Here is a 56102-nt window from a genome sequence, read left to right on the forward strand (position 1 = left end):
CCGACAGATCATTCGCAGCGATGATTTATCTCACCGCCGCAATCATCAATTCGCGTTAATTCCCAACAGACCCCAAAAAGCTTCGAAAGATGCCGCCTTTCTGAAAAAAGGGGGCGCCTGAAAACGTCCATTATCCTACCGCGTCCATCAGAACACGCTGTTGAACGCGAATTGCGGGCACAGGACGCGCGCCGTGTTGTGCCCGGCGAACAATGCGGACACACCGGCAATGATGCCGAAACGCGGTGACCAGTTATATTCGATGGCCGGGGCGATCATCCAGTCGCCCGAAGCCTCGCCCGTGCTGCGTACCAGATGGCCCTGCGCATCGTGGCCATGGACGTACGCCCCGTCAGCCCAGTCGCGGGCGAGGTCCATCGCCAGCACCCATCTCTGGCTGATGCCGTATTCCAGCGAAAACCCACCCTCCCCATACATGCCGGGATGCGCCGCGCCACGAAATCCCGGCGTCGTGCCATAACTGCTGGTGTTGGTGATGCGTGCGGCACCCAGCGCGCGCCGCCATGTCCCCCATACCCGCAGGCGCAGCGCATGGTGCCCGGGCAGGACGTAGGTGGACTGCTCCGTCATGGCGAGGCGGAAGGTATAGGCCCCGCTGCCCACGCCGTCCTCGCTCCGGCCGAGGTTGCGGTAATCCCCGGTGGGAAAGGCGATGCCGGCAAAGATGCTGAGTGCGGGGATGAAACGCCGGGGATCCGCATTCAGGTAACGCCACATCAGGTCCACGGGCAGGTCGCCCATTTTCGCCCCGCTGGTGGTGTCGCCATGCCTGCGCCACCCGTAGCTGATGGTGGGTGTGGTCTGCACGCTGATGGAATCGGTAATTGCGTATTTGTACAGCGTGAAATTCGAAATCTCGCGCATGCCGTCATGGATGGGGCGACCATGTCCCCCGCTATCGAGGAAACCTGTCGGCGTGCTGTAGGTGAAATAGGGTTCCCACGCAAAAACGCCCTTCTGCGTCAGCGCGCCGGAGGGCGAGACGAGGGAGCCGGTATACCACTGTTCATACGTCCGTTCCTGCGCCTGTGACCCACCGGCCGTACCATTGCCGGTATTCGCTGCCCGGGCGTCACACAGCGGCAGCATGATGATGGCGGCAAAGGCAATCCATGCATGCCGCATGGCGCTGCATGGATGGCGCTGCGTAGTGGTCAGGCATCTGTCGGGTATGTGTCCATGGGGGGCGCCATGGTCTGTGTGGGCGGGCAATAGGCTGGACTCGATATCGCAGGACAGGCAGGGAACCCGTGTGGAAACAGGGCGGGCCTGTCCGTGCGGTTCATGATGGGAGGGGCTGCGGCGGGGCGCTGCATTTCAGGGCATCATGACGGTTCTTGCTTTCCACCACATATCCATGATCGCCCGCCTGTCGCGCTCCTGCGCCACGGGTCGGGCCGGGCAGGACCGGGTCAGGTCCTGCCATGGTGGGAAAGAAAAGATAAAAGCCCGGGTGAAACAACAGCTTAAAAAGAATGGCTGCCATTTCCCCCTGAAAGGTGGGTTTTATTTGCGCCGCAGCATGTACCATCCCAGCGCAAGGATGGCGCCGATGATGGGGGTCGCCGCGATCGTGGAGGTGCCGGCGGGATAGTCACACAGCATCAGGAACAGCACGCACACCAGAAAGCCGAGCGACAGCCATGCCGTGACGGGGGCGCCGGGCATGGGAAAGCCTGTGGGCGCGATCTCGCCGCGTGTAATGGCCTGGCGCAGCCTGATCTGGCTGAGCAGGATGAAGATCCACGTGCTGATGATGCCGACGGACGCGAAATTGAGGACGATTTCAAAGACCTGACTGGGCACGATGTAATTGAGCACCACGCCGATCAGGTAGATCGCAACCGTCAGCCCGATCCCCGCCGCAGGCACGGAATTGCTGTTCATGTAGGACAGGAAACGCGGTGCCGTGCCACCCAGCGACATGGCGCGCAGCACGCGGCCGGTCGAATACAGGCCGGAATTCAGGCTCGACAGGGCGGCGGTCAGCACGACGATGTTCATGACCGTGTCGATGCCCGGGATGCCCAGCGCCTGAAAGAACGTGACGAACGGGCTGACACCCGCATGATACGCCGTCCACGGCAGCAGGCAGACCAGCAGGATGACCGACCCGACATAGAACAGGCCGATGCGCCAGATGACGCTGTTGATGCTGCGCGGCAGGACGGTGCGCACGTCCTCGCACTCGCCCGCGGCGGTGCCGATCAGTTCGATCCCCGAATAGGCGAAGACCACGCCCTGCGTCAGGATCAGCGCGGGGATCAGCCCATGGGGAAACAGCCCGCCATTTTCGGAAATGAGGTGAAAGCCCGTGGTATGCCCGCCCACCGGCACGCGCAGGCCCAGCACCGCCGCACCGACGACAAGGAACAGCGACAGCGCCACGACCTTGATGAGGGAGAACCAGAATTCCATCTCCCCGAACCATTTGACGCCGATCATGTTCATGCTGGTGACGATGCCCATCGCACCCAGCGCGAACACCCATTGCGGCACATGTTCGAACGTGCCCCAGAAATGCATGTACAGCGCCACGGCGGTGATATCGACAATGCCCGTCATGGCCCAGTTCAGGAACGACAGCCATCCCGCGACGAAAGAGGCCTTCTCGCCAAGGAATTCGCGCGCATAGGACACGAAGCTGCCGCAGGTGGGGCGATACATCACCAGTTCGCCCAGCGCACGCAGGATCAGGAACGAAAAGAACCCGCACACCAGATAGACGATCGCAAGCGACGGTCCCGCGATCTGCAGTCGCGATCCCGCGCCAAGGAACAGGCCGGTGCCGATCGCCCCACCAATGGCGATCATCTGGATCTGACGTTTGCCAAGGCCCTTATGATATCCTTCGTCTTCCCCATCCGGCAGGATATGCACGTCGTCTTCGGGAGAGGGGGCGGGAGGGTTCATGCTTGTGTTTCCGATTGCCGATGGGAAATGGGGGCAGGGGACGAAAGGGCCTTTTCCCTCTCGATACGATAAAGGACCGGGGCAAGTGCCGCCCTCAGGTCCGGGGGATGGGGACTGTCATGTGGTGGTGGGACTGCGCTTGCCTCGATCCGTTCCAGCAGCAGCGCACGCGCACGTGGCATGTCGCCATCGCCCATGGCCTCCATGATGGCGGTGTGCGCTGCGTGCACTGCCCGGGCGGTATGGAACGTCGGTGTCGCGCGTGCAAGGCAGGATCGCGCCATGAGGGAGCGCATGCTTTCCGTCATCGCCGGATTGTGGATCAGGCGCGTCAGGCAGACATGGAAATCCGCCAGCAGGAAGCATGTGTGGCTGATGTCGCCATCTTCCAGCGCCGCGTGCTGCCGCGCAAGGTGATGGCGCACGGAGGCCGCATCCTGCGCCGACAGCGGGACCGTCAGAGTCAGGATGCCCGTCTGTATGATCCGCCGTGCCTCGCAGGTTGCGCGGATTTCGTCGCATCCCTGTTCGGGGATGAACCATCCGCGCTTCGCCACCACATGCACAAGCCCGCGTCCCTGCAGCCGGACCAGGGCCTCACGCACGGTTGCGCGCGACGCGCCAAAGGCGAAGGCAAGCCGCCCCTCGCTCAGGCAGGTGCCCGGCACAAGGCGGCGCGCCATGATGGCACGCAGCATAACACGCTCGATATACACGGGAAAAGCTTCGTTCATTGCCCTGTCGTGTTGTTCCGGGTTGCGCTCGAACTTGTCAGACATCTTCATGTCTGACAAGGGCACGGCCGTACTGCGGGGGCAGGCGGGGCCTGACAACAAATTGTGCCGCCCGGTGGGGTACGGTATCGAGGCGGGGCCATGCGCGAAAGCGCGGATCATGGGGTGTGATGGTGGTGCTGCGCGGACTGCTTTGTATGTTTCTGTTCCTTGTCGGGACGCTGTGCGCGGCCCATGCGGAGGACGAGCGTTTCGACGCCGACGAACTTGCGTCCGGCGCGCCCCGGTATTTCGTGCTGCGTGCGACCGACGCGCGCACCACGCACATGACGGGTGATGTGCGGCTGTCGGAAACGGCGCTGGATTTCACCAACGGCAGCAGGATGGACGTGCAGCCCGTCGATGCCGACATGCGCGACGGCCTTGTCTATCGTGTGCTGGACAATGAAAATCCGCTGATGCCGTCGGGCCGTCCCCTTTGTCCTGCGCCGCTGCACCCGCTCTACCTTGTCTTTGACAATACGGGCGGGCATGCGGCTTCCGGTCCGTCAGGCGACGATACGTATCACATGACGCTGTATTGCGGGTCGCGGCCGCTGGATTTCGCGCTGGTGGATCCCGCGCGGCGGGCGGCGGTGCTGACCTATCGCAGGACCACGGACACCAACTGGGCCCAGTCGGCGGACGAAGGGGGATATGTGCGCGGACAGGTGGAGGCGCATTGCCGTGCGACCCATCCCCCCGGCGTTCCGGGCGAACAGGTCTGCATCCAGCGCGAGGAGGAGGCCTATCGGCAGATCCTGCTGCTCAGGGCGCCATCGGACGCCCTGAAACGCTGCGGTTCGTACGTGACGGCGCGGGCGTCGCATGCGCAGGGCGAGGATGTCAGTTTTTCCAACATCCTGCACTGCCTCGGGCTACGTGACAGCCGTGCGGTGTTCGATTACTGCGCCATGCGGATCACGGGGCAGAAACGTCCCAATGACACGACCTTCTGGGACGGGCAGCCCGAACAGGCGCACGGGATATCGCTGTGTTTCAATGCGCTGGCGGCCCGCCAGGGACATAACTGACGTCGCGGCGGGGCGAGCGGATCAAGGGGCCGCGGTGCCGCACGATCAGCCGATCGGGTCGAGGATCATGATTTCAAGCGGCTTTGCCAGCAGCGGGGCAAAGCTTCGGGCCATCGCCTGGAAATGCGGGGTCTTTTCATGCTCCGCCAGTGCTTCGCGGCTGGCCCAGCGTTCGACGAACACGAAACGCGACGGGTTGGCGCTGTCACGATGGGGGACGTAGGCGTCATTGGCGGCCTCCGCACGTGATGGCGGGACGCAGGCAGCGATGGCGGCTTCCACCTGTGCTTCGCATCCGGGCCTGGCCTCCGCGATGGCGACGACGGTGATCTGCTTGCTCATGCACGACTCTCCATAAAATACCGGGACATGGTGCCCCGGATACAGGCCCGGCAAAGGTCGGACCATTGTCCCTATGTCCTGATGGGCCGGAAAGTTCAATGACGTGCGTCCCGCCGCCATCGCGGCGGTGGCCTCAGGCGACCTGCGGGGCTTCGACCTGGCTTGCGAATTTCTGCAGTTCCTCGTGATGGAGCACGAAGACACGGCTGCTTTTGCCAAGCTGTATCGCCTGCTGCGTGTATGGCGCGTTGGAGACGACAACCGCGATCCGTGCCGACAGGCCCGCGCGCGCCGCGATGCACTGGCGCACGATGTCTTCCTCCACCGGGCGGCGTTCGGTCCAGCACTGCACCACCATCGACAGGCCATCCTTCGTCGCCACGATCACCGTGGCGGCCTGTCCCGCGTTTGCGGACATGCGCGTATCCCAGCCCGCCTTTTCAAGCAGCCCCATGCAGTAGCTGACATACTGCGCGCACGTCATGTCCGCGTGGTAGGGGACAGGGGCCGTGACCAGGCGCAGGTCGGGGCGGGGACGTGCGCGTGTGGAAACGGCCTCGATGCAGACCAGCACCTTTCTTTCGATCGCGGCCCAGTACTGCTCCCGCCCCTCGTGGGCGAGGGCGGGCATAAGGGTCGTGCGGCAGAAACGGTCCACCTCGCGCTGCCATTGCTGCGCGGGGGCATGGCCATGGGCGGCTTGCCCCTCATGCGCGTGCAGGCGCCGCTGGATCAGCAGCCCGGCATTGCGTTCCACCAGCGCCGTGGCCTGGCGCAGGGCCGCACGCCGCCCCACGAATGCCATGATCATGCGATAGACAACCCACAATACCCATCCCGCCCCGAGGGCAAGCAGCGCGGAGAGCAGCATTGAGCCCAGTTTCTGGAACCCCCCGGTCATGAAGAACAGGTCCGTTGGTGCCGGCGGGTCGGTATGGGTGATGATGACCGGCGCGGCCTGCGGTGATACGGCGCTGTCGGTGGCCTGCGGGTCCGTGACGTCGGCGGGCTTTGCCGGTGCGGGCGCGGGTGTGGCGGTGTCGGCGGGCCTGCCGGATGCCGGGGGGGGAGCCGTGATGTCGGCAATGTCGGACGCCATGAAGTATAGCGGCGGCATCCCCGCGATCGGCGGGTTGCGCCGCAGCAGCGGAAGCCCGTTACGGTTGGCGATCTTTTCCCAGCGCATGTCGGGTGTTACGGTGTAGCACTGGCCCTGCACCATCGTGGCCTGCCGCCATTGGGGATCGGTCAGGTGCTGATTGGTCCGGTCGTTCAGGGCCTTCAGGGCGAAGTCATCGCCACAGGCGATACTCGGGTGCTTCACCCGGTAGGTGCTGCCGGCCTGGGCATGGACAGGCAGGCACAGAAGCAGACAGGCAAATGCCCATATCCGCATGTTTTTCTCCGTCTTGCCCCGTCCACCGCAGGGTTGGTGGCCAGCATATAGATGATTTCTGACGATTTGTGCGAAAACAACGCAGATATGCAGAAGATATCCATATCTGTAAAGTTGAGGGGCGGCCCCTTTCCGGCATGTGACCGCGTGCCGCGCACATAACATTTAAGCGAGGTCCGCGCCGCGCCACCCCGTTCCCCGGCGTTTGCGCGGCGGGCATGTGTCCACCGGATATCTGCCCCATCCCTTCGGGTATGGCGTACGGGGTGTTCCTGTCGGAACCTGCGGGCGGTTTTTGGCGGACGTGGGCGGGACAGGGCGCATGGATAATCAATTTCTGGTGGCACTCGCGCGGCATCCTGCGGTCCGGGACGCGCTGGGACGCTGTTACGGCCGTGCCGACATGATGCTTGATGCCGGGTGGGAACAGGTGGCCGACGGGATGAAGGCGGTCATGCGCGGAATCGGGTGCGAGGTCATCTTTACCTCCCCCGCCACGCGCTGCCGCCTTGTCGCGCAACGGATCGCAACTGCGCTGGGACTGGAAATCCGCATTGACGAACGCCTGCACGAACTGGATTTCGGCCGGTGGGAAGGCATGCTGTGGCGTGACGTGCCCCGCCCCGCCCTTGATGCATGGGCCAGCGATGTGGAGGGGTTCACCTTCCCGGAAGGCGAGAATGGCCGCGCCCTGCGCGCGCGCGTGGGCGCGTTCTGGGACGATATCGTGCGGCAGGGGCGTGCGTGCGCGGTGGTCACGCATGGGGGGCCGCTGCGCCTGATGCGTGCGCTGGCGCGCGGGGATGTGGCCTCGCTCCTTGCGGATGCCCCCCCGATGGGCAGCGTCCATGTCATGCAGGCGCGCGCCCATCCCGTCCCCATGGCCGGAGGTGGCGCTCCCGGCATGGCCATGCCCTCCCTGACCTGACCCCGCGGCAGTCACAAAGGAATGTCCCTTATGCAAGGGCCGCAGGTATGGCCGCCAGCAGGACACATTCCCCAAGGCACGCCACGGCGCCGAGCACATCGCCCGTCTGCCCGCCCACCTGCCGGTAGGCAAGGGCCGCCATCGCGCTCCCCATGGCCAGTGTGACGAGGATCGCCCATCCCCCCGCCCATGCGCCAAGCAGCCACGGCGCAAGCCCGAGCGGCGGCAGCATGCATGCCGCCAGCGCGGGCAGGGGGATGCGCGTCATCGTGCTGGCCAGCCCATCGGTGCGGGCGGGGGGCAGCGCGGCCAGCACGCCCGCCATCGCCACGCGCGCCAGTGCGCCTGCGACCGGCAGCACCAGCAGCGCCAGCCCCGCCGGAAGGGTGCTGATCGCCCCCACGCGCGCCAGCAGCGCAAGGCAGAGCGCCATCATCCCGTAACTGCCGATGCGGCTGTCGCGCATGATCTCCAGCTTGCGCGCGCGTGTTTTCCCGCCGCCAAACCCGTCCGCCATGTCCGCCAGTCCGTCCTCATGCAGGCCACCGGTCAGCAGCAGTTGCGCCGCCACCGCAAGGGCCGCGGCAGGCAGCGGCGCGATGCGCAGGTGCGACAGTGCGATGAACATTCCCGCGCCAAGCAGGCCGCACACAGCACCGATGGTCGGCCATGTCCACACGCTGCGCGTCATGGAATACGGCAGTCCGTCGCGCGCCAGCACACCCACCGGCAGGCGTGTCAGCAGCCCCACGCCGCAGACGATATCCGCGCGCAGGCGTGCCAGCGCGCCGGTCATGCGCGGCCGCTGACCCGTGCCTGTGCGAAGGTGGCCATGCCGGTATGGCACGCAAGCGCGCTGCGCAGCAGCGGGATGACCAGCGCAGCGCCCGAGGCCTCGCCCAGGCGCAGGCCGAAATCCAGCAGCGGCGACAGCCCCAGCGCGCGCGCCAGCACCACATGCCCGCTTTCGGCGGAACAGTGCGACAGCACGGTGTGATCCAGCCCACGGGCATGCAGGCGCGCCAGCGGGGCGGCGGCGGCGGTGCAGACAAACCCGTCCAGCACGACCGGAATCCCGCGCCACCGCGCGGCAAGGACCGCGCCCATGATCGCCGCGAGTTCGTATCCCCCCAGCATCCGCGCCACCAGCAGCGGATCGTCCAGCACGCCTTCATGCAGGGCCAGCGCACGGTCGATCACGCTGCCCTTGTGCACGACGCCCGCCCGGTCCAGCCCGGTGCCGCGCCCGGCCCACTGCGCCCCGTGACCACCGAACAGGCCCGCAGCAACGGCGGACGCCGCCGTGGTGTTGCCGATTCCCATCTCGCCAAGGCACAGGAGGTCGGTTTCCTCCCCCACGGCGTTCATGCCGGTGGTGACGGCGTTAAGGAACGCGGCCTCGGTCATGGCGGGGGCGCGGGTGAAATCCGCCGTGGGATGCAGGTCCATCAGGGGCACGACCCGCAGTTCGGCCTGCCCGATCCGGGCGATCTGGTTGATGGCCGCGCCCCCGGCCTCGAAATTCGCCACCATCTGCGCGGTGACGCTGGCGGGCCAGGGGGAGACGCCCTGCGCCACGACGCCATGGTTCCCGGCAAAGACGATGATGCGCACATGATCCAGCGTCGGGCGCGCACGCCCCTGCCAGCGGCCCATCCATGCCGTCAGCCGTTCCAGCCGCCCGAGGCTGCCCGGTGGTTTCGTCAGCGTCAGGTCGCGTTCGGCGATCAGGGCGTCAATGCTGGCGTCGGGGGGCGGCATGTCGCGGCATGCGGCGCGGAGTTGCGTCATCGACGTCAGGCGCTGCGGAAGGGAAGCTGCCGTGGCAGCGCTGGAGGCATGGGGTGGCATAGACGCAGTTGTGTGGTCTTATGCCGCGCGATGCAAGATGGCGGAGGGGTTTAATGCAGGCTTCGGATGGGACGGCGGGTGCCGCGTGCGGCATGGCGGGCGCCGTGCTGGTGCTGGGTGGGGCGCGTTCGGGAAAAAGCAGTTTCGCCGAAGGGGTTGTCACACGCTGGCCACGCCCATGGACCTATGTTGCGACGTCACGTGTGTATGACGCGGAAATGCGCGAACGCGTCGCCCATCACCGTGCCAGTCGGGCCGAAGGCTGGGACACGGTGGAGGAGGCGCGCGACATCGCCCCGGTGCTGGACGCGGCGGGCGCCCGGCCCGTGCTGGTGGACTGCCTGACGCTGTGGCTGACGAACCTGCTGCTTGACGGGTGCGATATCGTGGCCGCGCGCGAGGGGCTGCTGTCCGCCCTGCGGCGCAGGGCCGGCCCCACGGTGCTGGTGGGGAACGAGGTCGGATTGGGCATCGTGCCCGACAATGCGCTGGCGCGCCGTTTCCGTGACGAGGCAGGCCTGCTGCATCAGGCCATTGCGCGGGAGGCCGGGCACGTGGTGTTTGTGGCGGCAGGTTTGCCGATGGAGATGAAATGACCGATATGCCCGACGCGGAACGCCACCGCGAGAAGATGCGCAAGCGCAAGGAAGTGCAGGACCGCGAGGTCGCGGCCAAGGCGGTGGAGAAGGGGCTGCTTGCGGTCCATACCGGCCCCGGCAAGGGCAAGTCCACGGCGGCGTTCGGCATGGCGCTGCGCACGGTGGCGCATGGCGGGCGTGTGGTGGTGATCCAGTTCATCAAGGGCGCATGGAACACGGGGGAGCGCATCGCGCTGGAAAAATTCGGCGACCTTGTGGAATGGCATGCGCTGGGCGAGGGATTTACATGGAACACGCAGGACCGCGCCCGCGACATCGCCGCGTGCGAACGCGCATGGGAACAGGCGCGCGCGGCCCTGCGGCGGGAGGATGTGGCGCTGGTGATCCTCGATGAACTCAATATCGCGCTGCGCTACGACTACCTGCCGCTGGAGGAGGTCATCGCCGACATCGCCGCACGTCCGCCGATGCAGCATGTCGTCGTCACGGGCCGCAACGCGCGCCCGGCCATGATCGCGGCCGCCGACCTCGTGACGGAGATGGGGCTGGTGAAGCATCATTTCAAAGATGGCGTGAAGGCGCAGGCCGGGATCGAATTCTGATGGCGCGCGCGCTGATGTTCCAGGGCACGGGATCAAGCGTCGGGAAATCGGTGCTGGTCGCGGGCCTTGCCCGCGCGTGCGTGCGGCGTGGGGTGCGAGTGCGGCCGTTCAAGCCGCAGAACATGTCCAACAATGCCGCCGTCACCGCCGATGGCGGCGAAATCGGCCGCGCGCAGGCATTGCAGGCGCGTGCCTGCGGTGTGGCGCCGGGCGTGGACATGAACCCCGTCCTGCTCAAGCCGCAGGGGATGACGGGATCGCAGCTCGTGGTGCGCGGGCAGGTGCGCGGGCAGGTCCATGCGCGCGATTTCCAGTCCTTCAAGCGTGGCCTGATGCCCGAGGTCCTGCAGTCCTTTGCCCGCCTTGCCGATGAATGTGACCTCGTGCTGGTCGAAGGCGCGGGTTCCGCGTCGGAGGTCAACCTGCGCGCCGACGATATCGCGAACATGGGCTTTGCGCAGGCGGCGGACATTGACGTCGTGCTGATCGGCGATATCGACCGGGGCGGCGTGATCGCAAGCCTCGTCGGCACGCAGGCCGTGCTGGATGCACGCGATGCCGCGCGGATCCGTGGGTTCATCGTCAACCGCATGCGTGGCGACCCGTCCCTGTTCGCCGATGGCATGGATGCGATCGCACGTCATACGGGGTGGGCCGCGCTGGGGCTTGTGCCATTCCTTGACCGCGTCCGCGACCTGCCGGCGGAGGACGCGGCCGACCTGCGCGCGGGACGCACTGGGCATGGGCGCATGGGGCAGGGGACGTTGCACGTGGTCGTGCCATGGCTGCCGATGATCGCCAATTTCGATGACCTCGACCCCCTGCGCGCCGAACCCGGTATCGTCCTGACGGTTGTCGCGCGCGGGCAGCCATTGCCGCCATGCGACCTTGTGGTGCTGCCGGGGTCGAAGGCGACAATCGCCGACCTTGCCGCCCTGCGCGGGGAAGGGTGGGATATCGACATCCTTGCCCATGTGCGTCGTGGCGGGCATGTGCTGGGGATCTGTGGCGGATACCAGATGCTGGGCCATCATGTGGCCGACCCGCAGGGGATCGAGGGACCGCCCGGTCGCGTTGCGGGACTTGGGCTGCTGGATGTGCAGACCGTGCTGTCGGGGGACAAGCGGCTGGAAAACGTGTCGGGCAGGCTGCTGCCCGAAGGCGTTGCGGTGCGCGGGTATGAAATGCACATGGGCGTCACCGACGGGCCGGACCATGTGGATCGTCCCCTGATCGACCTTGGCACGCATGCCGATGGCGCAGTTGCGCGTTCGGGGCGCGTGTGGGGCAGTTACGTGCACGGGCTTCTGGCCGATGGCGCGGCGCGCCGGGCGCTGCTTGCACGGCTTGGCGCGCAATCAGGCGGGCGCGACCATGATGGGACGGTGGAAGATGCGCTCGACGCGCTGGCCGATCATCTGGAACGCCATGTCGATATCAGCGCCCTGCTGGAACTGGCGCGCCCGGTTGCCTCATGACGGGCGACGTGCGCGCCACGCACGGCGCAGCATGACCGATAGCGCCACAAGCACGCCGCCCTGCAGCATGCAGGCGCGGCGGTACAGCGCGAGCGCACGGTCAAGGTCGTGCGGCGTCAGGTCCGCGCGCCCGTCACCGACCCATGGTTCGTGGGAGACCACCCCGTTATAGGAACGCGGTCCCGACAGGCGCACGCCCAGCGCACCCGCCATCGCCGCCTCCGGCCATCCGGCATTGGGGGAGCGGTGGTGGCCCGCATCGCGCCGCAGGATGCGCCATGCCCCGCGCGCATCCATGTCCGCCATGGTCATGGCGGCAAGGAGGATCCACACCGCCGACAGCCGTGATGCGGGCAGGTTCACAAGGTCATCCAGCTTTGCCGCGGCAAAGCCGAAACGGTCATGGCGTGGCGTGCGGTGGCCGATCATGCTGTCGGCGGTATTGACCGATTTGTAGAACACCGCCCCCGCCGGGCCGCCCAGCGACATCCACAGCAGGGGGGCGACGATACCGTCCGAGAAATTTTCGGCCAGTGTTTCCACCGCCGCGCGCATGACCGCCGCCTCGTCAAGCTGCGCGGGATCGCGTCCGACAATATGGGAAACTGCCGCGCGCGCCTGTGGCAATCCCTGCCGCGCGGCGATGGAGACGGCGCGCACATGCTCCCACAATGAACGCTGCGCGCTTAGCGAACTGCCGAGGATTCCGCCCGCGATGATGGCAAGTGGTGGCGGCAGGCGGCGAAAGGCGAGCACCTGCACCAGCGCCACGGTCGCGCACGGGACGGTCGCGATGATCGACATTGCCACAAAACCGTTCCGGTACCTGACAGGATCGGAATCCGTGTCGCGGTTCAGTCGCCGGTCCAGCATGTCCGTCAGCCGTCCGATCCACATGACGGGATGGCCGATCCGTTGCACCAGGCGCTGCGGATATCCGGCAACGGCGTCGCATGCCGCGGCGATGGCAGTCGTCGAAAGGTTGCGGCCAGGGAAAAGGACGATCTTCATGGGCGCGCAATATTGTGCCGCACGGGTATGGTCAAGGCAGGCGAACGAATATGTCCAACCTGTACACATGGCTTGTCTGTTCCCAGCGTGGGGCAGAAATGTCCGCAGGGGGAATGGAAATTCATTTCATATCAAAAAACTGATGATTTTATCATCGGATATAGAAAATTCGTGATGGCGGCCATCCTGGCGCGATACTGCCGCGTCATGTTTTTACGTTCCGGATTGTTACGCTTGATATTAAGAAAAACAGCCGGATTATTCCACATTCGCTTGACATTGTCAGGTTTCGCGTCGCAATGAAGGAACATTCTGGTATATCCATAATGTCCCAGTTGCGTGTTTTGTAATGTCAGCCCAACAGCAGGTCACTGCGATGAAAAGCATCGTCGGGGCGTGATCTGTCATCCGGTCGGGAACGGTGCGGGCGGTGCCGATTGCGATGTCATGCACCGGGTTGATGATGGGATACATACATTTATATTCTCAAAGGTGGAGTGTATGGCAGACAACAAAAAGGCAACCGTTCGCAAGGGACGGCGTACGGTAGCCGCAGGCGCATCCCGTCGCGCCAGGGCCGTCGAGGAAGCTGAAATCGTGGAACAGAAAGTGTCCGCTCCGAAAAAGCGCCCTGCACGGAAGAAGAAAACCGAAACCGTGCCCCAGGCCGAACCCGTCCAGATCGAACTGATCGAGGAAGTGGTCGAAGCCGTGCCGGCGCGCAAGGGCAAGGGCCGTCGCAAGGCCGCCGCAACGACAGCGCCCGCCGCCCCGGTCGGGGACAGCGTGGCGGAAAAGAAAACCACCACCCGTCGCAGGCGCGCCACCCCTGCCGCCGTGGCGGAAGCACCCGCTGCGGCAGAGGTGAAGCCGCGTCGCCGTCGTGCCGCAGCCCCCGTACCGGTTGAGGAACCTGCCGCACCGGTCAGGAAAGTCCGCAAGCGTCGCGTGGCAGCACCCGCCCCGGTGAAAGTCGAGGTCGAGGCGGTGGAAGTCGCGGCGCCTGCACGCCGCACCCGCAAGGCGAAGGCAAAGACGGCCCCTGTGGAGGCGGTTGCCGCCCCCGCGCCGAAGCGTGCGGCTCGCCGGAAGGCGGCCGTGGCCGATGTGGCGGAGGAACCCGCCCCCGCGCCAAAGGCGACCCGTAAGACACGCCGCACCACAAAGGCGGCAGACGCGGAAGAAGTCGCGGTGCCAGCACCCGCGCGCAAGGCCACCAGAACCCGCACGGCAAAGGCGCCCGCGAAAAAGGCCGCCCCCGCGAAGGCCGAGACGGCCGCCGCACCCGCGCGTCGCACGAAGGCGGCCGAGCGTGCGCCGAAGGTGAAGCGTTCCGCCGTGGAGGCATGGCGCGAGGCCCGTGCGCTGCGCAAGCAGGTGCGCCTTGAACGTCTGGCCGCGGAACGCAAGGGACGCTGATTCCGCCACCACTATTCTGATGGACCCTTCCCGCGCGTCGCCTGCTGCTGGCACGCGGGTGGGAGATACTGTCCCCGATGATGCGACCCGCCCCGTGTGGCGGGTCGTTTCATTTTCGGGACGAATGGTTCAGGATATGACAATGATTTGCTGGCATGGATCGGCCAGTATGGGGCAGGCATGGCGATGTCCCCCTTGCATCCAGACCGTAATGATGGAGACATGACATCTCGATGAACAGGTCGCATGCCCTCCCTTCCCGTCGCACGTTCATGCAGGTCATGGCTGGCACCACCGCACTGGTGGCGATGCCGTATGGCGTGGCGCGTGCCGGTGCCCCCACGGCCGGTATGTCCCATACGCCGGTATTCTTTGACGCTGCCGAATGGAAATTTCTCAACGCCGCGTGTGCGCGCCTGATCCCGCATGATGCGCTCGGGCCGGACGGGGTGGCGCTTGGCGTGCCGCGCTTCATCGACCTGCAGATGGATACGCCCTATGGCCGGGGGGAGATGTGGTACATGCACGAACCCTTTGTCGAAGGGCCGGCCAACCTTGGCTACCAGTTGCCCTATCCCCCGCGGGAGGTCTATCGCCGGGGGATCGCGGGCGCCAATGCATGGTGCCAGCACAATGATGGTGCGGATTTCGCCGCCCTGTCCCCCGAACGTCAGGATGAAGTCCTGGCCATGATGGAAAAGGGGGAAATGATGTTTCCCGACCTGCCCGCCGCACAGTTTTTTGAACAGTTGCTGTCCAATACGATGGAAGGCGCGTTTGCCGATCCCATCCATGGCGGGAATGCCGGACTGCGGTCATGGACCATGATCGGCTTCCCCGGTGCGCGTGCCGACTTCATGGACTGGGTGGACCAGTATGGCGTGAAATATCCGCTGGGGACCGTCTCGATTTCCGGGGAGACCGCCTGACATGGATGATGCAACGCGACTGAAACCCGTCGATGTCGTCATTGTCGGGGGTGGCTGGGCCGGTTCGATCATGGCCAAGGAAATGACCGAGGCCGGGCGCAATGTCGTCATGCTCGAACGCGGTCCCGACCGCAGCACCGCCGTCGAGGGGGCCTATCCCGGTTCGATTGATGAACTGGAGGGCAATTTCCGCTATCGCCTGTTCCAGGACCTTTCGAAAAACACCGTTACAATCAGGAACAATATCCACCAGCGCGCCCTGCCATACCGGCGCATGGCCGCGTTCCTGCCGGGCGAGGGCGTCGGCGGCGCGGGCCTGCACTGGTCTGGCGTGCATTTCCGCATGCCACCCGATGACCTTATCCTGCGTTCGAAGGTGATCGAGCGGTATGGAAAATCCTTTATTCCCGAAGGCATGAACCTTCAGGATTACGGCGTCACCTATGACGAACTGGAACCATTTTTCGACCGCGCGGAAAAGGTGTTCGGCACGTCGGGGGAACCTTACAAGATCAATGGCAAGGTGGTGGGGCAGGGCAATGTCTTCTCCCCGTCGCGTTCCGGGCCGTTCCCGCTGCCCGCGCTCAAGGACGTCTATAGCGCGCACCTGTTCCGCAAGGCCGCGACGGAGGCGGGCTTCCATCCCTATTCCATGCCTGCGGCCAATGCATCGGCGCAGTATACCAATCCCTATGGCGCGCAGATGGGGCCATGCAATTTCTGTGGATATTGCAGCGGTTATGCCTGCTACATGTATTCCAAGGCATCGCCCAACGTAAACATCCTGCCGGTCCTGCGGCGTGACCCGCTGTTTGAACTGCGCACGCATGCCAATGTCCTGCGCGTGGAGATGGACAGCACGAAAACCCGTGCCACGGGCGTGACTTATGCCGATCGCGAAGGGCGGACATGGACGCAGCCTGCCGAACTGGTGATCCTCAGCGCGTTCCAGTTCCATAACGTCCGGCTCATGCTGCTGTCGGGAATTGGGAAACCTTATGATCCTGTCGCCAACGAAGGCGTCGTGGGGCGTAACTTCGTCTACCAGAACGTGACGACCAGCATGGTCTGGCTGGATCAGGGGATCGAGACCGAACAGTTCGTCGGTACCGGCGGTGGCGGTGTCGCATTCGATGATTTCAACAGCGAAAATTTCGACCATGGCCCGCTGGGATTTGTCGGGGGATCGCCCGTATGGGTGAACCAGGCGGGGGTGAAGGCCATCGCCGCGGCACAGGCGGGCGGCCCGCCGGGCACGCCGCGCTGGGGCAGTGCGTGGAAAAAGGGACTGGTCGATACCTACCGCCATTCCCTGCGCATCGATGCGCACGGGGCGAACATGGCCTATCGCGATGTGTTCCTCGACCTCGACCCGACATGGAAGGACGCCTATGGCCTGCCTCTGCTGCGCATGACGTTCGACTGGAAAGACAACGATATCCGCATGAACCGTTACGTGGTGGACCGCATTGGCGATGTGGCGCGTGCGATGGGCGCGCGGCAGGTGCAGTTGACGAAGCGGGAATTCGGCGTGCCGTTCGACACGCGCAAATACCAGACCACGCATCTGGGCGGTGGCGCGGTGATGGGGACGGACCCGAACACCAGTGCGCTCAACCGTTACCTGCAGGTGTGGGACGTGCCGAATGTGTTTGTCATCGGCGCCAATGCGTTTCCGCAGGGGACGGGATACAACCCGACCGGCATGGTCGCGGCCCTTGCCTACTGGGCGGCGCATCATATCCGGCAGACCTACCTGAAAAATCCCGGCCCCCTGGTGTCACTGTGAAGGGGGGGCGTGTCCTTGCCCTGCTGCTGGGGCTTGCCGGATGGGGCGCTGCTCCCGCGCGGGCGGCGGATGACGCCGGGGAGCAGGCGCAGGTCACAGCGGGGGAGTATGTGGCGCGCGCCGCGGACTGTTCCGCGTGCCACAGCCTGCCGGGCGGGAAGCCCTTTGCCGGGGGGCTGGCGTTCCACCTGCCGATGGGCACGATCCGCGCGTCCAACATCACGCCCGATCCCAAGGCGGGTATCGGCAGCTATAGCGAGGTGGAATTCGCCCGCGCGGTGCGTCAGGGGATCCGCCGTGACGGGGCGACGCTGTATCCGGCCATGCCCTATCCGTCCTATGCGCACATGACGGATGCGGATGTGCATGCGCTGTATGTCTATTTCATGAAGGGCGTTGCCCCTGTCGCCACCCCGGTTGCGCCCAATGACATTGTCTGGCCGCTGTCGATGCGCTGGCCGCTGGTGGCGTGGCGGATGATGTTCGCCCCGTCGGGTGCGCAGGGCGTGCGGACTTTCGCCGATCCGCAACTGGCGCGCGGGGCCTACCTGGTGGAGGGGCCGGGCCATTGCGGGGCCTGCCATACGCCACGCGGCATCGCGATGCAGGAAAAGGCCCTGACGGCGGTGGACGGGCCACTGTACCTGTCGGGCGGCAGCGCGGTGGACGGGTGGAATCCCGTCAGCCTGCGCGGGGAAATGCGCGAGGGCCTTGGCCGGTGGAGCGAGGAGGACATCGTGACCTTCCTGCAGACCGGCCGCGTCATGCATGCCGCCGCCTTTGGCGGGATGACGGATGCGATCCGCCACGGCACGCAGCATCTGAGCGATGATGACCTGCGGGCGATCGCCCATTACCTGAAATCCCTGCCGCCCGCGCACCCGCAGGCGCGCGCGTGGCAGTATGATGAAACGACGGGCCGCTCCCTGCATGCCGGCGACCTGTCGGCGCGTGGCGCGCGGGCCTATGTCGATAACTGCGCCGCCTGCCACCGCACCGACGGGCGTGGCTATCCCACGACGTTCCCGCCGCTTGCGGGAAATCCGGTGGTGATGGATGCCTCCGCCACGTCGCTGATCCGCATCGTGCTGACGGGCAGTGTGCTGCGCGCCACCCATCAGGCGCCGTCCGCCTTTGTCATGCCCGGTTTCGCGGCACGCATGGACGACCGGGCCGTGGCCGACGTGGTCAGTTTCATCCGCCAGTCATGGGGCAATGACGTGCCGCAGGTCAGCGCGGCGGAGGTCGCGGAGGTGCGGCGTTCCCTGAAAGGCAGCGGGGACGCCCCCCCGGCGCGCCAGCCCCTGAACTGATCGTGATGGGGCGGGGCGGTTGTCCCTGCCGTGAGGCTCCGTCACTGTGGCGGGGAAGGGCAGGCGGCTTCCTGATGAAGTTATAAAAGTTTTTTTGGGTGTCGCCTTTTGATTGAAAAAGGCGACGTTCTTTCGAAGCTTTTTGAAAAAAGCTTCACCAAAAACTTCTTTGGATTTTCAGGCAGGATGGCAAGCGGGAAAGGAACACTCATGAAGCGTCGTTCATTACTGGGGACAGCCGTTTCCATGGGTGTTGCCGCAGCACTGGCGCGTGCGGCGGGACGCGCCCATGCCGCCCCCGTCGCAACAGAGGGCACGAACCGCGATCACGGCCTCAATTCGGCAGGCCCGTTCGAGGTCGTGGCACGTTTTGACGGTCCCGGCCCATCAGGGGTTGCGGTGACACCGGGACGGCGCATCTTTGTCGGCTTCCCCCGCCATGCCGTCAACCATACGGGGGCCACGCTTGCGGAACTGCGCGATGACGGGCTTCATGCCTATCCCGATGCGCAATGGAGCCTGCCGTCGGACCGCCCGCCCGCGCAGCGCCTGATGTCGGTCCATGGCATGACCACCGATACGCGCGGGCGGCTGTGGTGCATTGACGATGGCAAGCTCGCGGGGCTGCCGCTGGCGCCGGGGGCGGCGAAGGTGATCGGGATTGATCCCGCCACCAACACGATTTTTTCCAATATCGTGCTGCGTCCCGGTATCGTCCTGCCCGACAGCCACATGAACGACCTGCGCGTGGACCTGACGCATGGGGCGGCGGGGACGGTGTATGTCACGGACTCCTCGTTCGGCATGTCGCCCGCGCTGGTTGTGGTTGACATCGCCACCGGGCGGCAGCGCCGGGTACTGGCGCAGCATCACGCCACACAGGCGGAGCGCGGTTTCATGGCCGTGGTCGAAGGCCGCCCGCTGGTGTTCGATCCCCCCCGGCACAAACCCGCCTTCGTCTGGGGCGGGGCGGACGGAATTACGCTCTCCCCCGACAGTGGCACGCTGTATTTCTGTCCGCTGACCAGCAGGCGGCTCTACAGTATTCCCACGGCGCTCCTGTCCGACTTTTCCACGACCGAGGCGCAACTGGCGCAGGCCGTGCGTGACGAAGGGGAAAAGGGCGTGGCCGACGGGCTTGCCACCGATGGGCAGGGGCGCATCTACACCACCAATTTCGAACATGACGCCATCTTCCGCCGCAATGTCGATGGGTCGTTCGACACCATGGTGCGCGATCCGCGCGTGCTGTCGCCGGACGGGATCTTTGTCGATGGTGGCGACGTTTATTGCACGCTGGGGCAGTGGAACCGGCTTGGCGGGCTGAACGGGGGGCATGACCTGCGGGTGCCTCCCTATTACCTGATCCGCTTTCCCACGGACCCGGCGGCAGCGGTCGATGCGCTGCATGTGAAATAGGCACGCCCCTTTCCCTTTGGGACGAATTGCGGCAAAAATCCCGGTCATGAATATTATGTCGCGCATGATGATGCCCCTGATCCGGCGCCTTGATCCCGAGGACGCCCATCAGCTTGCCCTCAATGCCCTGCAACTCGGGCTTGGCGGCGTATCGGACCCGGCCCGGGACGATCCCGCCCTGTCGATTCGCGCCATGGGCCTGCGGTTTCCGAACCCGATCGGCATTGGTGCGGGGTTCGACAAGAACGCGCTGGTGGTGCGTCCGTTGTCGCGTTCGGGCTTCGGTTTCGTGGAGGCCGGGACCGTCACCCCGCGCCCGCAGCAGGGCAATCCGCGTCCGCGCCTGTTCCGCCTGACGGAAGACCGCGCGATCATCAACCGCATGGGCTTCAACAACCAGGGCATCGACCGCTTTGCCGTGCGCATGGCGCGCCTGCACCGCGTCAGCGCGTCGGGCCGGCATGTGGGGGCAAAGGTGCCGGTGGGCGCGAACCTTGGCATCAACAAGACCGGCGCGGACCCGGAGCGCGACTATCCCCTGCTGGTCAGCCGCATCAAGAATTATGTCGATTACATCGTCATCAACCTGTCATCGCCCAATACGCCGGGCCTGCGTGACCTGCTGGAGGCATCGCGCCTGAAATCCATCCTTGATGCGATTGCCGCCGCCCATCCCGAACGTCCGCCGCTGCTGGTCAAGCTGTCGCCCGACATGGCGCGCGACGATATCCCCGATGTGGTGGAGGCCGCGATCGCGGGCGGTGCGCAGGGCCTGATCGTCACCAACACCACGATCTCGCGCCCGCGCAGCCTGCGCAGCGCCTATGCCACGGAAACCGGCGGCCTGTCGGGGCGTCCGCTGACGCCGCTGTCGTGCGATACGCTGGCGCACGTGTCCCGGGCGGCGAAGGGACGCCTGACGCTGGTGGCGTGCGGTGGTATCGAAAGCGGTGCGGACATTGTGGAGCGCGTACGCATGGGGGCCGACCTTGTGCAGCTTTATACCGCCTATGCCTATGAAGGGCCGGCGATCCTGTCGCGCCTGAAGCGCGAGACGCTGACGGCGTTGCGCCTGCAGGGGTTCGAAACCCTGTCCGATGCGAAAGGAACCGCCCTGTCGTGAAGGAAGCCAGCGGAATCGCCCCTGTGGCGGATCGGTATGACGGGTATATCGTTGACCTGTGGGGCGTCATCCATAACGGCGTCGCCCCGTATCCCGGTGCGCCGGAATGCCTGCGGCAGCTACGCAAGGCGGGCAGGCGGGTGATCCTGCTGTCCAATGCCCCGCGCCGGTCCGACACGGTGCAGCGGGGCCTGCGGGCGATGGGCATTGGCGACGACCTGTATGAAGGGCTGATGACCAGCGGCGAATGCACGCGCCGGATGCTGCAGTCGCGCACCGACCCATGGTTCGCGCAACTGGGTCGGCGGATGCTCCACCTTGGGCCGCAGAAGGATGTAGACCTGTTCGCGGGACTGGACCTCGATGTGGTGGAAGACCCGGCGCAGGCGGATTTCATCCTCAATACCGGGCCAGATGCCGACCGGGGGGAGGAGGACATTACGCCCTATCTGCCGATTCTGGACCAGTGCGCCAGACATGGGCTGAAGATGATCTGCGCCAACCCTGACCAGCAGGTGATCCGTGGCAACCGTCGCCTGCTGTGCGCCGGTGCGCTGGCCAGTCGGTATGAGGAAAGCCAGGGCGGGGAGGTGCGCTGGATCGGCAAGCCCCATCCGGAGGTCTATGCCCTTGTGGCGGGCATGATGGACCTGCCGGTGTCACGCATCCTTGCGGTGGGCGACTCCCTTGCCACCGACATGCGCGGCGCAAAGGGCGCGGGCGTCGATGGCTGCTGGGTGCTGGGCGGTATCCATCAGGAAATGCTGGGCGGAAGCTGGGCCGAGGGGCGCGATGCCGATTACGCCCTCGCGGTGGAGGAAGCCCATGGCGCGGGGCTTGATCCGGCGGTGTGCGTGCCGTCCTTCCGGTGGTAGGCGAGGGGTCGCGATAGACAGATAAAAGTTTCTGGGCGCCGCCTTTTTTAAAAAGGCGGCGTTCTTTGAAGCTTTTTGGAAAAAGCTTCACCAAAAACTTTTATTGTTAAGGGGCCTTTTTATTCGTACCGGTGACCGTTGACCGTCACATAGCCCGCGATGGGCCAGTTCCGGCTGGTGCCATGATGGGTCCAGTCGATACCCTGGCTGCGCAGGTTGTCGAAGTAATAGCGTCCGACCACATCCACATCATCGCCCTTCGCCACCCACGGCCATTGCGGGGCCTCCATGCGGTCAAGGTCGGAGACGATGCGGATGGAAATTCCCGACCCGACATCGACATAGAAATAGCCATGCCAGCCACTGCGGGTCCGGCGCGCGCGGGAGACGGCGATGACCCGGCCGCAGACATGTTCGGGCAGGTCGGCATTGCGGCTGTGGCGTTCCTCGTTCTCGAACCTGCGCTGGTCCTCAAGGAACCTGCGATTGTCACAACTGGGGGAAACGGACTCCCCCCACGCATGCGCGGTCGTGCTGGTCATCACCTGCGCGGCGGTGACCATCATGGCGCCCGCGCAAAAGGAGCGCAGCAGGGTTAAGCGTGCCGACATCACAGTCCTCATTCTGTCACTACATGTCTTCCATGCGTGGGATGCGTGTGCGCGTCAATGACCCGCACACGCATGCGTTATATGCGGCTGTGACGTTCTATGTCTTTTCGGCCATCAGTTGCTGGCGGGCCTTTTTCATTTCCGCGCGCGCGGTGGCGTCAAGCTTGGGCATCTGCAGGTCAAGCTGCTCAAGCGCTGCGATCAGCGTCTCGATCACCACCAGGCGGGCGAACCATTTCTGGTCCGCCGGAACCACGAACCATGGGGCATGCGGGCCGGCCGTATTGCGGATCGCCTGTTCATAGGCGTCTTGGTAACTGTCCCAGTATCCGCGTTCATGGATGTCGGCGGCTGAAAATTTCCAGTTCTTTTCAGGATGGTTGATGCGTGACAGGAAACGCTTGCGCTGTTCGTCCTTTGACAGGTGCAGGAAGAACTTGACGATCACCGTGCCCTGCCGCGCCAGATACTCCTCGAAATGGCGGATGTCGCGATACCGGTCGTCCCACAGCGTGGGTGATTTGCGAAGCTGTGGCGGGATCTTCTGGTTTTCAAGGATCTCGGGATGCACCCGCGTGACCAGCACTTCTTCATAATGGCTGCGGTTGAAGATGCCGATATGCCCGCCCTGCGGCAGGGCCAGATGTTCGCGCCACAGATAGTCATGGGCAAGTTCGACCGGGCCGGGCTGCTTGAAGGAGGTGACATTGACGCCTTCGGGATTGATGCCGGACATCACATGCTTGATGACGCCATCCTTGCCCGCCGCGTCCAGCGCCTGCAGCACGATCAGCATCGACCATTCACCATTGGCATACAGCCGCGCCTGCAGTTCCGACAGGCGGCCGATCTGTTCATACAGCCGCCGCTTGCCGCCTTTCTTTTCCAGCCCGCAGTCCTGCGCCGCACGTGTCGGGCAGGCCGAAAGCCTGAAATCCGTGCCATCGGTAATGCGAAAACGTGTCGCCAGTTCAGCCTGCGCCGCGATTGTGGCCGCGTCGGGCTGGGTCTTGGTACTCTTGGTCCTGTCCTGCATTGATACGGCTCAGTCCTTCATGCCCTTGACGACGGACAGGCCACCGGCCGCCTGACAGACCGGCATCATCTCGATCTGGTTGATGTTGACATGCGCCGGCAGGTTCACGACCCACGATACCGTTTCCGCGATGTCATCGGGCAGCAGGGGATGCGTGCCTTCGTAAACGGCCGCAGCCTTTGCATCGTCACGCAGGCGCACCTTGCTGAACTCGCTGCCGCCGCACAGGCCGGGCGCGATGTTGGTGGCGCGGACATTCCTGCCCAGCAGGTCGCAGCGCAGGTTGCGCATGAACTGTTCCACGAACGCCTTGGTGGCGCCATAGACGTTGCCGCCGACATAGGGATAGATCCCGGCCGTGCTGCCCAGCGAGACGATATGCCCGCGATCGCGCGCAACCATGCCCGGCAGCAGCGCGCGCGTCAGTTCCACCATGCCGGTGACATTGGTTGCGATCATGCGCTCCCAGTCGCTGATATCGCTTTCCTGCGCCTTGGAAATGCCAAGGGCGAGGCCGGCATTGTTCACAAGGATATCGACCTCCCGCCACTCGGCGGGCAGCGCGTCGGGCAGGGAGGCGATCGCGGCCTTGTCCATCATGTCAAGGCGCAGGGGCAGCAGCGCCTTGCCCAACTGTGCCGCCAGTGCATCCAGCCGTTCCTGGCGCCGGCCCGTGGCGATGACGCGATATCCATCGCGCACTAGGCGTTCGGCAATGGCCTTTCCAAAACCGGCGGTTGCACCGGTGACAAGGGCGATCTTCGACATGGGATGATCCTTTCGTTGTGTGATGGGGGTCATGGCGGACAGTGTGACGGTCCTGCGTGACAGATTCAAATTCGTAACGCGGATGGGCCGGGTTTTGTCCCGGGCGGGAGCGATTGCATGAAACGGTTGCAAAAAGGGGGGGATGTGGTTCTATCCTTTGCTCATGCCTAAGATATCCCTGACATCGGGCCACAACCTGACCGGACATTTGCTGGTGGCGACACCGGCGCTGATGGATACGCCCTTTGAGCGTAGCGTCATCTATCTGTGCGCCCATTCGGCCGAAGACGGGGCGATGGGACTGGTGGTGAACCGTCGCCTGTCGCAACCCATGCTTGACGATGTGCTGGAGCAGCTTGGCGTGGCCCCGGTGCCCCCGCGGCGTCGGATCGGCCTGTGCGCGGGTGGCCCGGTGGACAGTTCACGCGGCTTTGTCCTGCATTCCGCCGATTGGGAAGGCAATGGCAGCATGGCCGTCAATGACAGCACCATCCTGACCGCCAGCCTGGACATATTGCGGGTGATCGCCGATGGGGCAGGACCGCAGCATGCGCTGCTGGCGATGGGGCATGCAAGCTGGGAGGCCGGTCAACTGGAAGACGAAATACTGCGCCATAACGCATGGGTCTCCGCCCCCGCGACGGAACAGATCGTCTTCAGCCCCGATCATTCCGGCAAATGGCGGCAGGCACTGGCCAGCGTGAACCTTGATCCCGCATGGTTCAGTTCCGATAGCGGAAACGCATAGGAAAAAAAGCAGCGGCGAGACCATTACTTTAAAATAACTCAGGGTGCAGGGATCCCGATCCCTGCCGGGTCCGGGCAGGGATCGGATGTTTCATGCGCCGACTGCGGTGCACATTCAGGGGCTTTGCCCCCGAACCCCCACCAAAGGGCGCGGTCCTTTGGAAACCACTACTTTTGAGTGGATCAGGGCGCGGGGATTACGCTCCCTGTTGAGGCCGGGCGTGTTTCAGGGGCTTTGCCCCGAACCCTCACCAATACGAAAACAGGGGCCGTTTCCGACCCCTGTTCCCGGTTTCTCCGTCCTGAACGGCCGGATATCAGTCCGCCGCTTCGGACTCTTTCTCGTTATCGCCTTCATCCCCTTCCGTCGCCGAGGACGACGGATCGTGGGAGATGTAGTCGAAGTCCAGCTTGCCATCCTTGAGCGAGATCTTGACGACCCCACCCTTGACCAGCTTGCCGAACAGCAGTTCCTCGGCCAGCGGCTTCTTGATGTTTTCCTGAATGACACGACCCAGCGGGCGCGCGCCATACAGGCGGTCATAACCACGTTCCGCCAGCCATTCCTTCGCCGCCGACGAAATCTCGATCATCACGTTGCGATCCGCCAGTTGGGCTTCAAGCTGGAAGATGAACTTCTCCACCACGCGGTCCACCACTTCGGGCGACAGGTGGGCAAAGGGAATGATCGCATCGAGGCGGTTGCGGAATTCAGGGGTGAAGATGCGCTTGATGGCTTCCTCATCCTCGCCCTCACGCCCGTTGCGGGCAAAGCCGATGGCCTCCTTGCTCAGGTCCGCGGCCCCCGCATTCGTCGTCATGATCAGCATGACATTGCGGAAATCGACCGTCTTGCCGTTATGGTCCGTCAGGCGACCATGGTCCATGACCTGCAACAGCACGTTATACAGGTCGGGATGCGCCTTCTCGATCTCGTCAAGCAGCAGGACCGCATGCGGGTGCTGGTCGATGGCATCGGTCAGCAGGCCGCCCTGATCAAAGCCGACATAGCCCGGCGGCGCACCGATCAGGCGCGAGATCGAATGACGCTCCATGTATTCCGACATGTCGAAGCGGATCAGTTCGATGCCCAGCGTGCTGGCCAGCTGCTTCGCCACTTCGGTCTTGCCCACGCCCGTCGGGCCGGAGAACAGGTAGTTGCCAATCGGCTTCTCCGCATCGCGCAGGCCCGCACGCGACAGCTTGATCGCCGCCGTCAGCGCCTCGATCGCCTTGTCCTGCCCATAGACCATGCCCTTGAGGTCACGTTCGAGGGAACGCAGCGTCTCCTTGTCGTCCGACGACACGCTCTTGGGCGGGATGCGGGCGATCTTGGCGACGATGTCCTCGACATCCTTCAGGGTGACGGTCTTGCGACGGCGGTTTTCAGGCACCAGCATGCGCGACGCGCCGACCTCGTCAATGACGTCGATGGCCTTGTCCGGCAGCTTGCGGTCATGGATGTATTTCGCCGCCAGTTCCACCGCGCCACGGATCGCGTCGTCGGTATAGCGGACCTTGTGGTGCTTTTCGTAATTGACCTTCAGGCCACGCAGGATCTTCACCGCGTCGTCGATGGAAGGCTCCGCCACGTCGATCTTCTGGAACCGGCGCACCAGCGCGCGGTCCTTTTCGAAATGCTGGCGGTATTCCTTGTATGTCGTGGACCCGATGCAGCGCAGCGTGCCTGCCGCCAGCGCGGGCTTCAGCAGGTTCGACGCATCCATCGCCCCGCCCGACGTCGCACCCGCACCGATGACGGTGTGTATTTCGTCGATGAACAGGATGCTGCCGGGGTTGTTGTCGAGTTCGGTCACGACCGCCTTCAGCCGTTCCTCGAAATCACCGCGATAGCGCGTCCCCGCGAGCAGCGCGCCCATGTCGAGCGAGTAGATCGTGGAGTTGAGCAGCACCTCCGGCACGTCGCCCTCGACGATCCGCTTGGCCAGTCCTTCTGCGATCGCGGTCTTGCCCACGCCGGGATCGCCCACATACAGCGGGTTGTTTTTCGTGCGGCGGCACAGGATCTGGATCGTGCGCTCGATTTCCGAGTCGCGGCCGATCAGCGGGTCGATCTTGCCCTCGCTCGCCTTGTCGTTGAGGTTGGTGCAGTAGGTCGACAGCGCGTCCTGGTTCTTCTGCCGTCCCTTGCCGGCTTCCTCGCGCTCCGGGTCGGGCCCTTCGGAGGGCGTGCCCGCGACCGGCCGGCGCGTCGAACGCTCCGGCGCCTTGGCGATCCCGTGGGAGATGAAGTTGACGGCATCAAGGCGCGTCATGTCCTGCAGTTGCAGGAAATAGACGGCATGGCTTTCGCGTTCGGCGAACAGGGCGACAAGGACGTTCGCGCCCGTCACCTCGTCGCGGCCGGTGGACTGCACATGGATCGCGGCGCGCTGGATCACGCGCTGGAACGCGGCAGTCGGCTTGGGATCGACGGTGCGGTCGGACGCCAGGCCGGCAAGGTCCTTGTCGAGGAATTCCGTCAGGTCGTGGCGCAGCTTGTCGAGGTCGACGCCGCAGGCGCGAAAGACCGTGACCGCGTCGGGATCGTCGATGAGGGAGAGGAGAAGATGTTCGAGGGTGGCATATTCATGCCGCCGTTCGCTGGCGAGTGTCAGCGCACGATGAAGCGTCTGTTCCAGATTACGTGACAACATGCCGAGACGCTCCTTTTCCAAAGGGGGCCATTGCGGCCCCGGGGATCATGACCGGACAATCACTCCGATCTTTGTCCCGTTGCGGGGGGAATGCCAGAGGAAATTTGCATAAATCCGCATGAAAGAATGCAAAGGTGGGAAAATGCCTGATCGTGGCCTCAGTCCTTTTCGATCGTGCACTGCAGGGGATGCTGGTTCTGGCGTGCGAGGTCCATGACCTGCGTGACCTTCGTTTCAGCAACTTCGTAGGTAAAGACGCCACAGACACCGACGCCGCGCTTGTGGACATGCAGCATGATGTCCGTCGCCTCCTCCCGCGATTTCTGGAAGAACCGTTCCAGCACGTGGACGACAAACTCCATCGGGGTGTAGTCGTCATTGAGCATCAGGACCTTGTACATCGCCGGCTTGCGGGTCTGCGGCCGGGTGCGGATGACAACGCCCGCCAGTCCGTCGTCATTGCCGCTGTCGCCGTCGGGCCGACGCGGCGGGGTGTTTCCGCCATGTGCATGCGCAGGCAGGCGCATGCCGCGATGGTGCGGGGCTTGGGCGACAGGGGAGGGCAGGCGTGTGACGGACATGATCCTACCATATTGGAACTCTGTTCCCTGTTGAAAGGGGCAGGCGGCATTATGGGGCATCATTTTTTCACCTCCTCTCGGTTTCGTGTGGCGGCGGGGGACGGGGCATATGGCCCGGCAATATAAAGTTGCATGCGGTTTCAGCCATTTTTCGCAATTCCGCTCTGGACGCCGGTGCGTTCCGATGTCTAGGATGGCGCAGAATTAATTGTCATATGATGGCGACCGCGGGGATGTTCACCCGGTCCCGCACTGGATGATAATCACCGCATGTCCCCTTTTCCCCGTCGTCTGAAGCGTCTTTTCACTGCACGCGGCACCAGGGTGAAGGTTTCACTGCTGGTAGCGGGCGGCCTGATCGCGGGGCTGTTTGGCGGGGCGGGGCAGGCCCGTGCCCAATATGTGGGACAGATCAGTTCCATCGTCATGGATGCCCGCACCGGGGCCGTCCTGTCGCAGTCCAATGCCAGCCTGCGCCGCTATCCCGCCAGCCTGACGAAACTGATGACCCTCTACCTGACGTTCAAGGCGCTCAGGGCGGGGCGCATCACGCTGGACCAGGTGGTGCCCGTCAGCGCGCATGCCGCCTCCATGGAACCGTCGAAGCTTGGCCTGCGTCCGGGCAGCTATTTGACGGTGGAGGAGGCGATCCTTGCCCTCGTGACGAAATCGGCCAATGACGCGGCCTGTGCGCTGGGCGAATTCCTTGGCGCGGGGAGCGAGGAAACCTTCGCGCAGATCATGACGCAGCAGGCCGCGCGCCTGTCGATGAACGATACGTCGTTCCGCAATGCGTCGGGCCTGCCGAATGAGGAGCAGATGACCTCCGCGCGTGACCTTGCGACGCTTGCGCGGCATATCGCCCTCGATTTCAGCGAATATTACCATTATTTCGCGGTCCCCGCCTTCTATTTCCGGGGCCGGTACGTGCCCAACCATGACCCGATGCTCCAGTCCTATCCGGGGGCGGACGGGCTCAAGACCGGTTACACCGCCGTTGCCGGGCATAACCTTGTCACCTCCGCCGTGCGCGACAATGTCCGCCTGATCGGGGTGGTCATGGGTGCCTCGTCGAACGCGGAGCGTAACGAGGTGATGGCCGACCTGCTCGACGACAGTTTCAAGGCGGAGGGAATCGCCCCGGTCCAGCGTCCGCTTGTCCTTGCGCGCAATGCCCTTGCCGCACGCCACCGCGCGGTATCCGGGCGCGGTCGCCTCATGCTGGCGAGTTCGCGCTATCGCATGGACGGGCCTGAACAGGTCGCCGATGCGTCGATTCCGCTGTCCTATGCGCGACTGCGGCACGGGACGAATCCGGCCGCCGTCCATGCGGTCTCGCATGCCGCGACGTCGCACACCCATGCCGCCACTACGCATGCGCACGTCCATCTTGTGGGGATGGGGCAGGCGCATCGCGTCGCCACCACAAAGGCCAAGACGCGCAGCTAGATCCGCCTCGGCCGCTGACACGGCGCGCCGATGGGGGTATAGAACCTGTCGCCGTTCATGGGATGGCATCGCATCCATCGGGCCGTGGCGCCGGGAACCTGTCCCGGCGGGCGCGGGCGCGTGGATGTGATTACGCGATGACTAGCGACTGAAGGAATATCGGCATGGATGGCGACATGAACGAGGGCGCGATCGTCCTGCACTCCCCCGAGGATTTTGTCGGCATGCGGGCGGCGGGACAGCTTGCGGCACGGACGCTCGACATGATTACGCCATATGTGCAGGCGGGTGTGACGACCGGCGAACTGGATGAGCGTATCCATGCCTTCATGGTGGCGCATGGTGGCGTGTCCGCCACGATCGGCTATCGCGGGTATGAAAAGGCAAGCTGCATTTCCATCAACCATGTCGTCTGCCACGGCATCCCCGGCGACAAGGTGCTCAAGGAAGGCGATATCCTCAATATCGACGTGACCGTCATCCTTGATGGCTGGTTTGGCGATACCAGTCGTATGTACACGGTGGGCACGCCGTCGAAGAAGGCGCAGAACCTGATCGACGCCACCTATGAATCGCTGATGCTGGCCATTAAGGCAGTGCGCCCGGGCGCCACGCTTGGGGATGTGGGTCATGTGATCCAGACCTATGCGGAGGAACGGCGCTTTTCCGTCGTGCGCGACTTCTGCGGCCACGGTATCGGCCGGACCTTCCACGCCGCGCCAAACGTGCTGCATTATGGCCGTCCGGGGCATGGCGTCGTCCTGCGTCCGGGCATGTTCTTCACCATTGAACCGATGCTCAATATCGGCCGCCCGGATGTGAAGATCCTTGGCGATGGCTGGACCGCCGTGACGCGCGACCGTTCCCTGTCGGCGCAGTTCGAGCACATGATGGGCGTGACGGAGGACGGGTGCGAGGTCTTCACCTACTCTCCCGCAGGGCTGAACAAGCCGCCTTACAATATTGCCGGGTAAATGATTTCTCTGGCAGGGCTTTGATAAAAAACAATAAAAGTTCCAGGGCGTCGCCTCTGTCCTGAAAAGGGCGGCGTCCCTGAGGCTTTTTGGAAAAAGCGTCACCGGAAACTTTTATAATTTCAGTATCGTATCTATTTTCTTTTTATCAGTTTTTTGGAAAAAACGTGGCATGTCATTGCCTGTCAGGAAAATGAAAATGGTTGCTGGTCTGCGTCGTTCCCCATCCCGCCGGGCCGGTGGCCTGCTGCTGGCGGGCATGCTGCTGCTGTCGGATGGGGTGGCGTATGCTGCTGTCGCGCCGGCGGCGGTGCAGGATGATCCGCTGGCGTTCGGCGGCACGTCCGTACCAGTGGCGTCGGCCCCGCCCGTGGGCGGGCACGAGGGGATGGTCGTCTCCGCCCAGACGCTGGCGTCGCAGGTGGGCGCGCGCATCCTGCATGAAGGTGGCAATGCCGTGGATGCCGCCGTGGCCGTGGGATATGCGCTGGCCGTGGTCTATCCGGCGGCGGGGAACCTGGGTGGCGGTGGGTTTATGACCCTGCGGCCTGCGAACGGGCCTGCGGTGTTCCTCGATTTCCGCGAACATGCGCCCGGTGCCGCGACGGCGACGATGTTCCAGGATGCGAAGGGGAACGTCATCCCCGGGCTTTCGACCAAGGGGTGGAAGGCCGTGGCGATTCCCGGCACCGTCGCGGGACTGGAGCTCGCCCGGCAGCGCTGGGGCCATCTGTCGCGCCAGCAGGTGATGGCGCCCGCCATCGCGCTGGCGCGTGATGGGTTCGTCCTTGTGCCGGGCGATGTGGAACTGATTTCGCATGGCAATGACGACTTCCGCCGCGATCCCGTGGCGCGCCGGTCCTTCCTGCATCATGACGGCAGCGGACTGCAGGTGGGGGACAGGCTGGTGCAGCCTGAACTGGCCCGCGTGCTGGAACGGATTTCGCGCAAGGGGACCGACGGATTCTACGCGGGCAAGACCGCGCGTGAGATCGTGCGCGCCAGTCGCAAGGGGGGCGGCCTGCTGACGCGCGCCGACCTGTCGGGATACAGGCCGCGCATCCTGCCGACCCTGACATGCGATTACCGGGGCTATCACATCGACACCGCCCCCCCGCCGAGCGGTGGTGGCGTTGCGCTGTGCGAGATGCTGAACATCCTGTCCGGCTATGACATGCATCGCCTCGGCCTTTATACCGTCCCCGCCGTGCAGCGTGAGGTCGAGGCCATGCGCCATGCCTATGCCGACCGGCAGGACCTGGGGGATCCGGCGTTCGTGTCGAACCCGGTCGATCATCTGCTCGATGTGAATTACGCGCGCCAGATCCGCGCCGCCATTCCCAACGCCCGCGCGGTTCCGTCTGCCGCCGTGCGCCCAGGTGTCGCCGGGAACGAAGGGCAGGAGACCACGCATTATTCCGTGATGGACCGTGACGGCAATGCGGTCGCGGTGACCTATACGCTCAACGGATGGTTCGGCGCGGGCATGGTCGCGGGGCGGACAGGCGTGTTCATGAATGACGAAATGGACGATTTCTCCACCCGTCCGGGCGCGCCCAACATGTTCGGGATCATCGGCAGCAAGGCGAACGAGATCGCGCCGGGCAAGACACCGCTGTCATCCATGACGCCCACCGTCATTTCCCGTGACGGGAAGCCGGTCATGGTGATCGGCAGCCCCGGCGGGTCGCGGATTCCCACCATCGTGCTGGCATCCGTGCTGGGCGTGATCGATTACGGTCTGGACATCCAGCATGCCGTGGACCTGCCGCGCATCCATGAACAGTGGCAGCCCGAACCCGTGCAGGTGGAAGCCGGCGCGCTGACGCCCGGTGTCATCGCGAAGCTCCAGCATGAGGGCTACAGCTTCAAGGCCTATCCGCACTGGGGCGTGGCAGAGGGGATCCTTGTTGGCGGGCCAAGCCTGAATACACCGGGGGCCGACCGCTATTACGGTGGGGCGGACCGCCGCCACAGCACCAGCGCCGCCGTGGGCGAATGATGGCGGGGGCTTTTTTCGTACAAAGCCCCTTGTGCCGCACCGGGGTGTATGTGTTATGAAGTCCGTGGAAGATCGGCCGTAGACGGGTACCTTGCCAACCCGGTCAGGTCCGGAAGGAAGCAGCCGCAGTGAGTTTCGCTCGGGTTATGTGTCCGGTCTTCCACCCCTGAATCCAGTCCCTGCCACCCTGCGATGCAGGATGCAGCGCGCACCATTCACCAAGGCCGGATGCATCAATGAACGCTTCTTCGGATCAGGATCGTTCCGGGGAGGAAGGTCTGCCGTCCCCGCCCGTGGATGATGGCCCCGGCCTGTTTGGCGATGCCCCCCCATCCGCCGCCCCCGCCGTGACGCAGAATGCGGCGCCCTATCGCGTGCTGGCGCGCAAATACCGTCCCACCACATTCGATGACCTGATCGGCCAGGACACCACGGTGCGGATCCTGCGCAACGCCTTTGCGCTGGGCCGTGTCGCGCATGCCTTCATGCTGACGGGCGTGCGCGGCGTGGGCAAGACGACGACGGCGCGGATCATCGCGCGCGCGCTCAACTGCACCGGCCCGGACGGGCAGGGCGGGCCGACCGCCGATCCGTGCGGGGTCTGTCCCAACTGTGTCGCGATCCTTGCCGACCGTCATCCCGACGTCATGGAAATGGACGCCGCCTCCCGCACCGGCGTGGATGACGTGCGCGAGATCATCGACTCCACGCATTTCCGCCCCATCCAGGGACGCATGAAAGTCTTCATCATCGATGAGGTCCACATGCTGTCGCGCAACGCGTTCAACGCGCTGCTCAAGACGCTGGAGGAGCCACCGTCGCAGGTGACGTTCATCTTTGCCACCACCGAACTGCGCAAGGTGCCGGTAACGGTGCTGTCGCGCTGCCAGACCTTTGACCTGCGCCGCGTGCCGCAGGACATGCTTGCCGCGCATTTCGACCGGGTCGCGACGGAGGAGGGCGTGCGTTTCGCGCCCGATGCGCTGGCGCTGATCGCGCGCGCGGCGGACGGGTCGGTGCGTGATGGCCTGTCGCTGCTGGACCAGGCCATCGCGCAGGGGACGCTCGATGGTGAAGGGCAGGGTGACGGCAAGCCGATCGACGCCACACTGGTCAGCAGCATGCTGGGGCAGGCCGACCGGGGCATGGTGTTCGACCTGCTCGACGCCGTGCTGGCCGGGCGGCCGGACCAGGCCCTGGCCATCACGGACGAGGTCTTCGCCCGTGGCGCGGACCTCGGGGTCATGCTGGCGGATGTGCTGGAGCTGATCCATTCGGTCTCCCGCCTCAAGGCGGTGCCGCACCTGCGCGACAGTTCCGACATGCCGCAGATGGAGCGCGAACGCTGCATGGCCATTGCGGAGCGCGTGTCCGTCCCCGTGCTGGGACGCACATGGCAGATGCTGCTCAAGGGGCAGGGCGAGGTCGAACATGCGCCCGACCGCAGGCAGGCCGCCGAAATGGTGCTGATCCGCATGTGTTACGTCGCGGACCTGCCGCCGCCGGGCGACCTTGTGCGGCAGGTGGTCGAAGGCGGGGCCGGCGGTGACACGGCGCAGGCTGCAACCATTTCCGCCCCCCCGAATGGGGGAGGTGGTACGCAGGCGGCCACATCCCACGCTGGCATAGCCCGGACTGGCGCGCCACAGGCGGGAACGGCCGCGCCGTCGGGTGGCCCGGCCCTGCGCATGGTGGCCAACGGTGGCGTGCGCGTCGATGCCGTGGCGGGGGCGCCTGCCGCGGCCGACCCCGTGATCCCCGAACCGCCACGCCTGCGCACATGGCGCGAGGTCGTGGCCTTTGTGTCGGGGCGCGATGCGATGCTGCACGGGCATCTGCGCCATTCGACGCATCTGGTGGCGTTTGCCGCGCCTGAAATCCGCATCCGGGTGGATGCGGCGGCAATGCCCGGGCTTGCGCGGCGGCTGGAAACCCTGCTGCGCAACGAGACGGGTGATGCGTCGTGGCAGATCCGCACCTCCACAGAGGAAGGCGAACCCACGCTTGCCGAACAGGGGGCGGAGATCATCCAGCTTCATCGTGCCGATGCGGCCTCGCATCCGCTGGTGCAGGCGGTGATGGCTGCGTTCCCGTCCGCGCGCCTGGGTCAGGTGACGGACCATGCGCTTGACGATTACGGCCTTCCGCCCGAAGAGATCACACCAGCCATGCTGGCCCCGGATCTGGAATTCGCGCCACTGGATGCCGAACTGGTGGATGAAGACGATCTGCCGACCGACGACTGACTGACGCCCAAAGGAGAAGACAGAACATGAAAAATCTTGCCGGCCTGATGAAGCAGGCCACGCAGATGCAGGCCCGCATGGAAGAAATGCAGGCCAAGCTCGAATCCATGGTGATCGAGGGAAGCTCCGGCGCGGGGATGGTGCAGGTCACCCTGAACGGCAAGGGTGACATGAAGGCGATCCGCATCGACCCCAAGCTGGCCGATCCGGAGGAAATGGACATGCTGCAGGACCTGATCCTTGCGGCGTGCAGCGACGCGCGCACGAAGCTTGACGCCACGGCGAGCGAGGAAATGAAGAAGGTGACCGGCGGCCTGAACCTGCCCGGCGGCATGAAGTTCCCGTTCTGAGCCCGAACCGGGAGCCTGTGTGATGGGCGGCGCGGAGATCGAGCGGCTGATTACCCTTCTGGGGCGATTGCCGGGGCTTGGCCCCCGTTCGGCCCGTCGCGCCGCCCTTGCCATGCTGCGCCAGCCGCATACCCGCATGCTGCCGCTGGCGCAGGCGATGGAACAGGCGGCGCGCGCGGTGCGGACCTGTTCGTCGTGCGGCAACCTTGATACCTGCGATCCCTGTTCGATCTGCGCGGATCCGGCCCGTGACCACGGGCTGGTCTGTGTGGTTGAAAATGTGGGCGACCTGTGGGCGCTGGAACGCGCGGGCGTCCATCGCGGCGTCTATCAGGTGCTTGGCGGGACGCTGTCGGCGCTCGACGGGGTCGGGCCTGACGATCTCAATGTCGCCCCGCTTTATGCACGGCTGGAGGCCGGGGGCGTGCGGGAGGTCATCCTTGCGCTGGGCACCACGGTCGATGGGGCGACGACCATGCACTGGCTGCATGACAGCCTGCTGCGATTCCACGTACCCATCAGCCGTGTGGGGCAGGGGGTGCCTGTGGGCGGTGCGCTCGATGTGCTTGATGATGGCACGCTGGCCGCTGCCCTGATGGCGCGACGCCCGGCATGACCGCGCCGGGAATAAGCTGGCCCGTCCCGCCGGGGATCGCACGGGTGGCGCTGGTGACTGGCGGGGCCGCGCGGCTTGGGCGCGCCATTGCGCTGGAACTGGCGCGCAACGGCTTTGACATCGCCATCCATTACAATCACAGCGCGGACGCGGCCCGGCGCACACTGGCCGATATCACGGCGCTCGGGCGCAGGGGATGCGTGCTGCGCGCCGACCTGTCGCGCGAGGATGAGGCCCGCACCCTGCTGCCGCGCGTGGGCGACGCATTCGGGACCGTGGGCGTCCTGGTCAATAATGCCAGCGTCTTTGAACGGGATGAATGGGACAGTGCGACGCGGGAGGGATGGGATGCCCATATGGAGCCCAACCTGCGCGCGCCCTTCGTCCTGATGCAGGATTTTGCACGGCAGATGCCCGAGGGACGGCAGGGCATGGTGCTGAACATGCTGGACGAGCGGGTCTGGTCACTGACCCCGCATTTCGTCAGCTATACCGTCTCCAAGGCGGCGTTATGGTCCCTGACGCAGAGCATGGCGCTGGCCCTTGCCCCCCATGGGATCCGGGTCAACGCCATCGGGCCGGGTCCCGTCCTGCCGACGCCACGGCAGAGTGCGGCGCAGTTCGCACGGCAATGCGCGTCCGTGCCGCTGGGATACGGGGCGGGGGTAGAAGAAGTCGCGCACGCTGCGCTGTCGCTGCTGTGCATGCCGTCCGTCACGGGGCAGATGCTGGCCCTTGATGGCGGGCAGCACCTGCAATGGTCGCCCGCACGGCCCAACCCTGCAACCGGAGCCTGAGCCACGCATGTCGGTGTTCCCCCCATGGCCGGACCAGCCACCGCTGCGCTGCGTTTTCGTGCGTGACCTGCTGCTGGAGGCCAATATCGGCGTTTTCGCGCATGAGCAGGGCGTGACGCAGCGTATCTGCGTCAATGTTGCCTTCGGCGTTGCGGACATGCCGGGGCTGGATGTCGGGGTGGATGAACTCGACCGCACGGTTTCTTACGAGGATGTCGTGCTGCTGGTGCGCGACCTTGTGCGTCAGGGCCATGTGCAACTGGTGGAGACGCTGGCCGAACGGATCGCGGCGGGGATGCTGGCCGATGCGCGGATTCGCGTGGCGCGGATTCGGGTGGAGAAGCTGGATATCTTCGCCGATGCACGGGCCGTAGGCGTGGAAATCGAACGCCGCAGCCCGCATCCCGTCCCCTGACGGGGACGGGATGCGGCGTCATGTCGCGCATCGCGGGCAGGCCCGTGCGGGCGATGCCACCGGCGGCATCGCCGCCGGGGCGGGGGTGTCAGTTGTCGTGGTCTTCCTTGTCGGTCTTCAGGTCGATGTCGGCGCTGCTGATGTCATCATCGTCGTCGTCATCGTCCAGGCCGACTTCATCTTCCATCACATCATCCGTGTCGGCATCGGTATCGAGATCCGTATCGGGATCAAGATCGTCGGGGGCCGTCTTCTTGGCGGACTCGGGTGCGGCCGGTTCCACCGGACGCCGCACGCGCGGCAGTTCCACCGGCTGTTCCGCGCCGCATTTCGGGCAGACTGCCGGATTCTTGTTCAGGTCATAAAAGCGGGCGCTGCAGGAGACACAGACGCGCTTGGTGCCGAGGTTGGGCTGGGCCATCTTGAACCTGTCGATCCTGTTCTGTGCAAAGGAAATAAAGCCACCGTCGCGATGTGGCAAAAGGGCGCAGCCCCATGCCAGTTTGTTCGGCGTATGTCAAACGATGCGCTCCATGCAATGGGGGAGGGGATGTTTTTGTGTCAATATCGGATTGACACCCGGCGCAGGAATTCGGAATTGGAACGGTATGAAAACTGCCCAGATGTTACCGTCCCGCCCATCACCGTCCCGGGGCGTGGTAGCCCGTGTCCATGGCCGCCCGCTGTCCCGTCCGTCGCTGTCGCGCGCCCCCCGGGGCGGGCGTGACGTGGGGATGGTGGCATGACCGCGCCACTGGTCATTGCCGTTGACGGACCGGCGGCAGCGGGCAAGGGAACGCTTGCGCAGCGGCTGGCGCGCGCGCTGGACCTGCCGTACCTCGATACCGGGCTGCTGTATCGCGCGACGGGGCGGCGCATGCTCGATGCGGGCCTGGACCCGGCTTCGCCGGCGGATGCGCAGGCCCGGCTGGTCACGCTGGGGGACCTGTCGCGCACCGACCTGCGTGTCCCGCAGGTGGACCGCGCCGCAAGCCTTGTCGCGTCGCAGCCCACGGTGCGGCGCATCCTTGTGGGGATACAGCGCGACTTTGCCGCCCGCCATGGCGCGGTCCTTGACGGGCGTGACATCGGCACCGTGATCTTTCCCGACGCCCGGGTAAAACTGTTCGTGACCGCGTCGCTTGGCGCGCGTGCGCGGCGGCGGTGGGAACAGATGGCCACGGACCCCGACGCCCCCGACCGCGAGGCGCAGATCGCGCGCGTGGCGCAGGAACTGCAGGCACGCGACGCGGCCGATTCCTCCCGCGCGGCGGCGCCGCTGCGCGCGGCCCCCGACGCCATCCATATCGAGACCGATGACATGAGCGCGGACGAAGTCCTGGCCGAGGCGCTGCGCATTGTGGCGGACATGACGCGCTGACACGCATTTGTGGGCGGTTTTTCGCGCTGTCCCTTACGTTTTTATTGACACGGACGGGTCAGAGGGTGTCTGTGCTTGGAAATGTTGTCGTGTCGCCATCCGTGGGGGCGCGACGCGTGTTTGTGTTGGTCGTCAGGCATGCCATGACCGTGTCATGGATCGCAGCCGGACAAGACGTTCCGATCAGGGTCATGCAGGATCATGAAGCGGGGCGCAGGATTTTCCGGCCCTCCCCATGGGTCCGGCCGGATACGGGATTTACAAGTAACTCATGGCTTCAGCCACAACACAGCCTACCGCCGAATACGCGGGTGGCGAGGACTTCGCCGCCCTTCTCGAAGAGACCCTGGGCCGCGATAGCGCATTTGACGGTTCCGTCGTTACGGGTCGCGTCGTCCGCCTGACGGACGAATTCGCGATCGTCGATGTCGGCCTCAAGAGCGAAGGGCGTGTCGCCCTCAAGGAATTCGGCCCGCCGGGCGTGACCCCCGACGTGAAGCCGGGTGATGTCATCGAACTGTTCGTCGAGCGTTACGAGGACCGTGACGGTTCCATCGTGCTGTCGCGTGAAAAGGCGCGGCGCGAGGAAGCGTGGACGAACCTTGAAAAGGCGTTCGAAGGCAACCAGCGCGTCAACGGTACGATCTATGGCCGCGTCAAGGGTGGCTTTACGGTTGACCTTGGTGGCGCGATGGCGTTCCTGCCCGGCAGCCAGGTTGACATCCGCCCCGTGCGCGACGTCACCCCGCTGATGGGTGTGCCGCAGCCGTTCCAGATCCTGAAGATGGACCGTGCGCGTGGCAACATCGTCGTGTCGCGTCGCGCCGTCCTCGAGGAGACGCGTGCGGAACAGCGCAGCGAACTGATCCAGGGCCTGAAGGAAGGCATGATCCTCGACGGCGTGGTCAAGAACATCACCGATTACGGTGCGTTCGTTGACCTCGGCGGCGTTGACGGCCTGCTGCATGTCACGGACATCGCGTGGAAGCGCATCAACCACCCGTCCGAGGCCCTGCAGATCGGTCAGCCGGTCCGCGTGCAGGTCATCCGCTTCAACCCCGATACGCAGCGCATCTCGCTGGGCATGAAGCAGCTTGAGGCCGATCCGTGGGAGAACGTGGCGATCAAGTATCCGCCGGGTGCCCGCTACACCGGTCGCGTCACGAACATCACCGACTACGGTGCGTTCGTGGAGCTGGAGCCGGGCGTCGAAGGCCTGGTGCACGTTTCCGAAATGTCCTGGACGAAGAAGAACGTCCATCCGGGCAAGATCGTCGCCACTTCGCAGGAAGTCGACGTCATGGTCCTGGATGTGGACAGCGCGAAGCGCCGCATCTCGCTTGGCCTGAAGCAGGTCCAGCGCAACCCGTGGGAGCAGTTTGCCGAGGAACACAAGGTTGGTTCCGTGGTGGAAGGCGAGATCCGCAACATCACCGAATTCGGCCTGTTCATCGGCCTGTCCGCGGACATCGACGGCATGGTCCACATGTCCGACCTGTCGTGGGACGAGCCGGGCGAAGTCGCCATGACGCATTACGAAAAGGGTCAGGTCGTCAAGGCCAAGGTCCTGGACGTGGATGTGGAAAAGGAACGCATCTCGCTTGGCATCAAGCAGCTGCATGAAGATCCGGCGGCCGACACCCTGAGCAAGGTGCAGAAGGGTGCGATCGTGACCTGCATCGTGACCGCGGTCCAGTCCAATGGCATCGAGGTCAAGGTTGACGACGTGCTGACGGGCTTCATCCGTCGCGCCGAACTGGCCCGCGACAAGGCCGACCAGCGTCCGGAGCGTTTCGCGGTTGGCGAACGCGTCGATGCGAAGATCGTGTCTGTTGACCGTGCGGCCCGCAAGCTGGCGCTGACGATCCGCGGCCGTGAGGTCGAGGAAGACAAGCAGGCGATCAACGAATACGGCTCGTCCGACAGCGGCGCGTCGCTGGGCGATATCCTTGGTGCGGCGATCCGTCGTCGTAACGCCGAGAGCTGATATTGTTCCGTTCCCTGCCCTTCGGGGTGGGGAATACGAAAAGGGCGGTACCTTCTGGTGCCGCCTTTTTTATTGTCCGTCATGTTCGACAGACCTGAATCATGAAGAAGTTTTTGGTGAAGCTTTTTTCAAAAAGCTTCAAAGACACCGCCTTTTTAAAAAAAGGCGGCACCCAAGAACCTTTGACGTTATCAATCCCCTACGGTCCCTTGATGATCTCGGCCATGTCGGCGGGACGCAGCCAGCGGGCAAAGGCGTTCTGCACGTCCTGCGCCGTCATGTTGTAATAGGCATTGGCAGCCGTATTCCCGTTATCGAGCGGCAGGCCAAGGCTGCTGAGATGCAGGTAGGTCGCGGCAATCGAATCCAGACTGGCCTGTTGCAGCGACAGGCCATGCAGCAGGCTGGCCTTGGCCATCGTCAGTTCATCCTCGCCCAGCGGATGGGCCTGCATGTCGGCCACGTCGCGCAGCGCCGCGTCACGCGCGGGCGCGACCTTCGACGGGTCGGCCCCGAACGTGATGGTATAGGCCGCGCGCTGCCGGTGCCACGCCAGATGGCTGCGCACGGTATAGACATATCCCGTGCGGACCCGCAGGTCACGATAGAGGCGCGAGGAGAACCCGTCGCCCAGTGCCTCGTTCCCCAGTGTCAGGGCGAAATGGTCGGGATCACGCGCCGTCAGCCCAAGGCTTTCGGCCAGGGTCACGCTGTCCTGCACGCTGGACTGGTCCGGTACGCGGGCGACGGAGGCATGGCTGTCGGGACGCGGCGGCAGGTCCACCACGGGGGCGGGGCCGGTTGCGCGCCATGCGCCGAATGTCGCGCGCACGGCCTGCAATGCCTTTTGCGGGGCAATGTCGCCGGTAATGACAATGGTCGTCAGGTCCGGGCGATAGGCCGCATTATAGAAGGCGCGACATTCCGCGAGCGTCAGCTTCATGACCTGCGCCGGGTCCGCCTGCCGTAGCGACGGGTCATGCGGCGGGGAGATCGCGGATTTCACCGCGCGTCCCACCAGGTAATCCGGCGACTGCAGCAGGCCCGCCAGCGAGGACGCCGTGTTCATGCGCACCACCTCGAACGCCTTTTCGGGGAAGGCGGGGTGCAGTTCGTTGTTCGCCAGCAGCCGCAGGCCCTTTTCAAAGTCCTGCGTCAGCACGTTCAGGCTGAACTCCGATCCCGCGCTTTCGGTCGCGGCGATATCATCAAGCGCTTTCTGGAAGCTGACGCGGTCATGGGTCGTGGTGCCGTAATGGAACAGTTCATCCGTGATATCGGCGATGCCTTCCTGTCCCACGGGTTCCTGCATGTCGGAGTTCTGGCGCACCACGCCATACACGCTGACGGTATGGCTGACATGGGCGGGTCGTACGATCAGGTGCAACCCGTTGGGCAGGATATAGCTGGCTGGTGCCGGGGTGGGCGTGGGCGGCGCCAGCGTCATCAGGTCCTTTTGCGCCCATTGCGGCAGGACCACCGGATGGTCCGGCGGGGCGGCAAAGGATTCGGAGCCGCCAAATCCCTTGCCCGCCACGGGATGGCCGGAGGAGCGCGGCGTCAGGATGGCGGTCACGGCCTGCGCGGGGTCGAGCACCTGCCGGGCAAGGCGGTTCACGTCTTCCGGCGTGACGCTGGCATAGGCACTGGCCAGTGCGTCAGGCGAATCGAGTCCCATGACCGCCACCGCCTCGGACCAGCTTTCCGCCAGTCCGGAAATGCTGTTCGCGGCATAGCCAAGCTGCGCCAGTTCCTTGCGCCGCGCGGCATCCACCAGGTCCGACGGCACGCCATGCGCCCGCAGCGACGCCAGCGTGTCACGCAGCGTCTGCAACAGCGCCGACGGATCCTTGCCCGCCGGGAAGGCGGCCAGTGCAATGCCGATTCCCGCATCCGCCTTGGGCGCGTAATCAAACCCGGTCAGCAGCGCCTTGCCTTCGGGCACAAGGTCGTAAAGCGCGCCGCGCTGGCTGGAGAGCACGTCCGACAGGATCTGTGCCGTGGCATAGTCGCGCGCGCGCTGCCCGGGCATGCGGCTGGCGATCGCGACCAGCCCGATGGGATAATCGGTCGGGAAATGCAGCAGTTGCGGCTGCACCGCGCCCGGTTCGATGATCGGGCGTGCCGGCAGGGCGCGCGCGGGCAGGGGGGAGAAGATGTCGCGGGCATGGGCCAGCGCCTGGTCGGCATCGATATTGCCGGTGATGATCAGGATGGCGTTATTGGGCGCATACCAGTCGCGATAGAACCGGCGCAGCATCGCCGCATCCGTATGGTCGAACGATGCGCGCGTACCCAGCGCGTCATGTTCATAGGGCGTATGCGCGAACAGGATCGACTGCAGGCGCGAAAGGTACTGGTAACCGGGGCTGGAGAGATCGCGGGAGACTTCCTGCTCGATCGCGCCGCGTTCGCGTTTCCAGTCGGCCTCCGAAAGGGTCAGGCCGTTCATGCGCAGCGCCTCGATCCGCAGTGCGATGTCGAGGTCTTCGGCCGGCGCGGTATAGAAGAACTGCGTCGTGTTTTCCGTGGTGTCCGCGTTGTAATTGCCGCCCATCCGCGCGCCGATGGCCGAAAGCTGGTCCTTGTCGAGTCCCTTGCTGCCACGGAACATCATGTGTTCCAGCGCGTGCGCCGTGCCGGGGAAACCGCGCGGTGCGGCGGCCGACCCGACGAGGTAGTTCATCTCCGTCGTGACGACGGGGGCAAGCCGGTCGGGCACGATGATGATGCGCATGCCATTGGGCAGCGTCGTGCGCACTGGCGCTTCGGCCCCGGCCTGCGCGGGCGTGGCGGGGGCTGGCGATGGGGCGGATGCTGTCCATCCCGGTGTGGACAGAAGGCTGCTGCCCGCCATGAGGAGGGAAAACAACGTGGGAAACAGGCGTTTGTTCATGCGTGACAGGTTACGCCGCTTTGCGCGGGGGGGCCAGTTCCCGTCCGCCCTTTGCGTGGGCGGGGCGATATGGCCTATGTCATGAAAGGTGCCGAATATACGCGAAAGAGCATCATGATGACACAGGAACAGACCGACGCCATGCCCGCCCGCGTGGTGCGTGTCGTGGATGAGGCTGTCGCCAGCGGGCGCGTGGTGGGGGCCGTGGTGATGGTCGCCCGCGACGGGCGGGTCGTGTTGCGCCATGCGGCGGGGATGGAGGATCGCGAATCCGCAGCCCCGATGCGCGTGGATACGTGTTTCCGGCTGGCCTCCGTCACAAAGCCGGTCGTGACCGCGCTGGCCCTTGCGATGGCCGAACGCGGGCAGGTGGACCTGGACGCCCCGGTGTCACGCTACCTGCCGTTCTTCCGCCCCGTCCTGCCCAATGGCGGAGCGGTGGAAATCCCGCTGCACCAGCTCCTCAGCCACACCAGCGGCCTGTCCTACGGGTTCCAGTTCCCGCGTGACGACAACCCGTATGCGCGTGCCGGGGTTTCCGATGGACTGGCTGAACCCGGCCTGTCGCTGCATGAAAACCTGCGGCGTCTGGCGCAGGTGCCGCTGACCTTCGTGCCGGGGACGGGGTGGGCGTACTCGCTGGGGCTGGATGTCATGGGGGGCGTGCTGGAGCAGGCGGGAAATGCGTCCCTGCCGGATCTGGTGCAACGCCATATCGGCGACAGGCTGGGTGGATGGGCGCAGACCGGGTTCCATGCCCCTGCGGACATGGTGCTTGCGACCTGTTATGCCGACGGGCGTCCCGCGCCGGTGCGCATGCCCGCGGATTACCGCCTGTCGCGCCTGCTGCCCGGTGGCGGGGTCTCGGACATCCATTTCGTGCCCGATCGTGTGCGCAATCCCGCCTCCTACCCTTCGGGTGGGGCAGGGATGGTTGGCACGGCGGAGGATATCCTGACGTTCCTTGAGGCCGTGCGCCGTGATGGCGGTCCCCTCCTGTCGCCGCAATCGGCGCGGCGTTTCGGGGCGAACGCAGTGGGGGACGTGGCGATGGGGCCGCTCAATCGCGGGCGTCGCTTCGGCTTTGGCGGGGCGGTCGTGGTGGACCCGGTCCAGGCGCGGACGCCGCTTTCGCCCGGCAGCTTTACGTGGGGCGGGGTTTATGGCCATCAGTGGACGGTGGACCGCGCGCGGGGTATTTCCATCGTGATGCTGAGCAACACGGCGCTTGCGGGGATGGCCGGTGCATATCCCGATGCGGTGGTGCGGGCGGTGTACGGGGTATGAGCGTACGCGGCGGATGGCAATTCGACTGTTACGGGAAGTGCAATGTCTTTTGGTGATCGCGTCAACCAGTTCGATGCATGGCTGCTCGATCGGGTATTCCAGCCTTTTGCCGATGCCCTGCCTGAACGCCTGCCGGCAATGGAACTGGGGATGAGCTTTCAGGTCGGCTCCATCGTGCTGTCGGCCGTGTCGATTTCCGCCCTGCTGATGCTGGAGGGCATGTCGTTCAGCAATGTCGTGACCAACATGCTGGGATGGTGTTTCGAGGTCATCTTCTATATCGGCATCCACCGCATGCGCGGCATGGTGCGGCCGGGATATCTCAATCCCCTGCGCGGGATGCTGGCGGGGATGCGCCCGATTTCCGTCCCGTTCGCGATGTATGCGATCTATCAGGCCGTGACGGCGGAGCGCGCCTATGAACTGGCGCTGTGGTTCAATTCCCTGTCGCAGATCGTGTTCGTTGCCGGGATCTACCTGATTTCATGCCACATGCCGCCACCGCGCCAGCGTGCGCGGCAGGGCTTTGGCCGTGGGTTCCAGCCCAACGAAACCTGACGGGGCCATCGCGCGTCACCAGATGACGCGCCGGCCGACGCATCAGAAGTCGATGCAGCGTCCCTTGACGGTCCAGTCATTGTAACGGGTGGGTTCCGGTCCCTTGGGGCCGCCACGCTCGTTCGGTTCGGCAGGCTGCTTCAGGCGGACCTTGTCCGCTTCTTCCAGCGCCCTTTCGGATGTCAGGGGTTCGGGATGGGTGTCTTTGTCGCTCATGGGACAAAGTGTCGGTCCAATCGCGGTGGCGGGCAAGGGCAAAAGGACGTGATCGCGGTGTCCTGAAACCGGGTGCTGTAACCCTTGGTAGAAAGATAAAAGTTTTTGGGTGCCGCCTTTTTCAAAAAGGCGGCGTCTTTGAAGCTTTTTGAAAAAAGCTTCACCAAAAACTTTTTGATTTGGCTTTTACTGATGCTCTGACTGCGCGATGCGCTGCTGGACGGCCATGCGCCATGGTGCGTCCGCCGGGGCCGCATCCAGCGCACGCCGGTACAGGTCCGCCGTTTCGGGGGAGATATGGCCGCCATCGGCCATTGTCTGCGCCTCCGCCGCGCGGGCGGCGAGTTCGGGCTCGAACCTGCTGGCGATGGCTTCGCGCCATGCCTGTGCTGCCGCGGCGTAATGGTCGCGCGCGGCTTCCGCCTGACCCAGCAGGACATAGCCCTGGAATCGGCTCGGGTCATCGGCGGGCATGTGCTGCAGGCTGTCGCGCAGGCGGTTGATCAGGTCGTCATTGCGGTGGTCCGCCTTGTCCGCCGCCGCAAGGCGCGGGGCCAGCGGCATCGCGGGCATGGAGGGATGGCCGCAGGTCAGGTAAAGCCCCACCGACGCCAGTGGCAGCGCAAGCAGCGCCGCCGAGATCGCCAGCGTGGATGCGCCATGGCGCGCGGGCGGCACCGCCATGTTGTCCGAACCCAGCAGGCGACGCTGGATCTCCAGCCGTGCGCTGTCATGTTCGGTGGGCGCAATCAGCCCTTCGGCCAGGTCACGGTCAAGTTCGACCATCTGCGCCTGATGCAGTTCAAAGGCGCTTTCACGTTCATCACGCAGCAATGTCGTCCTGCGGAACGAGATGAGGCAGGGCAGCAGCGCGATTACGCTGAGCAGGAAGATACCAATCCAGATCATTATTTTCTCAGCGCGGTCGGGTCAGGTCGGCCAACCGCGCGCGCTCGGCGTCGGTCAGGGGCGGGGGGGAGGATGTCCGGGGCCGGCGGAAGGCACGCAGCGCGACCGCAACCCCCACCAGCAGCGCCAGAACCGGCATCAGCCACAACAGCAGCGTGCCCGTGGTCAGCGGCGGGCGCAGGCGGATGAAGTTGCCATAACGCGCCACCATCCAGTCCATGACCTGCTTGTTGCTTTCGCCCTTGGCCACATGTTCGCGCACCACATGGCGCAGGTCACGCGCAAGGTCGGCGCTGCTGTCCTCGATCGATTCGTTCTGGCAGACAAGGCAGCGCAGTTGCGCGCCAATGGCCTCGGCGCGCTGTTCCTGCGCCGGGTCGGGCAGCATTTCGGACGGGTCATCCACCGCGCCAGCCACCAGCGGCAGCAGCGCAAGGCACAGGGTCAGCGCAATCAGCGCGCGTCGCAGGATACGGACGGTCATTGTTTCAGGCGGTCCACGAGGGGCAGGATGGTCGTGCGGATCAGTTCTTCGGTAATCGGGGCGGCGGTATGCCAGCGGATGATGCCCCCCGGCCCGATCAGGAAGGTTTCCGGCACGCCCGACACGCCCCAGTCGATCGCCGCCAGCCCATCACGGTCGGCGGCGATGCGGGCATAGGGATTGCCCGCGCGCTCCACAAAGCCCAGGGCATGTTCAGGCTTGTCCTTGTACGCGATGCCCCAGATCGGCACCTGCGCCTTCAGCACGTTCAGGGTCGGCATTTCCGCGACGCACGGGATGCACCATGACGCGAAGTAATTGACCAGCACCGGCATCTTGAGCGCACGCAGGTCGGCGGCGCCAAATCCCTGTGACGGGGGCTGGTCCGGCAGGGTGAAGTCCGGCACCGGCTTGTCCAGCACCGGGGCATGGATGTCATGCGGGTCAAAGGATCCGTGCGACATGCCCGACAGCATCCGCCAGAAGGCAACCCCCGTCGCCCCGGCAAGGACAAGGGGAGTCGCCATCAGAAGCCGCCGCCGCGTGGGGGAGGAGGGAGGGGTGTTGTCGTTCATGCCGGTGTCACCATGTTTGCCGCGCGTGCCCGGCGCGGCGCGCCCACGCGCACCCGCCGGTCCGACAGCGACAGCGCGCCGCCGATGGCCATGACCAGTCCGCCCAGCCACATCCACGGCGCCAGCGGGTTGTGGTGCAGGCGCAGGACATAGGTCGGGTCGGCATCCGTCCCATGTTTGTCCCCCAGCACGCCATAGGTATCGGAAATCAGGTTGGTATGGATCGCGACCTCGGTCGTGGTCTGGTGCTGGCTGGCGAAAGTCCGCTTGGCCGGATGCAGCGTCGTGACCAGGCGGCCATTGTGGCGTACCTCGATCGTCGCGATCATGGCGTCGTAATTCGGTCCCTTCGCATTGCGCACGTCCGTCAGGGTCCATGCGTCACCGGCCAGCATCTCGGTCTGGCCGATATGCACCTCGACAATGCGGTGGCTGGCCTGCGACATCCCGGCCAGGCCAAGGACCGTGATCCCCACGCCCGCATGCGCCAGTGCCGCGCCAAACACCGCGCGCGGCAGGCTGCGCGCACGCTGCAGGCTGGCGGACAGCGGCTGTCGGAACAGGCGCAGGCGTTCGACGATGTCGGTGGCGCTGCTGGCGATGACCCACACCGCCATGCCGGTGGCCAGGATCGGCAGGATGTCGCGCATGCGCACCATGGCGATCACCAGTGCGACCAGCGACACCGCCGCCGCCCACCACAGGCGGCGCAGGACCGGCCACATATGCGCGCGCTTCCACGGCATCATCGGGCCAAAGCCCATGAACGCCATCAGCGGGATCGCCAGCGGGATGGTCGTCGCGTCAAAGAACGGCTTGCCCACCGAAATCGTCTTGCCGAACAGCAGCGACATGAAGGGCGGGTACATCGTCCCCGTCAGCACCACGGCGCAGATCGAGCACAGCAGGATGTTGTTGAGCACCAGCAGCCCCTCGCGCGAGACAGGGGCGAACAGGCCGCCGGTCGTCAGTTGCGGCGCGCGCATGGCGAACAGCAGCAGCGAGCCGCCGATGACCAGCGCCAGCAGCCCGAGGATGAAGATGCCGCGCGCCGGGTCGTTGGCGAACGCATGCACGGAATTGAGGATGCCCGAACGCACGAGGAACGTGCCCGACAGGGAGAAGGAGAACGTGCCGATCGCCAGCAGCACCGTCCAGATCTTCAGCCCCTCGCGCTTTTCCACGACAATGGCCGAATGCACCAGCGCGGTGCCCGTCAGCCACGGGATGAGCGAGGCATTTTCCACCGGGTCCCAGAACCAGTAACCGCCCCAGCCCAGCACATAGTACGACCACCACGACCCCAGCGCGATACCGCAGGTCAAAAAGCACCATGCCGCAACCGCCCACGGCCGCACCCACCGGCCCCATGCGGCATCGACCCGCCCCTCGATCAGGGCGGCGATGGCGAAGGCGAACGGCACGGCAAAGCCGACATAGCCGGTGTAGAGGATGGGCGGATGGAACGCGAGGCCGGGATCCTGCAGCAGCGGGTTCATGCCCTGCCCGTCCATTGGCGCGGGCCAGACGCGCGCAAACGGGTTGGAGGTCAGCAGGCAGAACAGTTCGAACCCGGCCGCCACCCCGCCCAGCACCGCGATCACGCGCGCCTGTAGGGCCGACGGCAGGTTGCGCCCGAACAGGGCGACCGCACCACCACAGATCGACAGGATCATCGCCCACAGCAGGACCGATCCCTCATGGTTGCCCCATACGCCGGTGATCTTGTACAGCAGCGGCTTGTCCACCGCGCTGTTGGCCGCGACGTTCTGGACCGAGAAATCGTTGGTGATCGCCGCATGGATCAGGCAGGCGAACGACGTGATCAGGCACAGCATCTGCCCCACCGCCAGCGCGGGCGCCAGCGCCATCAGGCGTGGATCACGGCGTTGCGCGCCGATCAGGGGCAGGATGGCCTGCCCGGCGGCGATCCCGCAGGCCAGCGCCAGGGCAAAGTTTCCAAGTTCCGGATTCATGGCGGCAATCAGCTTCCGTGCTGCGTGGGGTCGGATGCCTTCGCAGGCGCGTCCTTGGCGGTCATGGTGTTCCAGCTTGCGGCGTCGGGGGCCTTGCCGTAACGCGGGTCCCACTTGCCGGTGCGCTTGAGTTCCTCGGCCACTTCCTTGGGCATGTAGGTCTCGTCATGCTTGGCCAGGACCTCGGTCGCGCGCATCGTGCCGTCGGGGTTGATCGTGCCCACGGCCACCACGGACTGCCCCTCGCGGAACAGGTCGGGCAGGATGCCTTCATACCGCACGGTCACGGCGTCCTGCCCGTCGGTGACGTCAAAGATCGCAACGGGCGTGTCCTTCACCTTCTCCCGCCGGACACTGCCTGCGACCACCATGCCGCCAAGGCGGATGGTGCGGTCCTTTGGCGGCGGTTTCGTATGCACCTGCGACGGCGCCATGAAGAAGACGATGTTCGATGAAAACGCATTCAGCGTCAGCGCGGCCGCCGAACCCAGTCCGATCAGGCACGCGATCACCAGCCACAGCCGGCGCGTCTTGCGCGTCATGCCGGGCGTCCCGTCGTGCGGGCGTTGCGGCCGGGGCGTTCGATCGTCGCCAGCCGCGCACGCGCGCGGCGCAGCCGCAGCGCGGCATTGACCGAAAGGACGACGGCCACGCCAAGCGTCAGGCCGTAGGCTGCGATGATATAGGGAAGATGGGTCATGAAGCGTTACCGGTGGAGGAGTCCTGTCGGCCCCGGTTCGCGGCCAGGGCGGTGCGGATGCGGCTTTCCATCACGGCGGCCCGCAGGCGGGCAAGCACGATGGCCCCGAATCCCAGCGTGAAGCCCAGCGTCACGACGGCAAGCGGCCACAGCATGGAGGTGGACATGGTCGGCGCGCCCGTCACGGTGATGCTGTCGGGCTGGTGCAGGGTGTTCCACCACTGCACGCTGAATTTGATGATCGGCAGGTCGATCGCCCCCGCCAGCCCCAGGATCGCGGCGGCGCGGTAACCACGTTGTGGTTCGTCAAACGCGCGAATCAGGGCAATATGGCCCAGATAGAGGAAGAACAGGACCAGCACCGATGTCAGCCGCGCGTCCCACACCCACCATGTTCCCCACATGGGCTTGCCCCACAGGGAGCCGGTCGCAAGGCACACGGCGGTGATGGCCGCGCCCACCGGGCCGATTTCCACGGCGGCAAGGTCCGCCAGCGGATGGCGCCAGACAAGCGAGAGGAGCGAGCATACCGCAAGAGCCATATACCCCGACGATGCCAGCCATGCGGTCGGCACATGGACATACATGATCCGCACGCTGTCCCCCTGCTGCCAGTCGGCGGGAGAGAGGAACAGCCCCCACACCAGTCCGGTGATGGACAGCACAAGGGCGGGCCATGTCAGCCATGGCTGCAGGCGTGCGCCAAGCCGCAGGAAGCGGCCGGGATTGGCATAGCGATGAAAGAGGTTGCCTGTCCGTGCGGTAAGGCTCTGCGTCGCGTTCAAGGTTTAAGTCCATCCGTGCCGTGGGGCACCCGTCAATAAGGGAAAGGGATCCGCAAAAAACCAGTCTCTTGGCACATGTGCGTGTGCCTGTGTTTTCCTGCTCTACACTATCGTGTCAAAAAAGACACGGCCAGTCCTGTCCAGACAAGGCGCGGGGCCGTGCAAAGAGGAGAAAAACATGCTGTTCGCGATTATTTGTACTGACAAACCCGCATCCCATGAAACCCGCCAGGCCACCCGTACGCGGCACCTGGCCTACCTCGAAACCTATCGCGAACGGCTGGTGCAGGGGGGGCCGATCCTGGATGCGGACAACCGTCCGTGCGGCAGTCTTCTGCTGATTGACGTGGCCGACCGCGCCGCCGCCGAAGGCTTTGCCGCGGGCGACCCGTATGCCAAGGCCGACCTGTTCGAGAGCGTGGTCATCCGCCCGTTCCGTTCAGTTTTTCGTGATGGCGCACGGGTGGAATGAAACGGGCATGGCCTACTGGCTTGTAAAATCCGAACCCGACGCGTTTTCGTGGGACGAACAGGTCGCCAATGACGTCGAACCCTGGACGGGCGTGCGCAACCACCAGGCGAAGAAGAACCTGATGGCGATGGCCGTGGGTGACCGCGCGTTCTTCTACCACTCCAATGTCGGGCGGGAGATCGTGGGCGTGGTGGACATCGTGCGCGCGGCCTATCCCGACCCGACGGACCCGCAGGGGCGGTGGGTCTGCGTCGATGTGCGCGCGGTGGGGCCGATGCCCCGTCCCGTGACACTGGCGCAGATCAAGGCCGACCCGACGCTTGCGGACCTTGCGCTGGTGCGGCAGTCGCGCCTGTCCGTCGTGCCGGTGTCGGATGCGCACTGGGCCCATCTGTGCCGGATGGGCGAATGGGCGCGATGACCGCCGCGTAAGGCAGCGCGCCGTGCCGCCACGGCTCCCGCACATGAGGTATGACATGCGCACGGGTGGCGATTCCCGCTGCCTGTGCGTTGTCGTCACATGTCGTCGGCGGGGGCATCGGGCGGGTGGCCCGGCTTTTTACGCGGGGTTGCCCGGCGGCAGGCGAATTGCCAAAGGCATGCTATGATGTTCAAAACCACCAGACCGGTCCGCGTGCGTGCGCGCGCCGGTACCCCGGCGTGCCAGCAGGCGGCGGGGATACCGGCGGGCATGGGGCACGGACGGCGGGACCACAGGGCACCATCAGGCAAGAGGGCATTGCAATGAGTACAGGTACCGGGAGCGAGTTGGCGCCGATGGCATTGGACAGCACGTCGATGACCGAACTCCAGCAGGCGCTTGAGCGGGTGGAGAGCGGACGCGGCGTGATCGTCCGCCTTGCGGACCTGATGGGTGGCGCGGTGGGGCAGGCGGCGCGGCTTGGCGTGCGCAGCCTTGGCATGGCGCCCGCCTTTCAGGCGAAGCTCCAGTCCATGGCGGAATCCGCGATCACGCGCGCCTTTGACGTCGCGGTCCTGGGCATGCGCCCGACAGAGGACGTGCGCGCCGAACCCGGCGCCCTGTCGCAATGGCGCGATCCCGCGATCCGCACGGCGGTCGCGGTTTCGGGGGCGGTGGGTGGCTTTACCGGCCTTCCGGGACTGGTGGCCGATGTCGGGTTCACCACCATGACCATCATGCGTGAAATCGCGCGCATCGCCCGCGAACAGGGCGAAGACCTGTCCACGGCGGATGCGCGCACGGCCTGCCTCGAAGTGTTCGCGCTGCGAGCCTTCCCGTTCGCCGCGCGCGACCAGGAAAGCGAACTGGGATATTTCTCCGCCCGGGCGATGCTGCGCGGGCGTCCGGTCGTGATGCTGATCAGCGAGGTCGCCACCCATTACGGGCTGGGCCTGTCGCGCAAGCTTGCGGTGCAGATGATGCCGGTGGCGGGCGCGCTGTGCGGCGCGTCGCTCAATTCCGCCTTCCTTGCGCATTACCGCGCCGTGGCGCAGGCCCATTTCACCATCCGCAGGCTGGAGCGCGAATACGGGCCGGAGGTGCGGCGCACCGCGCAGGACCTGCGCACCCATGTGGCAGGCCAGGCGGCCGCGGGACAGGTCTGACATACCCGTCCGTCCCGGCGGCACGGGCCATCGCCGCCGGGAGGGCCGGTTATTTCCCGGCCGGGGGCGGCAGCGTGGCGTCAGGCGTTCGCCGCGTGATGCCCAGCACCAGCGCCACCACCGCGAAGATCAGGTAGAATACTTCCAGCGTCTGGCAGTAGCCGCCCATATGCGGGAAAATGAGTTCGATCACATAAGTCCCCGCCGCAAAGGCGAGGAAGACACCCGCGATCCCCATGAACCTCTCCCCCCGTCAGGCCATGACCGGTGTCGGCAGCGGCCGGTTGGCCAGTGCGGCCTCGATATTGTCAACCGCCAGCATGCCCATGTCCGTGCGGGTTTCCATCGTGGCGCTGCCGACATGCGGGGTCGCGAACACGTTGGGCAGGTCCACAAGGCGCCGGTCCGGGGTGGGTTCATTGCGGAACACATCCAGCCCCGCCGCGGCGATGTGCCCGTCACGCAGGGCGGCGATCAGTGCGTCCTCGTCCACCAGCGCGCCGCGCGCGGCATTGACGAAAATGGCCCCGCGCGGCAGCAGCGACAGCATCCGTGCATTGATCATCCCGTCCGACGCGGCACTCGCGGGCAGGTGGAGCGACAGGATGTCGCAATGGGGCAGCATCTCCTCCGGCGTTGCGAAATACCGCGCGCCCTGTTCATCGTCCGCGCTGAGGCGACGGCGGTTGGAATACAGGATCTTCATGCCGAATCCGCGCGCGCGCTGCGCCACGGCGCGGCCGATGCGGCCCATGCCGATGATGCCCAGCGTCTTGCCCGCCACGCGGCAGCCCAGCATCTCGTCCATCGCCAGTCCGCGTCCCCAGCCCTTTTTCATCAGGTCGAGATATTCCGCCGCACGCCTTGATGCCGCAAGGATCAGCAGGAGGGCGAGGTCCGCGTTGCAGTCCGTCAGGACGTCGGGCGTGTTGCTCAGCGCGATTCCACGCCCGAGGATCGCGGGAATGTCCAGATGGTCGGTGCCCACGCTGACGGTGGCGATGACGCGCACGCTGGGCGGCAGTTCCGCCACCTCGGCCGCGCGCACCGGCAGGGAGGTGGAGACCATGATCGCGTCCGGCCTGAACTCCTGCGCCGCCGCCACAAGCTCTGCCGGGGTCATCTGCGTTTCGGGGACCGCAAAGAGGGTGAAGTCCTTCTGCAGGCGTGCCATCACGGCAGGAGTCTGGCGCTGGCCCAGGAGCAGGCGGGGGCGAGGAGAGGCCATGGTAAAATGTCTTCCCTTGAAACAGAATGGCGGCTTGTGGCTTGTCCGCAACGGGGCTCCGGCCTTATGACGCAGGGCGCGGGGCCGGGTTGCGGCGCAGGCGGGAGGGTTATCCGAAGATCATGACGGGTCAAGGGGAAGCGCTGGAGATCACGCCAGATCTGATGATCCGTGCCTATGCCATCGGGCTGTTTCCCATGGCGCCCGATGCCGGCTCTGCGGAACTGGAATGGTATGACCCGCCGATGCGTGGCGTCCTGCCGCTGGATGCGTTCCATATCCCGCGCAGGCTGTACCGCACGGTCATGTCGGATCGGTTCGAGGTCGTGTCCGACCGCGATTTCCGCGCCACCATCGTGGCCTGCGCGCAGCCCGCGCCGGGGCGGGAGCAGACATGGATCAACGCACAGATCATCGACCTGTTCTGCGCGCTGCATGACATGGGATACGCCCACAGCGTGGAGACGTGGCGCGACGGGCGGATGGTGGGCGGCCTGTATGGTGTCTCCATCGGTGGCGCGTTCTTTGGCGAAAGCATGTTCAGCCGCGAACGCGACGCGTCGAAGGTCGCGCTGGTGCATCTGGTGGCGCGCCTGCGGGTGGGGGGATACGGCCTGCTCGATACGCAGTTCGGCACCGCGCACCTTGCGACGTTCGGCGGGGTGGAGATTCCCGCCACGGATTACAAGCGCAGGCTGCGCCATGCCCTTGCGCTGCCGGCGGCATGGCCCGGTGATGGCCGTGGCCCTGAAATCGTGGCAGCCATGCGCGCAATCCGTGGCGGAGGTTGACACGGCCCGCCCTGCGGGTTTGGGTCAGCGCGACATCACGATGGGGAAAGCCATGACGGAACCGGTCTTTATGCATGATGACACGTCCCCCGCCCCGCGCGCGGGGGCGGCCCGGCGGGTGCTGCTGTCGGCGCTGCTGGCATCAGGCATGGGCTGCGGCGCGGCGGTGGCGCAGGATGCCCCGGTCGTGGGTGAACATCCCCCCCTGACGCCCACGCGCGACGTGCAGGTCGATTACGACGTGCAGCCTGATGGCGTGCCCGAACCCAAGCGGGTGCGGACATGGTTTGCCGAAAATGGTGGCCTGATGCGAATCGACAGCCCCCAGGGCATGGGGGAGACGATCCTCAACCGCATGACCCGCCAGGTCACGATCATCATCAACACGCAGAAGATCTACAGCCAGCTTGATGCCCGTTATGGCATCAGCAACCCGTTCCTCCTGGACCTGTCGATGTCGTTTTCGCGCAAGGGCGCGTCCAGTGTCGCGGGGGTGGCCTGCACCGAATGGGACGTGCGCACCGACCAGGGCACGGCCGTCGCCTGCGTGACGGATGACGGCGTGATCCTGCGCGAGGTCGGGGTCGATGGCGATGGGCTGAAGGGCCGGATCGAGGCGGTGCATGTCACCTATGGCCCGATTGCCTCGGACATGTTCCAGCCTCCCGCCAATTACCGCCGCATCGACCCGCCACCACCGCCCGGCACCCCGAAAGGGGGGGAGAAGAAATGAACATGACACCAGTGAAAACCCGTTCGGGCGCCGCCTTCATGCGCGCCTGCCTCGCCAGTGCCGTGGCGGGTGTCCTTGCGGTCTCGGCGGGGGCGGCCGCGCGGGCGGCCGATGCCCCGGCACAGGACAGTGCGGCGCAAAGCCCCTTTGTCACGCCGCAGCATGATGTGGACGTGACCTATACGATCTATCCGCCCCATGCGACGCAGATGACCCTGACACAGCGCATGCGCTGGTCGGAGGCACGGATGATGCAGCGTATCGACCCCGGCAATACCGGCACCTACATGATTACGGATTACCGTGCGAAGACGCTGACGGTGATCGACCCGGACCGGCACATCAAGACCGTCGTGCCCGCGCCGGGTGCGGCCTCGGTCGATCCGTCGCGCCGGGCGGAGGGGACGTGGCTGCGCACGGGCGGGGCCACGGTGGCGGGCCATCCCTGCACGCTGTGGCAGACCAGCGATACG

Annotated in this window: 56 protein-coding genes and 1 other RNA gene (1 of these 57 running past the window's edge); 32 read left to right on the forward strand and 25 right to left on the reverse strand. The window is 65.3% G+C overall.

What is annotated here, in order from left to right:
• Positions 1–147 precede the first annotated feature (147 nt).
• From HNH97_RS01620 to HNH97_RS01630, 3 genes are all read right to left on the reverse strand, one after another.
• The gene (locus tag HNH97_RS01620) at positions 148–1146 is read right to left on the reverse strand and encodes a hypothetical protein (protein ID WP_244949225.1); all 999 of its coding nucleotides are present in this window, start codon (positions 1144–1146) and stop codon (positions 148–150) included.
• 381 nt (positions 1147–1527) lie between these two features.
• A complete protein-coding gene (locus HNH97_RS01625; RefSeq protein ID WP_110912059.1) occupies positions 1528–2934 on the reverse strand; it encodes an amino acid permease in 1407 nt (468 codons plus the stop codon).
• Complete coding sequence (locus HNH97_RS01630; RefSeq protein WP_171789665.1) at positions 2931–3713, reverse strand: GntR family transcriptional regulator; 783 nt, start codon at positions 3711–3713, stop codon at positions 2931–2933. Before HNH97_RS01630 ends, HNH97_RS01625 begins: the two co-directional genes overlap by 4 nt.
• 152 nt (positions 3714–3865) lie before the next feature.
• Between HNH97_RS01630 and HNH97_RS01635 the strand changes: the two genes are divergently transcribed.
• Entirely contained in the window at positions 3866–4741 is an 876-nt protein-coding gene (locus tag HNH97_RS01635) for a hypothetical protein (protein WP_171789666.1), read from the forward strand.
• 45 nt (positions 4742–4786) lie between these two features.
• On the opposite strand, the gene HNH97_RS01640 is transcribed toward HNH97_RS01635, so the two are convergent.
• Entirely contained in the window at positions 4787–5083 is a 297-nt protein-coding gene (locus HNH97_RS01640; RefSeq protein WP_171789667.1) for a putative quinol monooxygenase, read from the reverse strand.
• Positions 5084–5216: 133 nt separating this feature from the next.
• A complete protein-coding gene (locus HNH97_RS01645; protein WP_171789668.1) occupies positions 5217–6479 on the reverse strand; it encodes a restriction endonuclease in 1263 nt (420 codons plus the stop codon).
• 322 nt (positions 6480–6801) lie between these two features.
• On the opposite strand from HNH97_RS01645, the gene HNH97_RS01650 reads away from it, so the two are divergent.
• On the forward strand, positions 6802–7407 hold the full coding sequence (locus HNH97_RS01650; RefSeq protein ID WP_171789669.1) for a histidine phosphatase family protein: 606 nt from the start codon (positions 6802–6804) through the stop codon (positions 7405–7407).
• Between the two features lie 28 nt (positions 7408–7435).
• On the opposite strand, the gene cobS is transcribed toward HNH97_RS01650, so the two are convergent.
• Complete coding sequence (gene cobS / locus HNH97_RS01655) at positions 7436–8203, reverse strand: adenosylcobinamide-GDP ribazoletransferase (RefSeq protein WP_171789670.1); 768 nt, start codon at positions 8201–8203, stop codon at positions 7436–7438.
• Positions 8200–9198: a nicotinate-nucleotide--dimethylbenzimidazole phosphoribosyltransferase gene (gene cobT, locus HNH97_RS01660; RefSeq protein ID WP_110912064.1), complete on the reverse strand. Its 999-nt coding sequence runs from the start codon at positions 9196–9198 to the stop codon at positions 8200–8202. Before cobT ends, cobS begins: the two co-directional genes overlap by 4 nt.
• A 113-nt stretch (positions 9199–9311) precedes the next feature.
• Between cobT and cobU the strand changes: the two genes are divergently transcribed.
• From cobU to HNH97_RS01675, 3 genes are read left to right on the forward strand one after another with little or no spacing between them, the layout of a single operon-like run.
• Complete coding sequence (gene cobU, locus HNH97_RS01665) at positions 9312–9854, forward strand: bifunctional adenosylcobinamide kinase/adenosylcobinamide-phosphate guanylyltransferase (RefSeq protein WP_171789671.1); 543 nt, start codon at positions 9312–9314, stop codon at positions 9852–9854.
• Positions 9851–10459, forward strand: a complete 609-nt coding sequence (gene cobO / locus HNH97_RS01670; RefSeq protein ID WP_110912066.1) for a cob(I)yrinic acid a,c-diamide adenosyltransferase — start codon at positions 9851–9853, stop codon at positions 10457–10459. The genes cobU and cobO overlap by 4 nt, the downstream gene beginning before the upstream one ends.
• Positions 10459–11937, forward strand: a complete 1479-nt coding sequence (locus tag HNH97_RS01675; RefSeq protein ID WP_171789672.1) for a cobyric acid synthase — start codon at positions 10459–10461, stop codon at positions 11935–11937. Before cobO ends, HNH97_RS01675 begins: the two co-directional genes overlap by 1 nt.
• Here HNH97_RS01675 and cbiB read toward each other — a convergent pair.
• Complete coding sequence (cbiB, locus tag HNH97_RS01680; RefSeq protein ID WP_171789673.1) at positions 11932–12948, reverse strand: adenosylcobinamide-phosphate synthase CbiB; 1017 nt, start codon at positions 12946–12948, stop codon at positions 11932–11934. The genes HNH97_RS01675 and cbiB overlap by 6 nt on opposite strands.
• Positions 12949–13449: 501 nt before the next feature.
• Here cbiB and HNH97_RS01685 point away from each other — a divergent pair.
• The 7 genes from HNH97_RS01685 to HNH97_RS01715 all read left to right on the forward strand — a co-directional run bounded on the left by HNH97_RS01685 (position 13450) and on the right by HNH97_RS01715 (position 21815).
• Positions 13450–14367, forward strand: a complete 918-nt coding sequence (locus HNH97_RS01685; protein WP_171789674.1) for a hypothetical protein — start codon at positions 13450–13452, stop codon at positions 14365–14367.
• Positions 14368–14600: 233 nt separating this feature from the next.
• Positions 14601–15296: a gluconate 2-dehydrogenase subunit 3 family protein gene (locus HNH97_RS01690; RefSeq protein WP_244949226.1), complete on the forward strand. Its 696-nt coding sequence runs from the start codon at positions 14601–14603 to the stop codon at positions 15294–15296.
• Position 15297: 1 nt separating this feature from the next.
• The gene (locus HNH97_RS01695) at positions 15298–17085 is read left to right on the forward strand and encodes a GMC family oxidoreductase (protein ID WP_110912070.1); all 1788 of its coding nucleotides are present in this window, start codon (positions 15298–15300) and stop codon (positions 17083–17085) included.
• On the forward strand, positions 17082–18398 hold the full coding sequence (locus tag HNH97_RS01700) for a c-type cytochrome (RefSeq protein WP_171789675.1): 1317 nt from the start codon (positions 17082–17084) through the stop codon (positions 18396–18398). The genes HNH97_RS01695 and HNH97_RS01700 overlap by 4 nt, the downstream gene beginning before the upstream one ends.
• A 210-nt stretch (positions 18399–18608) precedes the next feature.
• Positions 18609–19817: an L-dopachrome tautomerase-related protein gene (locus HNH97_RS01705; RefSeq protein WP_171789676.1), complete on the forward strand. Its 1209-nt coding sequence runs from the start codon at positions 18609–18611 to the stop codon at positions 19815–19817.
• Positions 19818–19863: 46 nt separating this feature from the next.
• A complete protein-coding gene (locus tag HNH97_RS01710; protein ID WP_171789677.1) occupies positions 19864–20940 on the forward strand; it encodes a quinone-dependent dihydroorotate dehydrogenase in 1077 nt (358 codons plus the stop codon).
• Positions 20937–21815, forward strand: coding sequence for a TIGR01459 family HAD-type hydrolase (locus tag HNH97_RS01715; RefSeq protein ID WP_171789678.1), 879 nt, complete (start codon positions 20937–20939; stop codon positions 21813–21815). The genes HNH97_RS01710 and HNH97_RS01715 overlap by 4 nt, the downstream gene beginning before the upstream one ends.
• A 119-nt stretch (positions 21816–21934) precedes the next feature.
• Here the strand turns inward: HNH97_RS01715 and HNH97_RS01720 are convergent, their stop codons facing one another.
• From HNH97_RS01720 to HNH97_RS01730, 3 genes are all read right to left on the reverse strand, one after another.
• Positions 21935–22426: a DUF3465 domain-containing protein gene (locus tag HNH97_RS01720; RefSeq protein ID WP_171789679.1), complete on the reverse strand. Its 492-nt coding sequence runs from the start codon at positions 22424–22426 to the stop codon at positions 21935–21937.
• A gap of 97 nt (positions 22427–22523) precedes the next feature.
• Positions 22524–23462: a polyphosphate kinase 2 family protein gene (locus HNH97_RS01725; RefSeq protein ID WP_244949227.1), complete on the reverse strand. Its 939-nt coding sequence runs from the start codon at positions 23460–23462 to the stop codon at positions 22524–22526.
• A 9-nt stretch (positions 23463–23471) separates the two neighbouring features.
• Positions 23472–24230, reverse strand: a complete 759-nt coding sequence (locus tag HNH97_RS01730) for an SDR family NAD(P)-dependent oxidoreductase (RefSeq protein ID WP_110912077.1) — start codon at positions 24228–24230, stop codon at positions 23472–23474.
• 163 nt (positions 24231–24393) lie between these two features.
• On the opposite strand from HNH97_RS01730, the gene HNH97_RS01735 reads away from it, so the two are divergent.
• Positions 24394–24978: a YqgE/AlgH family protein gene (locus HNH97_RS01735; RefSeq protein ID WP_110912206.1), complete on the forward strand. Its 585-nt coding sequence runs from the start codon at positions 24394–24396 to the stop codon at positions 24976–24978.
• A gap of 316 nt (positions 24979–25294) precedes the next feature.
• On the opposite strand, the gene clpA is transcribed toward HNH97_RS01735, so the two are convergent.
• Together clpA and clpS are read right to left on the reverse strand one after the other, a co-directional pair.
• Positions 25295–27634 carry an ATP-dependent Clp protease ATP-binding subunit ClpA gene (clpA, locus tag HNH97_RS01740; protein WP_171789681.1) on the reverse strand — a complete coding sequence of 780 codons (2340 nt, stop codon included), beginning with the start codon at positions 27632–27634 and terminating at the stop codon, positions 25295–25297.
• Positions 27635–27792: 158 nt separating this feature from the next.
• Complete coding sequence (gene clpS / locus HNH97_RS01745) at positions 27793–28161, reverse strand: ATP-dependent Clp protease adapter ClpS (protein ID WP_110912078.1); 369 nt, start codon at positions 28159–28161, stop codon at positions 27793–27795.
• Positions 28162–28506: 345 nt separating this feature from the next.
• On the opposite strand from clpS, the gene HNH97_RS01750 reads away from it, so the two are divergent.
• The 9 genes from HNH97_RS01750 to HNH97_RS01790 all read left to right on the forward strand — a co-directional run bounded on the left by HNH97_RS01750 (position 28507) and on the right by HNH97_RS01790 (position 37064).
• Entirely contained in the window at positions 28507–29664 is a 1158-nt protein-coding gene (locus HNH97_RS01750; RefSeq protein ID WP_321200896.1) for a D-alanyl-D-alanine carboxypeptidase family protein, read from the forward strand.
• 164 nt (positions 29665–29828) lie between these two features.
• The gene (gene map, locus HNH97_RS01755; protein WP_171789682.1) at positions 29829–30638 is read left to right on the forward strand and encodes a type I methionyl aminopeptidase; all 810 of its coding nucleotides are present in this window, start codon (positions 29829–29831) and stop codon (positions 30636–30638) included.
• Between the two features lie 199 nt (positions 30639–30837).
• The gene (gene ggt / locus HNH97_RS01760; protein ID WP_171789683.1) at positions 30838–32640 is read left to right on the forward strand and encodes a gamma-glutamyltransferase; all 1803 of its coding nucleotides are present in this window, start codon (positions 30838–30840) and stop codon (positions 32638–32640) included.
• Positions 32641–32707: 67 nt separating this feature from the next.
• An RNA gene (gene ffs / locus HNH97_RS01765) (signal recognition particle sRNA small type) lies at positions 32708–32804 on the forward strand.
• 72 nt (positions 32805–32876) lie between these two features.
• Positions 32877–34886, forward strand: a complete 2010-nt coding sequence (locus HNH97_RS01770; RefSeq protein ID WP_171789684.1) for a DNA polymerase III subunit gamma/tau — start codon at positions 32877–32879, stop codon at positions 34884–34886.
• A gap of 26 nt (positions 34887–34912) precedes the next feature.
• Positions 34913–35236: a YbaB/EbfC family nucleoid-associated protein gene (locus HNH97_RS01775; protein WP_110095718.1), complete on the forward strand. Its 324-nt coding sequence runs from the start codon at positions 34913–34915 to the stop codon at positions 35234–35236.
• Positions 35237–35258: 22 nt separating this feature from the next.
• A complete protein-coding gene (gene recR, locus HNH97_RS01780; protein ID WP_167400254.1) occupies positions 35259–35852 on the forward strand; it encodes a recombination mediator RecR in 594 nt (197 codons plus the stop codon).
• Entirely contained in the window at positions 35849–36649 is an 801-nt protein-coding gene (locus HNH97_RS01785; protein WP_171789685.1) for an SDR family oxidoreductase, read from the forward strand. Before recR ends, HNH97_RS01785 begins: the two co-directional genes overlap by 4 nt.
• Before the next feature lie 7 nt (positions 36650–36656).
• Entirely contained in the window at positions 36657–37064 is a 408-nt protein-coding gene (locus HNH97_RS01790) for a dihydroneopterin aldolase (protein ID WP_171789686.1), read from the forward strand.
• A gap of 88 nt (positions 37065–37152) precedes the next feature.
• On the opposite strand, the gene HNH97_RS01795 is transcribed toward HNH97_RS01790, so the two are convergent.
• Positions 37153–37485 carry a TIGR02300 family protein gene (locus HNH97_RS01795; RefSeq protein ID WP_110912085.1) on the reverse strand — a complete coding sequence of 111 codons (333 nt, stop codon included), beginning with the start codon at positions 37483–37485 and terminating at the stop codon, positions 37153–37155.
• Between the two features lie 321 nt (positions 37486–37806).
• On the opposite strand from HNH97_RS01795, the gene cmk reads away from it, so the two are divergent.
• Both cmk and rpsA read left to right on the forward strand, forming a co-directional pair.
• The gene (gene cmk, locus HNH97_RS01800) at positions 37807–38445 is read left to right on the forward strand and encodes a (d)CMP kinase (protein WP_171789687.1); all 639 of its coding nucleotides are present in this window, start codon (positions 37807–37809) and stop codon (positions 38443–38445) included.
• A 271-nt stretch (positions 38446–38716) separates the two neighbouring features.
• On the forward strand, positions 38717–40432 hold the full coding sequence (rpsA, locus tag HNH97_RS01805) for a 30S ribosomal protein S1 (protein ID WP_110095724.1): 1716 nt from the start codon (positions 38717–38719) through the stop codon (positions 40430–40432).
• A gap of 199 nt (positions 40433–40631) precedes the next feature.
• Here the strand turns inward: rpsA and HNH97_RS01810 are convergent, their stop codons facing one another.
• Complete coding sequence (locus tag HNH97_RS01810; protein ID WP_216657487.1) at positions 40632–43328, reverse strand: M16 family metallopeptidase; 2697 nt, start codon at positions 43326–43328, stop codon at positions 40632–40634.
• 117 nt (positions 43329–43445) lie between these two features.
• On the opposite strand from HNH97_RS01810, the gene HNH97_RS01815 reads away from it, so the two are divergent.
• Together HNH97_RS01815 and HNH97_RS01820 are read left to right on the forward strand one after the other, a co-directional pair.
• On the forward strand, positions 43446–44615 hold the full coding sequence (locus HNH97_RS01815; protein WP_171789700.1) for a serine hydrolase domain-containing protein: 1170 nt from the start codon (positions 43446–43448) through the stop codon (positions 44613–44615).
• A gap of 42 nt (positions 44616–44657) precedes the next feature.
• Positions 44658–45173 carry a hypothetical protein gene (locus HNH97_RS01820; RefSeq protein WP_110912088.1) on the forward strand — a complete coding sequence of 172 codons (516 nt, stop codon included), beginning with the start codon at positions 44658–44660 and terminating at the stop codon, positions 45171–45173.
• A gap of 42 nt (positions 45174–45215) precedes the next feature.
• Here HNH97_RS01820 and HNH97_RS01825 read toward each other — a convergent pair whose 3' ends face one another.
• The 8 genes from HNH97_RS01825 to HNH97_RS01860 form a co-directional block, all read right to left on the reverse strand.
• On the reverse strand, positions 45216–45389 hold the full coding sequence (locus tag HNH97_RS01825) for a DUF1674 domain-containing protein (RefSeq protein WP_171789688.1): 174 nt from the start codon (positions 45387–45389) through the stop codon (positions 45216–45218).
• Between the two features lie 186 nt (positions 45390–45575).
• On the reverse strand, positions 45576–46298 hold the full coding sequence (gene ccmI / locus HNH97_RS01830) for a c-type cytochrome biogenesis protein CcmI (protein ID WP_171789689.1): 723 nt from the start codon (positions 46296–46298) through the stop codon (positions 45576–45578).
• A 7-nt stretch (positions 46299–46305) separates the two neighbouring features.
• Positions 46306–46782, reverse strand: coding sequence for a cytochrome c-type biogenesis protein (locus HNH97_RS01835; protein ID WP_110912091.1), 477 nt, complete (start codon positions 46780–46782; stop codon positions 46306–46308).
• Positions 46779–47357 (reverse strand): DsbE family thiol:disulfide interchange protein, encoded by a 579-nt coding sequence (locus HNH97_RS01840; RefSeq protein WP_171789690.1) that lies wholly within the window; start codon positions 47355–47357, stop codon positions 46779–46781. Before HNH97_RS01840 ends, HNH97_RS01835 begins: the two co-directional genes overlap by 4 nt.
• Positions 47354–49333: a heme lyase CcmF/NrfE family subunit gene (locus tag HNH97_RS01845; RefSeq protein ID WP_110912093.1), complete on the reverse strand. Its 1980-nt coding sequence runs from the start codon at positions 49331–49333 to the stop codon at positions 47354–47356. Before HNH97_RS01845 ends, HNH97_RS01840 begins: the two co-directional genes overlap by 4 nt.
• Positions 49334–49341: 8 nt before the next feature.
• Complete coding sequence (ccmE, locus tag HNH97_RS01850; protein ID WP_110912094.1) at positions 49342–49875, reverse strand: cytochrome c maturation protein CcmE; 534 nt, start codon at positions 49873–49875, stop codon at positions 49342–49344.
• Entirely contained in the window at positions 49872–50033 is a 162-nt protein-coding gene (ccmD, locus tag HNH97_RS01855; protein ID WP_110094643.1) for a heme exporter protein CcmD, read from the reverse strand. The genes ccmE and ccmD overlap by 4 nt, the downstream gene beginning before the upstream one ends.
• Complete coding sequence (locus tag HNH97_RS01860; RefSeq protein WP_110912095.1) at positions 50030–50818, reverse strand: heme ABC transporter permease; 789 nt, start codon at positions 50816–50818, stop codon at positions 50030–50032. Before HNH97_RS01860 ends, ccmD begins: the two co-directional genes overlap by 4 nt.
• Before the next feature lie 178 nt (positions 50819–50996).
• Here HNH97_RS01860 and HNH97_RS01865 point away from each other — a divergent pair, with 178 nt between their 5' ends.
• The 3 genes from HNH97_RS01865 (at position 50997) to HNH97_RS01875 (ending at position 52877) form a co-directional block, all read left to right on the forward strand.
• The gene (locus HNH97_RS01865) at positions 50997–51290 is read left to right on the forward strand and encodes a YciI family protein (protein ID WP_110912096.1); all 294 of its coding nucleotides are present in this window, start codon (positions 50997–50999) and stop codon (positions 51288–51290) included.
• Positions 51291–51297: 7 nt separating this feature from the next.
• Positions 51298–51711, forward strand: coding sequence for an EVE domain-containing protein (locus tag HNH97_RS01870; RefSeq protein ID WP_171789691.1), 414 nt, complete (start codon positions 51298–51300; stop codon positions 51709–51711).
• Between the two features lie 323 nt (positions 51712–52034).
• Positions 52035–52877: an EcsC family protein gene (locus tag HNH97_RS01875; RefSeq protein ID WP_171789692.1), complete on the forward strand. Its 843-nt coding sequence runs from the start codon at positions 52035–52037 to the stop codon at positions 52875–52877.
• 49 nt (positions 52878–52926) lie between these two features.
• Here the strand turns inward: HNH97_RS01875 and HNH97_RS01880 are convergent, their stop codons facing one another.
• Both HNH97_RS01880 and HNH97_RS01885 read right to left on the reverse strand, forming a co-directional pair.
• Positions 52927–53115: a hypothetical protein gene (locus tag HNH97_RS01880; protein WP_171789693.1), complete on the reverse strand. Its 189-nt coding sequence runs from the start codon at positions 53113–53115 to the stop codon at positions 52927–52929.
• Positions 53116–53130: 15 nt separating this feature from the next.
• A complete protein-coding gene (locus HNH97_RS01885; RefSeq protein ID WP_171789694.1) occupies positions 53131–54105 on the reverse strand; it encodes a 2-hydroxyacid dehydrogenase in 975 nt (324 codons plus the stop codon).
• Positions 54106–54227: 122 nt separating this feature from the next.
• On the opposite strand from HNH97_RS01885, the gene aat reads away from it, so the two are divergent.
• The 3 genes from aat to HNH97_RS01900 form a co-directional block, all read left to right on the forward strand.
• Positions 54228–54896 (forward strand): leucyl/phenylalanyl-tRNA--protein transferase, encoded by a 669-nt coding sequence (aat, locus tag HNH97_RS01890; protein WP_110912212.1) that lies wholly within the window; start codon positions 54228–54230, stop codon positions 54894–54896.
• Positions 54897–54966: 70 nt separating this feature from the next.
• Entirely contained in the window at positions 54967–55629 is a 663-nt protein-coding gene (locus HNH97_RS01895) for a hypothetical protein (RefSeq protein ID WP_110912213.1), read from the forward strand.
• A 2-nt stretch (positions 55630–55631) separates the two neighbouring features.
• Positions 55632–56102 carry the 5' portion of a hypothetical protein gene (locus HNH97_RS01900; protein ID WP_407716790.1) on the forward strand. 168 nt of this gene lie beyond the right edge of the window, so 471 of the gene's 639 nt are visible here — the first part of the coding sequence; the start codon lies at positions 55632–55634; the stop codon falls past the right edge of the window.

This window comes from Gluconacetobacter entanii (assembly GCF_013155425.1).
GTDB lineage: Bacteria > Pseudomonadota > Alphaproteobacteria > Acetobacterales > Acetobacteraceae > Novacetimonas > Novacetimonas entanii.

Bases quoted from the DNA above. Each gene is read 5' to 3' on its own strand.
- HNH97_RS01620 (WP_244949225.1), bottom strand. From the start codon at position 1,146: ATGCGGCATGCATGGATTGCCTTTGCCGCCATCATCATGCTGCCGCTG.
- HNH97_RS01625 (WP_110912059.1), bottom strand. From the start codon at position 2,934: ATGAACCCTCCCGCCCCCTCTCCCGAAGACGACGTGCATATCCTGCCG.
- HNH97_RS01630 (WP_171789665.1), bottom strand. From the start codon at position 3,713: ATGTCTGACAAGTTCGAGCGCAACCCGGAACAACACGACAGGGCAATG.
- HNH97_RS01635 (WP_171789666.1), top strand. From the start codon at position 3,866: ATGTTTCTGTTCCTTGTCGGGACGCTGTGCGCGGCCCATGCGGAGGAC.
- HNH97_RS01640 (WP_171789667.1), bottom strand. From the start codon at position 5,083: ATGAGCAAGCAGATCACCGTCGTCGCCATCGCGGAGGCCAGGCCCGGA.
- HNH97_RS01645 (WP_171789668.1), bottom strand. From the start codon at position 6,479: ATGCGGATATGGGCATTTGCCTGTCTGCTTCTGTGCCTGCCTGTCCAT.
- HNH97_RS01650 (WP_171789669.1), top strand. From the start codon at position 6,802: ATGGATAATCAATTTCTGGTGGCACTCGCGCGGCATCCTGCGGTCCGG.
- cobS (WP_171789670.1), bottom strand. From the start codon at position 8,203: ATGACCGGCGCGCTGGCACGCCTGCGCGCGGATATCGTCTGCGGCGTG.
- cobT (WP_110912064.1), bottom strand. From the start codon at position 9,198: ATGACGCAACTCCGCGCCGCATGCCGCGACATGCCGCCCCCCGACGCC.
- cobU (WP_171789671.1), top strand. From the start codon at position 9,312: ATGCAGGCTTCGGATGGGACGGCGGGTGCCGCGTGCGGCATGGCGGGC.
- cobO (WP_110912066.1), top strand. From the start codon at position 9,851: ATGACCGATATGCCCGACGCGGAACGCCACCGCGAGAAGATGCGCAAG.
- HNH97_RS01675 (WP_171789672.1), top strand. From the start codon at position 10,459: ATGGCGCGCGCGCTGATGTTCCAGGGCACGGGATCAAGCGTCGGGAAA.
- cbiB (WP_171789673.1), bottom strand. From the start codon at position 12,948: ATGAAGATCGTCCTTTTCCCTGGCCGCAACCTTTCGACGACTGCCATC.
- HNH97_RS01685 (WP_171789674.1), top strand. From the start codon at position 13,450: ATGGCAGACAACAAAAAGGCAACCGTTCGCAAGGGACGGCGTACGGTA.
- HNH97_RS01690 (WP_244949226.1), top strand. From the start codon at position 14,601: ATGAACAGGTCGCATGCCCTCCCTTCCCGTCGCACGTTCATGCAGGTC.
- HNH97_RS01695 (WP_110912070.1), top strand. From the start codon at position 15,298: ATGGATGATGCAACGCGACTGAAACCCGTCGATGTCGTCATTGTCGGG.
- HNH97_RS01705 (WP_171789676.1), top strand. From the start codon at position 18,609: ATGAAGCGTCGTTCATTACTGGGGACAGCCGTTTCCATGGGTGTTGCC.
- HNH97_RS01710 (WP_171789677.1), top strand. From the start codon at position 19,864: ATGAATATTATGTCGCGCATGATGATGCCCCTGATCCGGCGCCTTGAT.
- HNH97_RS01720 (WP_171789679.1), bottom strand. From the start codon at position 22,426: ATGTCGGCACGCTTAACCCTGCTGCGCTCCTTTTGCGCGGGCGCCATG.
- HNH97_RS01725 (WP_244949227.1), bottom strand. From the start codon at position 23,462: ATGCAGGACAGGACCAAGAGTACCAAGACCCAGCCCGACGCGGCCACA.
- HNH97_RS01730 (WP_110912077.1), bottom strand. From the start codon at position 24,230: ATGTCGAAGATCGCCCTTGTCACCGGTGCAACCGCCGGTTTTGGAAAG.
- HNH97_RS01735 (WP_110912206.1), top strand. From the start codon at position 24,394: ATGCCTAAGATATCCCTGACATCGGGCCACAACCTGACCGGACATTTG.
- clpA (WP_171789681.1), bottom strand. From the start codon at position 27,634: ATGTTGTCACGTAATCTGGAACAGACGCTTCATCGTGCGCTGACACTC.
- clpS (WP_110912078.1), bottom strand. From the start codon at position 28,161: ATGCGCCTGCCTGCGCATGCACATGGCGGAAACACCCCGCCGCGTCGG.
- map (WP_171789682.1), top strand. From the start codon at position 29,829: ATGGATGGCGACATGAACGAGGGCGCGATCGTCCTGCACTCCCCCGAG.
- ggt (WP_171789683.1), top strand. From the start codon at position 30,838: ATGGTTGCTGGTCTGCGTCGTTCCCCATCCCGCCGGGCCGGTGGCCTG.
- HNH97_RS01770 (WP_171789684.1), top strand. From the start codon at position 32,877: ATGAACGCTTCTTCGGATCAGGATCGTTCCGGGGAGGAAGGTCTGCCG.
- HNH97_RS01775 (WP_110095718.1), top strand. From the start codon at position 34,913: ATGAAAAATCTTGCCGGCCTGATGAAGCAGGCCACGCAGATGCAGGCC.
- recR (WP_167400254.1), top strand. From the start codon at position 35,259: ATGGGCGGCGCGGAGATCGAGCGGCTGATTACCCTTCTGGGGCGATTG.
- HNH97_RS01785 (WP_171789685.1), top strand. From the start codon at position 35,849: ATGACCGCGCCGGGAATAAGCTGGCCCGTCCCGCCGGGGATCGCACGG.
- HNH97_RS01790 (WP_171789686.1), top strand. From the start codon at position 36,657: ATGTCGGTGTTCCCCCCATGGCCGGACCAGCCACCGCTGCGCTGCGTT.
- HNH97_RS01795 (WP_110912085.1), bottom strand. From the start codon at position 37,485: ATGGCCCAGCCCAACCTCGGCACCAAGCGCGTCTGTGTCTCCTGCAGC.
- cmk (WP_171789687.1), top strand. From the start codon at position 37,807: ATGACCGCGCCACTGGTCATTGCCGTTGACGGACCGGCGGCAGCGGGC.
- rpsA (WP_110095724.1), top strand. From the start codon at position 38,717: ATGGCTTCAGCCACAACACAGCCTACCGCCGAATACGCGGGTGGCGAG.
- HNH97_RS01810 (WP_216657487.1), bottom strand. From the start codon at position 43,328: ATGAACAAACGCCTGTTTCCCACGTTGTTTTCCCTCCTCATGGCGGGC.
- HNH97_RS01815 (WP_171789700.1), top strand. From the start codon at position 43,446: ATGACACAGGAACAGACCGACGCCATGCCCGCCCGCGTGGTGCGTGTC.
- HNH97_RS01820 (WP_110912088.1), top strand. From the start codon at position 44,658: ATGTCTTTTGGTGATCGCGTCAACCAGTTCGATGCATGGCTGCTCGAT.
- HNH97_RS01825 (WP_171789688.1), bottom strand. From the start codon at position 45,389: ATGAGCGACAAAGACACCCATCCCGAACCCCTGACATCCGAAAGGGCG.
- ccmI (WP_171789689.1), bottom strand. From the start codon at position 46,298: ATGATCTGGATTGGTATCTTCCTGCTCAGCGTAATCGCGCTGCTGCCC.
- HNH97_RS01835 (WP_110912091.1), bottom strand. From the start codon at position 46,782: ATGACCGTCCGTATCCTGCGACGCGCGCTGATTGCGCTGACCCTGTGC.
- HNH97_RS01840 (WP_171789690.1), bottom strand. From the start codon at position 47,357: ATGAACGACAACACCCCTCCCTCCTCCCCCACGCGGCGGCGGCTTCTG.
- HNH97_RS01845 (WP_110912093.1), bottom strand. From the start codon at position 49,333: ATGAATCCGGAACTTGGAAACTTTGCCCTGGCGCTGGCCTGCGGGATC.
- ccmE (WP_110912094.1), bottom strand. From the start codon at position 49,875: ATGACGCGCAAGACGCGCCGGCTGTGGCTGGTGATCGCGTGCCTGATC.
- ccmD (WP_110094643.1), bottom strand. From the start codon at position 50,033: ATGACCCATCTTCCCTATATCATCGCAGCCTACGGCCTGACGCTTGGC.
- HNH97_RS01865 (WP_110912096.1), top strand. From the start codon at position 50,997: ATGCTGTTCGCGATTATTTGTACTGACAAACCCGCATCCCATGAAACC.
- HNH97_RS01870 (WP_171789691.1), top strand. From the start codon at position 51,298: ATGGCCTACTGGCTTGTAAAATCCGAACCCGACGCGTTTTCGTGGGAC.
- HNH97_RS01875 (WP_171789692.1), top strand. From the start codon at position 52,035: ATGAGTACAGGTACCGGGAGCGAGTTGGCGCCGATGGCATTGGACAGC.
- HNH97_RS01880 (WP_171789693.1), bottom strand. From the start codon at position 53,115: ATGGGGATCGCGGGTGTCTTCCTCGCCTTTGCGGCGGGGACTTATGTG.
- HNH97_RS01885 (WP_171789694.1), bottom strand. From the start codon at position 54,105: ATGGCCTCTCCTCGCCCCCGCCTGCTCCTGGGCCAGCGCCAGACTCCT.
- aat (WP_110912212.1), top strand. From the start codon at position 54,228: ATGACGGGTCAAGGGGAAGCGCTGGAGATCACGCCAGATCTGATGATC.
- HNH97_RS01895 (WP_110912213.1), top strand. From the start codon at position 54,967: ATGCATGATGACACGTCCCCCGCCCCGCGCGCGGGGGCGGCCCGGCGG.